Annotated in this window: 57 protein-coding genes and 1 riboswitch (2 of these 58 running past the window's edge); of the genes, 20 read left to right on the top strand and 37 right to left on the bottom strand. The window is 62.1% G+C overall.

Annotated features, from left to right (window positions below):
• The 7 genes from ACIOTN_RS07620 to glsA all read right to left on the bottom strand — a co-directional run.
• Nucleotides 1–813, bottom strand: the 5' portion of a protein-coding gene (locus tag ACIOTN_RS07620) for a signal peptidase I (protein WP_105656147.1). Its footprint begins 318 nt before the window's first position; 813 of the gene's 1,131 nt are visible here — the first part of the coding sequence; its start codon is at nt 811–813; the stop codon falls past the left edge of the window.
• Between the two features lies 1 nt (nt 814).
• Nucleotides 815–1,390: a hypothetical protein gene (locus ACIOTN_RS07615; protein WP_105656146.1), complete on the bottom strand. Its 576-nt coding sequence runs from the start codon at nt 1,388–1,390 to the stop codon at nt 815–817.
• Nucleotides 1,387–2,073: a hypothetical protein gene (locus tag ACIOTN_RS07610; protein ID WP_105656145.1), complete on the bottom strand. Its 687-nt coding sequence runs from the start codon at nt 2,071–2,073 to the stop codon at nt 1,387–1,389. Before ACIOTN_RS07610 ends, ACIOTN_RS07615 begins: the two co-directional genes overlap by 4 nt.
• Nucleotides 2,070–2,567 (bottom strand): signal peptidase I, encoded by a 498-nt coding sequence (locus tag ACIOTN_RS07605; protein WP_402735068.1) that lies wholly within the window; start codon nt 2,565–2,567, stop codon nt 2,070–2,072. The genes ACIOTN_RS07610 and ACIOTN_RS07605 overlap by 4 nt, the downstream gene beginning before the upstream one ends.
• A 68-nt stretch (nt 2,568–2,635) precedes the next feature.
• The gene (locus ACIOTN_RS07600; protein ID WP_105662050.1) at nt 2,636–3,211 is read right to left on the bottom strand and encodes a hypothetical protein; all 576 of its coding nucleotides are present in this window, start codon (nt 3,209–3,211) and stop codon (nt 2,636–2,638) included.
• A gap of 25 nt (nt 3,212–3,236) precedes the next feature.
• The gene (locus tag ACIOTN_RS07595; RefSeq protein ID WP_105656142.1) at nt 3,237–3,791 is read right to left on the bottom strand and encodes an alternate-type signal peptide domain-containing protein; all 555 of its coding nucleotides are present in this window, start codon (nt 3,789–3,791) and stop codon (nt 3,237–3,239) included.
• Nucleotides 3,792–4,128: 337 nt separating this feature from the next.
• A complete protein-coding gene (glsA, locus tag ACIOTN_RS07590) occupies nt 4,129–5,157 on the bottom strand; it encodes a glutaminase A (RefSeq protein ID WP_105656141.1) in 1,029 nt (342 codons plus the stop codon).
• A 243-nt stretch (nt 5,158–5,400) separates the two neighbouring features.
• Here glsA and ACIOTN_RS07585 point away from each other — a divergent pair, with 243 nt between their 5' ends.
• The gene (locus ACIOTN_RS07585; RefSeq protein ID WP_105656140.1) at nt 5,401–5,823 is read left to right on the top strand and encodes an acyl-CoA thioesterase; all 423 of its coding nucleotides are present in this window, start codon (nt 5,401–5,403) and stop codon (nt 5,821–5,823) included.
• A 198-nt stretch (nt 5,824–6,021) separates the two neighbouring features.
• Nucleotides 6,022–6,444, top strand: coding sequence for a VOC family protein (locus ACIOTN_RS07580; RefSeq protein ID WP_105656139.1), 423 nt, complete (start codon nt 6,022–6,024; stop codon nt 6,442–6,444).
• A gap of 4 nt (nt 6,445–6,448) precedes the next feature.
• Here ACIOTN_RS07580 and ACIOTN_RS07575 read toward each other — a convergent pair whose 3' ends face one another.
• Both ACIOTN_RS07575 and ACIOTN_RS07570 read right to left on the bottom strand, forming a co-directional pair.
• Nucleotides 6,449–7,288, bottom strand: coding sequence for an SGNH/GDSL hydrolase family protein (locus tag ACIOTN_RS07575; RefSeq protein WP_332502693.1), 840 nt, complete (start codon nt 7,286–7,288; stop codon nt 6,449–6,451).
• A 71-nt stretch (nt 7,289–7,359) separates the two neighbouring features.
• A complete protein-coding gene (locus ACIOTN_RS07570) occupies nt 7,360–7,968 on the bottom strand; it encodes a GNAT family N-acetyltransferase (protein ID WP_402735067.1) in 609 nt (202 codons plus the stop codon).
• A gap of 125 nt (nt 7,969–8,093) precedes the next feature.
• On the opposite strand from ACIOTN_RS07570, the gene ACIOTN_RS07565 reads away from it, so the two are divergent.
• From ACIOTN_RS07565 to ACIOTN_RS07555, 3 genes are read left to right on the top strand one after another with little or no spacing between them, the layout of a single operon-like run.
• The gene (locus ACIOTN_RS07565) at nt 8,094–9,386 is read left to right on the top strand and encodes a histidine kinase (RefSeq protein ID WP_105656126.1); all 1,293 of its coding nucleotides are present in this window, start codon (nt 8,094–8,096) and stop codon (nt 9,384–9,386) included.
• Nucleotides 9,374–10,063, top strand: a complete 690-nt coding sequence (locus ACIOTN_RS07560; protein ID WP_332727922.1) for a response regulator transcription factor — start codon at nt 9,374–9,376, stop codon at nt 10,061–10,063. The genes ACIOTN_RS07565 and ACIOTN_RS07560 overlap by 13 nt, the downstream gene beginning before the upstream one ends.
• Nucleotides 10,060–10,923 (top strand): hypothetical protein, encoded by an 864-nt coding sequence (locus tag ACIOTN_RS07555; RefSeq protein WP_332730855.1) that lies wholly within the window; start codon nt 10,060–10,062, stop codon nt 10,921–10,923. Before ACIOTN_RS07560 ends, ACIOTN_RS07555 begins: the two co-directional genes overlap by 4 nt.
• Nucleotides 10,924–11,009: 86 nt before the next feature.
• Here ACIOTN_RS07555 and ACIOTN_RS07550 read toward each other — a convergent pair whose 3' ends face one another.
• The 3 genes from ACIOTN_RS07550 to ACIOTN_RS07540 all read right to left on the bottom strand — a co-directional run bounded on the left by ACIOTN_RS07550 (nt 11,010) and on the right by ACIOTN_RS07540 (nt 14,652).
• Nucleotides 11,010–11,837, bottom strand: coding sequence for a PspA/IM30 family protein (locus ACIOTN_RS07550; RefSeq protein WP_105656123.1), 828 nt, complete (start codon nt 11,835–11,837; stop codon nt 11,010–11,012).
• 84 nt (nt 11,838–11,921) lie between these two features.
• Nucleotides 11,922–12,641: an AAA family ATPase gene (locus ACIOTN_RS07545; protein ID WP_402735066.1), complete on the bottom strand. Its 720-nt coding sequence runs from the start codon at nt 12,639–12,641 to the stop codon at nt 11,922–11,924.
• A 112-nt stretch (nt 12,642–12,753) separates the two neighbouring features.
• Nucleotides 12,754–14,652 (bottom strand): FAD-dependent monooxygenase, encoded by a 1,899-nt coding sequence (locus ACIOTN_RS07540; protein ID WP_402735065.1) that lies wholly within the window; start codon nt 14,650–14,652, stop codon nt 12,754–12,756.
• 169 nt (nt 14,653–14,821) lie between these two features.
• On the opposite strand from ACIOTN_RS07540, the gene ACIOTN_RS07535 reads away from it, so the two are divergent.
• A complete protein-coding gene (locus ACIOTN_RS07535; protein WP_105656120.1) occupies nt 14,822–15,487 on the top strand; it encodes an IclR family transcriptional regulator in 666 nt (221 codons plus the stop codon).
• Between the two features lie 408 nt (nt 15,488–15,895).
• A complete protein-coding gene (locus tag ACIOTN_RS07530; RefSeq protein WP_105662055.1) occupies nt 15,896–16,660 on the top strand; it encodes a DUF2786 domain-containing protein in 765 nt (254 codons plus the stop codon).
• Here the strand turns inward: ACIOTN_RS07530 and ACIOTN_RS07525 are convergent.
• Both ACIOTN_RS07525 and ACIOTN_RS07520 read right to left on the bottom strand, forming a co-directional pair.
• Nucleotides 16,657–17,904: an MFS transporter gene (locus tag ACIOTN_RS07525; protein WP_286134065.1), complete on the bottom strand. Its 1,248-nt coding sequence runs from the start codon at nt 17,902–17,904 to the stop codon at nt 16,657–16,659. The two genes, ACIOTN_RS07530 and ACIOTN_RS07525, sit on opposite strands and share 4 nt — an antisense overlap.
• A gap of 115 nt (nt 17,905–18,019) precedes the next feature.
• A complete protein-coding gene (locus ACIOTN_RS07520; protein WP_105662056.1) occupies nt 18,020–18,478 on the bottom strand; it encodes a GatB/YqeY domain-containing protein in 459 nt (152 codons plus the stop codon).
• A 109-nt stretch (nt 18,479–18,587) separates the two neighbouring features.
• On the opposite strand from ACIOTN_RS07520, the gene ACIOTN_RS07515 reads away from it, so the two are divergent.
• Complete coding sequence (locus tag ACIOTN_RS07515) at nt 18,588–20,012, top strand: DUF4232 domain-containing protein (protein WP_402735064.1); 1,425 nt, start codon at nt 18,588–18,590, stop codon at nt 20,010–20,012.
• Nucleotides 20,013–20,024: 12 nt separating this feature from the next.
• Here ACIOTN_RS07515 and ACIOTN_RS07510 read toward each other — a convergent pair whose 3' ends face one another.
• On the bottom strand, nt 20,025–21,299 hold the full coding sequence (locus tag ACIOTN_RS07510; protein ID WP_402735063.1) for a carbamoyl-phosphate synthase: 1,275 nt from the start codon (nt 21,297–21,299) through the stop codon (nt 20,025–20,027).
• A gap of 13 nt (nt 21,300–21,312) precedes the next feature.
• Nucleotides 21,313–22,455 carry a peptidoglycan bridge formation glycyltransferase FemA/FemB family protein gene (locus tag ACIOTN_RS07505; protein ID WP_105656114.1) on the bottom strand — a complete coding sequence of 381 codons (1,143 nt, stop codon included), beginning with the start codon at nt 22,453–22,455 and terminating at the stop codon, nt 21,313–21,315.
• Between the two features lie 96 nt (nt 22,456–22,551).
• On the opposite strand from ACIOTN_RS07505, the gene ACIOTN_RS07500 reads away from it, so the two are divergent.
• The 5 genes from ACIOTN_RS07500 (at nt 22,552) to ACIOTN_RS07480 (ending at nt 28,217) form a co-directional block, all read left to right on the top strand.
• On the top strand, nt 22,552–22,881 hold the full coding sequence (locus ACIOTN_RS07500; RefSeq protein WP_105656113.1) for a metal-sensitive transcriptional regulator: 330 nt from the start codon (nt 22,552–22,554) through the stop codon (nt 22,879–22,881).
• Between the two features lie 59 nt (nt 22,882–22,940).
• Nucleotides 22,941–23,255 carry a heavy-metal-associated domain-containing protein gene (locus ACIOTN_RS07495; protein WP_105656112.1) on the top strand — a complete coding sequence of 105 codons (315 nt, stop codon included), beginning with the start codon at nt 22,941–22,943 and terminating at the stop codon, nt 23,253–23,255.
• Between the two features lie 56 nt (nt 23,256–23,311).
• Nucleotides 23,312–25,570 carry a heavy metal translocating P-type ATPase gene (locus tag ACIOTN_RS07490; protein ID WP_402735062.1) on the top strand — a complete coding sequence of 753 codons (2,259 nt, stop codon included), beginning with the start codon at nt 23,312–23,314 and terminating at the stop codon, nt 25,568–25,570.
• Between the two features lie 228 nt (nt 25,571–25,798).
• A riboswitch (glycine riboswitch) is annotated at nt 25,799–25,897 on the top strand.
• A 325-nt stretch (nt 25,898–26,222) separates the two neighbouring features.
• Complete coding sequence (gene cycA, locus ACIOTN_RS07485) at nt 26,223–27,725, top strand: D-serine/D-alanine/glycine transporter (protein ID WP_105656110.1); 1,503 nt, start codon at nt 26,223–26,225, stop codon at nt 27,723–27,725.
• Between the two features lie 168 nt (nt 27,726–27,893).
• Complete coding sequence (locus ACIOTN_RS07480; protein WP_166650861.1) at nt 27,894–28,217, top strand: 4a-hydroxytetrahydrobiopterin dehydratase; 324 nt, start codon at nt 27,894–27,896, stop codon at nt 28,215–28,217.
• On the opposite strand, the gene ACIOTN_RS07475 is transcribed toward ACIOTN_RS07480, so the two are convergent.
• The 4 genes from ACIOTN_RS07475 to ACIOTN_RS07460 form a co-directional block, all read right to left on the bottom strand.
• The gene (locus ACIOTN_RS07475; protein WP_332502702.1) at nt 28,201–29,256 is read right to left on the bottom strand and encodes an FUSC family protein; all 1,056 of its coding nucleotides are present in this window, start codon (nt 29,254–29,256) and stop codon (nt 28,201–28,203) included. The genes ACIOTN_RS07480 and ACIOTN_RS07475 overlap by 17 nt on opposite strands.
• Entirely contained in the window at nt 29,253–29,705 is a 453-nt protein-coding gene (locus ACIOTN_RS07470) for a MarR family winged helix-turn-helix transcriptional regulator (RefSeq protein ID WP_402735061.1), read from the bottom strand. Before ACIOTN_RS07470 ends, ACIOTN_RS07475 begins: the two co-directional genes overlap by 4 nt.
• Before the next feature lie 170 nt (nt 29,706–29,875).
• Nucleotides 29,876–31,399: a GMC family oxidoreductase gene (locus tag ACIOTN_RS07465; protein ID WP_105656106.1), complete on the bottom strand. Its 1,524-nt coding sequence runs from the start codon at nt 31,397–31,399 to the stop codon at nt 29,876–29,878.
• Between the two features lie 127 nt (nt 31,400–31,526).
• Nucleotides 31,527–32,504 (bottom strand): EamA family transporter, encoded by a 978-nt coding sequence (locus ACIOTN_RS07460; protein ID WP_402735060.1) that lies wholly within the window; start codon nt 32,502–32,504, stop codon nt 31,527–31,529.
• A gap of 124 nt (nt 32,505–32,628) precedes the next feature.
• On the opposite strand from ACIOTN_RS07460, the gene ACIOTN_RS07455 reads away from it, so the two are divergent.
• Entirely contained in the window at nt 32,629–33,180 is a 552-nt protein-coding gene (locus tag ACIOTN_RS07455; protein ID WP_105656104.1) for a CGNR zinc finger domain-containing protein, read from the top strand.
• A 164-nt stretch (nt 33,181–33,344) separates the two neighbouring features.
• Nucleotides 33,345–33,653: a hypothetical protein gene (locus ACIOTN_RS07450; RefSeq protein ID WP_105656103.1), complete on the top strand. Its 309-nt coding sequence runs from the start codon at nt 33,345–33,347 to the stop codon at nt 33,651–33,653.
• 16 nt (nt 33,654–33,669) lie between these two features.
• On the opposite strand, the gene rraA is transcribed toward ACIOTN_RS07450, so the two are convergent.
• The 6 genes from rraA to ACIOTN_RS07420 form a co-directional block, all read right to left on the bottom strand.
• Nucleotides 33,670–34,146 (bottom strand): ribonuclease E activity regulator RraA, encoded by a 477-nt coding sequence (gene rraA, locus ACIOTN_RS07445; protein WP_105656102.1) that lies wholly within the window; start codon nt 34,144–34,146, stop codon nt 33,670–33,672.
• A gap of 83 nt (nt 34,147–34,229) precedes the next feature.
• The gene (locus ACIOTN_RS07440) at nt 34,230–35,624 is read right to left on the bottom strand and encodes an amino acid permease (protein ID WP_286134064.1); all 1,395 of its coding nucleotides are present in this window, start codon (nt 35,622–35,624) and stop codon (nt 34,230–34,232) included.
• A 207-nt stretch (nt 35,625–35,831) separates the two neighbouring features.
• Nucleotides 35,832–36,125 carry a hypothetical protein gene (locus tag ACIOTN_RS07435; protein WP_286134039.1) on the bottom strand — a complete coding sequence of 98 codons (294 nt, stop codon included), beginning with the start codon at nt 36,123–36,125 and terminating at the stop codon, nt 35,832–35,834.
• A gap of 38 nt (nt 36,126–36,163) precedes the next feature.
• Nucleotides 36,164–36,757 (bottom strand): DUF308 domain-containing protein, encoded by a 594-nt coding sequence (locus ACIOTN_RS07430; protein ID WP_105656100.1) that lies wholly within the window; start codon nt 36,755–36,757, stop codon nt 36,164–36,166.
• A gap of 56 nt (nt 36,758–36,813) precedes the next feature.
• Nucleotides 36,814–38,034, bottom strand: a complete 1,221-nt coding sequence (locus ACIOTN_RS07425; protein ID WP_402735059.1) for an alpha-hydroxy-acid oxidizing protein — start codon at nt 38,032–38,034, stop codon at nt 36,814–36,816.
• A gap of 34 nt (nt 38,035–38,068) precedes the next feature.
• Entirely contained in the window at nt 38,069–39,382 is a 1,314-nt protein-coding gene (locus ACIOTN_RS07420; RefSeq protein ID WP_105662067.1) for an MFS transporter, read from the bottom strand.
• 130 nt (nt 39,383–39,512) lie between these two features.
• Between ACIOTN_RS07420 and ACIOTN_RS07415 the strand changes: the two genes are divergently transcribed.
• Both ACIOTN_RS07415 and ACIOTN_RS07410 read left to right on the top strand, forming a co-directional pair.
• Complete coding sequence (locus tag ACIOTN_RS07415) at nt 39,513–40,148, top strand: GntR family transcriptional regulator (protein ID WP_105656097.1); 636 nt, start codon at nt 39,513–39,515, stop codon at nt 40,146–40,148.
• Nucleotides 40,149–40,233: 85 nt separating this feature from the next.
• Entirely contained in the window at nt 40,234–40,419 is a 186-nt protein-coding gene (locus ACIOTN_RS07410; protein WP_332489049.1) for a hypothetical protein, read from the top strand.
• A 131-nt stretch (nt 40,420–40,550) separates the two neighbouring features.
• Here the strand turns inward: ACIOTN_RS07410 and ACIOTN_RS07405 are convergent, their stop codons facing one another.
• Nucleotides 40,551–41,891 (bottom strand): MATE family efflux transporter, encoded by a 1,341-nt coding sequence (locus tag ACIOTN_RS07405; protein WP_332489050.1) that lies wholly within the window; start codon nt 41,889–41,891, stop codon nt 40,551–40,553.
• Between the two features lie 152 nt (nt 41,892–42,043).
• Between ACIOTN_RS07405 and ACIOTN_RS07400 the strand changes: the two genes are divergently transcribed.
• Nucleotides 42,044–42,877: a hydrolase gene (locus ACIOTN_RS07400; RefSeq protein WP_402735058.1), complete on the top strand. Its 834-nt coding sequence runs from the start codon at nt 42,044–42,046 to the stop codon at nt 42,875–42,877.
• A 41-nt stretch (nt 42,878–42,918) separates the two neighbouring features.
• Here ACIOTN_RS07400 and ACIOTN_RS07395 read toward each other — a convergent pair whose 3' ends face one another.
• The 9 genes from ACIOTN_RS07395 to ACIOTN_RS07355 form a co-directional block, all read right to left on the bottom strand.
• Entirely contained in the window at nt 42,919–44,118 is a 1,200-nt protein-coding gene (locus tag ACIOTN_RS07395; RefSeq protein WP_332489052.1) for an MFS transporter, read from the bottom strand.
• 3 nt (nt 44,119–44,121) lie between these two features.
• Complete coding sequence (locus ACIOTN_RS07390; protein WP_402735057.1) at nt 44,122–44,892, bottom strand: lysostaphin resistance A-like protein; 771 nt, start codon at nt 44,890–44,892, stop codon at nt 44,122–44,124.
• Between the two features lie 138 nt (nt 44,893–45,030).
• Complete coding sequence (aqpZ, locus tag ACIOTN_RS07385) at nt 45,031–45,795, bottom strand: aquaporin Z (protein WP_402735056.1); 765 nt, start codon at nt 45,793–45,795, stop codon at nt 45,031–45,033.
• 158 nt (nt 45,796–45,953) lie between these two features.
• A complete protein-coding gene (locus ACIOTN_RS07380; RefSeq protein WP_402735055.1) occupies nt 45,954–46,874 on the bottom strand; it encodes an FUSC family protein in 921 nt (306 codons plus the stop codon).
• Nucleotides 46,875–47,212: 338 nt separating this feature from the next.
• A complete protein-coding gene (locus ACIOTN_RS07375) occupies nt 47,213–48,136 on the bottom strand; it encodes a LysR family transcriptional regulator (RefSeq protein WP_402735054.1) in 924 nt (307 codons plus the stop codon).
• A gap of 149 nt (nt 48,137–48,285) precedes the next feature.
• The gene (locus tag ACIOTN_RS07370; RefSeq protein WP_402735053.1) at nt 48,286–50,370 is read right to left on the bottom strand and encodes an ABC transporter ATP-binding protein; all 2,085 of its coding nucleotides are present in this window, start codon (nt 50,368–50,370) and stop codon (nt 48,286–48,288) included.
• On the bottom strand, nt 50,371–52,104 hold the full coding sequence (locus tag ACIOTN_RS07365) for an ABC transporter ATP-binding protein (protein WP_402735052.1): 1,734 nt from the start codon (nt 52,102–52,104) through the stop codon (nt 50,371–50,373).
• A gap of 256 nt (nt 52,105–52,360) precedes the next feature.
• The gene (locus ACIOTN_RS07360; protein ID WP_402696768.1) at nt 52,361–53,611 is read right to left on the bottom strand and encodes an amidohydrolase; all 1,251 of its coding nucleotides are present in this window, start codon (nt 53,609–53,611) and stop codon (nt 52,361–52,363) included.
• A gap of 140 nt (nt 53,612–53,751) precedes the next feature.
• Entirely contained in the window at nt 53,752–54,402 is a 651-nt protein-coding gene (locus ACIOTN_RS07355; protein ID WP_402696767.1) for a 4a-hydroxytetrahydrobiopterin dehydratase, read from the bottom strand.
• A gap of 190 nt (nt 54,403–54,592) precedes the next feature.
• Between ACIOTN_RS07355 and ACIOTN_RS07350 the strand changes: the two genes are divergently transcribed.
• Nucleotides 54,593–55,129: a hypothetical protein gene (locus tag ACIOTN_RS07350; RefSeq protein WP_402735051.1), complete on the top strand. Its 537-nt coding sequence runs from the start codon at nt 54,593–54,595 to the stop codon at nt 55,127–55,129.
• Entirely contained in the window at nt 55,129–55,584 is a 456-nt protein-coding gene (locus tag ACIOTN_RS07345) for a DUF421 domain-containing protein (protein WP_133834812.1), read from the top strand. Before ACIOTN_RS07350 ends, ACIOTN_RS07345 begins: the two co-directional genes overlap by 1 nt.
• Nucleotides 55,585–55,658: 74 nt before the next feature.
• On the opposite strand, the gene ACIOTN_RS07340 is transcribed toward ACIOTN_RS07345, so the two are convergent.
• Nucleotides 55,659–55,888: the 3' portion of a hypothetical protein gene (locus ACIOTN_RS07340; protein WP_105656083.1), read on the bottom strand. 109 nt of this gene lie beyond the right edge of the window; 230 of the gene's 339 nt are visible here — the last part of the coding sequence; the start codon falls outside the window, past its right edge; its stop codon occupies nt 55,659–55,661.

Below are 55,888 nucleotides of genomic sequence, written 5' to 3'. Positions count from 1 at the left end.
CTGGTCCCCGACATTGCCTGTGCATTTAGCGTTGGCTGGGGGCAGAGCCGTGAGCGCAGTAGCCGTGGCGGAAGCCGCCGCTTGGCTGGAGAAAGCTGCCTGGGTTTGTTCGATTTGAATCGGCAAAAGGCACAACGTGAGCATTGAAAACATGCCAGCCATCTGAATCAGGGTCCGTCGCCGAGATCGTTGCGACATGGATTCCCGACTAGCTCCGGATACCCGAAATTCAGTGGCTTGATGCTCGCGACCAGCAAAAGGGCCTGGGTCCATTTCGGCCTCATTCATGCCCTGCCCGGATGAAAGTCGGCCGCTTCCACCATCCCTCTTGATGAACGCGACATAGAGCAGGTAGGCGCACAGCAGTCCGCCGAGAAAATAGGCCCATGGCTGGGACAGCCACGATACGACGTAGCCCAGGACCGGTACACTGGCCAGCAGTTTGTCGACGCTGTCCACCGCATACGGTTGCAGGTCCGCGACGGGATTGGCATCACCCTTGAGGACCAGCCCCGCGTCCGTCTTTTCGACAACCCGGTGCGTCACCCGCACTTCGTCACTGATCACCACCGAAACCACGTCGCCCACGGCGACGTCCTCTACCGCGGTCGGAACAGCCAGCCCCAGGGAACCGGTGGGGATGCCCGGTCCCATTGATCCCGAGGCGAAAACCAGGGGCTTGATCCCGAAAGCCAACGCCAGCACCGCCATGACCAGGCACAGGGTCCCGGCCGCGGCGCAGGCGTTCAGCACGAGGCGCTGGAACAGCGTCAGCGAAGATCCTGTGCGGGGTCCAGTTCGATTCAACTTCATCTCATGAACCCACCGTCGAGGTGAAGTCCAGGGTGATTGCCGTCGTGGCGCCCTGCAGGGTATTGGCCGCGGTTACTGGCAGCGAGTACTGCACGCACAGGGTTTCGCTGCTGCCGGCGGCCAAGGGCCTGGCGGCCGAGGCACTGCCGAACTGGGATCCAGCGTTCTTCGACAGCAGCGTGGTTCCGCCCGAGCAAGTAACGCTGGAGCCGGTGCCGCTGACCGTGGCGCCTGTTTTTACAACGATATTGAGTGCCGCCCCCAGCGCAGCGTTGCCCGATTCGGTGATTCTTCCGCCGAAAACATAGGGCGCCGAGATGGAACCGGTGTTCTTCACTGTCACGACGGATGCCGATGTCGAGCCCGGAAACAGGTTATTGCCGCTGATGGGCATCTGGTAGCTGGCCGAGGTTGCGCTGGTCGCAGTAGCTCCAACTCCCAGGGCAACGGTGGCCGTGCTGACGTTCGAGGTAGCTGTCGCTTGTCCGGTCCATGAGGCCAGCGTCGAGACGGTGCCGAATCCTACGAGGACGCCCAAGGACAGAATTGCCTTGATGCGCATTGAACGGTCGCTCATTCTTCCACTCCGTCCGTTTCAAGTTCCTTTTGTTTCCTTCGTTGCGCAGCAAGCAACGATAATCCCCCGATACCCGCGATGCCTGCCGCCGCAAGCAGCGCCGCACCGCGGAACCCGGTATCTCCGAGCCCATCATGCCGCTCGGGAGGATCCGATTGGGGCAGCTCTTCCCTCGGCGCATCACTGTCGGGCGAATACCCTTCGTCAGGCGGCCGCGAAGAATCCGGAGCTTGCCCATCTCCGCCTGCTAATTCGACGGCGTCGATGCGCACCTGCAACGAAGGCACCTGCTGGTCCTCCGACTCATTTTTCGCCGACCAGGGCAGTCCGACCCTCAGTCCGAATTCCGCGGCTTTGTCCGGTTCCAACCGGACTACCGTGGCTCCGGCTGTTTCGAAATAGATCCTGGTTGACGCAGCGGGCTCGATCGTCCGGATGCGGACTTCGATATCCGACTCCCGGTCATTGCGAATCCACAAGGATCCTGTGGATTCAACGCCCGGCGCCAAGACCGGGGCTCCTCCAAATACCTGCGGTGGGGCATCGGAATAGACCCGGCCGTCCAAGCTGTAGCTTAGGCCCTGGTCAGTTTCCGCGGCTGATGCGGGCAGTGCCAGGCCGAGTGCCGCGCAGGGAATCACGGCCGTCATGGCCGCGCGGGCTGCAAGAAAACGGAGCTTCATCGATGCCCTTTCCCCTGCCGTTCACGCCATGCCCCGCCGAACATCACCAGCGAATACACGATCAATCCGCTCGTTGCGATCCAGGTCAGCCACGTTCTCTGCTGGAGTGACAGAGCGCTGTTCACGTATCCCAGGAGCGGGACGGAATACCAGAGCTTGCCCCGGATCTGTTCGGGTTGCACCGGCTCGTCATCGGCATTGTTTGCATCCCCGCGGAAAATGAATTGTTCTTCCCCGCCCAGGCTCGCGCCGATAGCGGAAACACGGTGCGTAACGACTTCAGGCTCACCTGATTCCAGCTGGTAGGTGGCAACCTCGCCAATGCGAAGGTGCTGTGGGTCAATCGGCTTCACCACCACCAAAGTACCGGGCGGCAAATGCGGCCGCATGGATCCGGTGAGCACGGTATACGCCGTCGCCCCGCCCAATTTCGGAACCACGATCATGACGGCAATCAGGGCAAGGACGATGAACAGCACGAGCCAGGAAAGCACCTGACCGCACCACCACCGGATCCCTGTGCGTTCCTGCTGTTCCCTGCGCCGGACGCGATTCCCAATTGTCATCGTTGCTGCCCCGCGAACCCCAGCTTGAGCGCTACTTTCCCGCCGGAAGCCGTTTGAGGTGCCCCGGAGGGAACCGAAACACGAATGCACAAGGCCTCATTCGCCATCGCCGGCGCGGCGCGCAGCACCCTGGCAGCTGCGAAGGAGGCGGTGGATCCCAGCGGCCCGGCATACAGCCGTTCCCCGGCCAACGGCTGGTCGGCTTCGCAGGCCGCTTGGTCCATGCCGGAATAGATGCTCAGTTGCAAAACGCTGGACAGGGCACGATCAGCGGCAGTCGGCGAAGCGGTCGCATTGACCGCCCCATCCAGCTGATAGGTCAAGTCCACAGTGCCAGCATTGCTGATCACCAGTGATGCTTGCGTAAACGCCCCGGGGATCAGCTCGCTGCCGGACAGCTTCGCGAACTGGTGCTCGGTTTCGCCACCGGCCAGCAATGCCAGCGAACCGGTTTTCAAGGCTGGCGGATCCACCGTGCTTTCGGCGCGCCAAGTTGCGGCCGTGCCTTGCGCGCTGATACCCAGCAGCAAGAGCACAACCGCGACTATGGCGAACTTCAAGGGTTTGGGCATGCACCAGCCAATCCACGATCCATGACTAAGCGCGGACTTGGTCCAAGGTCAGCGTCAGCGCTTCAAGATCCAGCGGCTGGTCGTAGGTCGACGGCGGGGTGTCCCCTACCGCTCCTTCGGCAAAGGTGACGGTGATCAGGAATGGAACTGAATAGGTGCCCGGATCGGCAAAGCTCAGTGTGCCGTCAGCTTCCTCCGTAATCCCCGGCGCCGATGCGTCGACCTGCAGAGCGACGGTCACGTATCCTTCCAACGCTCCCAGCGCCGTAGCCGCCTGGTCGACGCTCAGGGATCCAGCAATGTTCTTGCCTTCGGCATCGATGGTGGCGGTCTGGCTGAACGCAACGACGTCGCCGGGAACGAGCTGCTGGGTTGCCGGGTCGAACGGCTCGGGCGCTTCCGGATTGCTGATGTCCTGCCAGTTGCCCTCCCCGTTGGTCGTCAAGTTCAGGTGGCCGGTTTCCACGGTGCCCGCGTCAATAGTCTGCTGCGCCTGCCAGCGCGCGATCGTTCCAGCGCCGCCGAGCAACAGCGCTCCGGCTGCAACAGCAGCAATGGTTGCCTTGGTTACTTTCTTCATGAATTACGCATCCTCAAAGTTTAGGTGCCCCCAGTGACACACACTTTAAGTAAAGCTTGTTTAGTAGGTTTTACAACCCCCGGACGTCACATGACAATGCCGCCGGCTTGCACCGCTAAAGGAAACAAGACAACCGCCGTGAAAACGTATTCTCATGCCATCGAAAATTCTTGCTAACCAGCAGCTGACCAGTTCCTTTGCGCGAGGATTTCAACTCTCGAAACGATCCGGCGCCAGATGGCGAAAGATGGACGGCAAAGGCCATCCACCTGTCCATAAAAGTTTAGCTAGTTAGCGAATCAATCCGCCTTTTGGATAATGCGCGAAACGCCCGGGATCAGCTTTCCCGATCTGGCGCCGACGCAAACAGATTCAGGCCCATGGCACGCGAAAGCTGCCCGATGGCCAGCTGCGCGCGCACCGAGTTCCCGGCCATATCCAAGGGCGGCGAGAACGCGCCGATGGCACCCTTGCCCGGAGCTACCGCGACAATACCGCCAGAAACCCCGGACTTCGCCGGGATCCCGATCTCGAATAGCCACTCGCCAGAACGCTCGTACAAGCCGTTGGAGGCCACGGTCGCCAGGGTATCGCGGCAAACGTCTGCATCGACGACGCGCTTTCCGGTCACCGGGTTCACTCCGCCATCGGCCAGCGTCGCGCCCATGACGGCAAGATCATGCGCGCTGATATTCAGCGAGCACTGCTTGGTGTACACATCAACGGCATCCGCAGGTTCGTTCTCCAGCCGCCCATAGCTCTTGAGCAAATGCCCCAAGGCCTTGTTGCGCTCGTTGGCCAGCGATTCTGAGTGGTAGACCTCGTCATCCAGGCTCAGCGCCCGGCCGGCAAAGGCGGATAGCCCTTCCCGGACGTTCTCCCACTTCTTGGCAGCGGTCTTGCCGGGCATCATTGCTGTCGTGGCGATGGCGCCGGCATTGACCATGGGGTTCATCGGCAAGCCGTTGTTCAATTCCACGGCCATCACAGAGTTGAAAGACATGCCCGTATTGTTCACGCCGATGCGTTCGCGAACGACCTCGCGCCCGTGCTCTTGCACCACTAGCGCGTAGACGAACATCTTGGAGATCGACTGGATCGAGAACAGATGATCGCAATCGCCAACCATGTGGACAGAGCCGCCGACGTGGGACATGGCGATGCCAAAGAGATTGGGGTCCGCTTGGCCCAGGATCGGAATGTAGTGGGCAAGGAGCCCGTCGTCTGCATCCGCGTATCGCTCATGGGCTTCCTTGAGCAGGGAATCGATGCGATCATGTTCCAGCTCACCGGTAGAAACTTGCTGAACGACGTCGTCGAAATCGGTGGGAATAGTTTCGTTATTCCCTTCCGAAGGATAGGTCATCTTCACCTGCCTTTTAGTCCTGGGTCCGTTGATTCATGCTGCTTGATTTGACCTTATCAACAGCATTGCCGCTTAGCATCTTGGAACAGCCGTGAGCAGACAGGAAGCATTGGGCCAGTTCTCCCGGCACCCGCCCCAATCACGCGTCCACTTGGTATTCAATGCATGAATCGCATGTGTTTTCCCCTACATTGTGGAGCACCTTACAGCGCAATGCACCCGATCTGACTTAGCATTTTGTGTATGGCTAAGGGTATTACTTTTCATACGCGCAAGTGGGTTCGCCCAGAAGACTTGAACGCAAACGGCACGCTGTTCGGCGGCAGCCTGCTGCGCTGGATCGACGAAGAAGCTGCGATCTACTCGATCATCCAGCTGGGCAACAAGCACGTTGTCACCAAGTTCATGTCCGAGATCAACTTCATCGCCTCCGCAAAGGAAGGCGACCTGATCGAGATGGGCCTGACCGCTATCGACTTCGGCCGGACTTCGGTCACCCTGCGCGCAGAGGTGCGCAACATCTTCACCCAGGAATCGATCCTGACCATCGAGAAGATCGTCTTCGTGAACATCGGCGAAGACGGCAAGCCGGCACCGCACGGCTACGACCACATCACCTACACCCGCGATCGCATCCCGCTGGAAATCACCAAGGCACTGATCTAGTCCCCGCTTGAATGCCCGAAGCCCTCAAGAATTCAAGGGTTTGGTTCAAGGCCCCGCACGGCCGCGCTTAACTGCGTGCTCTAGCGGGGCCTTGTTTCATTTCAAGGTTAATCCCGCATAGCTCTTGCGCTCGGTTCATGCGTCCAGCAAAGTTGTTTTTGCACTGAGGAATTCCCCCGACGCAGAAGCGAGAAACCCATGGGCCAGATGATTTTCGTCAACCTACCGACCGCTGATCTAGCCAGAGCCGACAAGTTCTACGAGGCCATGGGCTTCACCAAGAACACGACGTTCTCCGATGAAAATGCCACCTCATGGATCATCGCCGAGAATATTCTCGTGATGGTGCTGCGCCAGGAGTTCTTCGCAAGCTTCCTGGTCAACGGCGATAAGCCGGCGCTCGGAAGCGGCCTGCGCGAAACCCTCAATGCCCTGTCGGCAGAAACCCGCGAAGGCGTCGACGACTTCGTCGCACGGGCCGAGGCCGGTGGCGGCAGCATCTACCGCCCGGCAGATGAGCCATTCCCGGGCATGTACCAGGCAGCCGTCCAGGACCCGGATGGCCACGTCTGGGAAATCGCGTGGATGAGTCCAGAAGCAATGGAAAACCCAGGCAGCTAGGCAACTAGCTGACCTCGGAAATCCGCAGGTGCCGCAGCTCTTCTGCTTTGCGGCGCTTGCGGAACTGCTTCTTCATCCCCTTGGCCGGATGCATCGGCTCCGGCCAGCGGGGACGCAGCTGGTCCCCCAGGGTAATGCCGCGCATGCGCCGCCCGAACATCGGCAGCACCCACTGCCTCAGCCACTCCACGTCGCGCTGCGTGGCCTGCCAGAATCCGACCCGGTCCGCGGCGCCAAAGGGATCGAAAACCAGCTGGTGCGGATACCCGAGGATCTCCAGGATCCTGATGGCCATGTAGCGATGGCCGGCACGATTCATGTGCAGCTTGTCGATATCCCACATGCGCTTATCCCGGTACGCCTCCCAATTCCAGTAGTCAACGAGCACTACTGAGTCCGGATAGCGTTCAGCGAGCCGGCGCACGTGGTCATTGAAGCGCCAGTTGCGCCGCTTGAACGGGGCGAGCACCGGGTGCACGGGGATATCGAACCCGGTGAACAGCAGGACCTTGGCACCCGTGGAAACCAGGGCTTCGACAGCCTGCGAGTATCGGGCAAGGAATTCCTTCATGTCCTTGCGGAATTCCAGGATGTCGTTGCCGCCGGCATAAAAGGTGATCACCTCCGGCCTGAGTTCCAGGGCTATGGGGATCTGCTCGTCGATAATCGACTGGAGCCGTCGGCTGCGTATTCCCAGGTTCACGTACTGCCACTCGGGATCCGCTTTGGATAACTGCTTGGCCACGCGATCGGCCCATCCGCGTACACCGTTGGGCAGCCTGGGTTCCCAGTCCCCCACACCTTCGGTAAAGGAATCCCCGATCGCCATAAACAGCCGTCCCATGCTACCGACGCTAGAAGCCGAAAGTGCATAGCATGAAGCTTGCGGTTGAATTTCTGGTAAACCCTGGCGGTTCAGAAAACCATGCGCATGATCAGCCGGGGCATCCTGCTGGCCTGGGCGTCGCTGACCCCGACGACCTCGAACCCGGCCTGCTCGAACATCTTCCTGGTTCCGACGAAGGCCATGGTCAGGTCCATCCGCCCTGCCGGATCCACTGGGTAGGCTTCGACCGCTGGCGCCCCGAGGTCCCGCGCATACTGCACTGCGCCTTGGACCATTTCCCGATTCACGCCCTGGCGGCGGTAGCCGCTGCGCACCACCATGCAGGTGATGCTCCAAGCCTCCAGATCATCCACGGGCCTGATGAGCTTGGACTTTTCCAGCAGTGGGATCCTCGATCGCGGAGCGATGCTGCACCAGCCCACCGGTTCCCCTGCGCGATAAGCGATCACTCCCGGGGCAATCGGCTCGGTGCTCAGTGAGCGCATGGCGGCGAACCGGTCCCCTGCGCCTCGTTCCCTGATCTCGACGGCACCGATCCGGTGCGACAAGCACCAGCAATGCTTCTGCCTCCGGCTCGGATTCACTACAGTCGCGAAGTCGTCCATGCGTTCTTCGGCCAGCGGCCTGATCTCGATGGGCGCTGTTCCTGCCGCCTGCGGATCCTGGTTCGTGTCCATCTGTCCATCCTGCGCTCCGAAAAGCCCAAAGGGCACCCTGGGAGGCAAATTCTTCGGGTTTTCCATAATGAAGAACTCCGGTTCCCTCGGTGTTGGCGCTGACCTGCGCGCTCTAGTGTTGAGGTATGACTTCGACACCTAAGGTTCTACCGGGCACCGCACCTGCCCGTCCCCCGCTGAGATTGGGCATGACGCTGCTGCATATGGCATTGTTCGGGTCTGCCGGCCTGATCCTGTTTTCGCTGCTGCTGGCCTGGCTCTCGGTAGGCGTCGCGCTGACCCCGATCCTCGGTTTGGGCCTGGTCGTCTTGGCCGGATTGGTCTATGCGCTCTTCGGCCTGGCCCGCTTCGAGCTGACTCGAATCAGCAACCTCTACGACATGGACGTCGCTCCGCTGACCTGGCGGCCACGCCGCCGTGAAGGCTTTGGCGAATACGTCCGTTCGCTCGGACGCAATGTGTCCAACGGACGCATGTGGGCGCTGCTGGGAAGCTTGCTCTTCTCCTGCCTGGCCGGCTCGCTGATGCTCACTGCCCTGCAAATGGCCGTGCGTTCGTCCATCGTTGCCTTCGCCCCGGTCTTGCAGGCAGATAGTGCCGACCCGCTGGGAACCGTTCCCGGGCTGTGGGGCTTCCAGACTCCAGTAAGCCAGGCACCTTGGCTGGTGCTGGCGGCGCTGCTGGGAATAGCAGTGGTTATCGGCTTGGTTTTCTTGCACCGGATGGTCACCGTGGGAATCGTCGGCTCTATTGCCCGCGAGAGTGCACTGGTCGAACGCGTGCGCACCACCGCGGTGCAGCGCGAAGGAGCGGTGCGCGCCGCAGAGGTGGAGCGCACCCGCATCGAACGCGACCTGCACGATGGGGTCCAGCCCCGGCTGGTCTCCGTGGCCATGACCTTGGGGCTTGCGCACCAGCAGATCGACAGCGATCCGCGCCAGGCCAAGGAACTGGTGGCCGAAGCCCACGCTTCAACCAAGTCCGCGATTACCGAACTGCGCCAGCTCACCCGCGGAATCTACGCGTCGGTGCTCGATGACCGCGGACTGGATGCGGCACTCTCGGCTATCGCAGGCCGCTCGCATATCCCGGTGGGCCTGGATATCCAGCTCAATGGGCGCTATCCGCGCGTGGCCGAAGCGGCGGTGTACTTCGCCATTGCCGAGGCGCTGACCAATGCTGCCAAGCATTCGCGGGCCCAGCGCTGCCAGATCACCGTGAGGGTCCGGGAGCATGAGGGCCAGCAAAGCCTGTGGGCCCGCATCGAGGACAACGGCACCGGCGGGGCGCGCATCACCCCCGGCGGAGGCCTGGATGGAATCAATAATCGGGTGCTCGCCGCCGGCGGCACCTTCAACCTGGACAGCCCCCAGGGCGGGCCAACTGCAGTGGAGGTGAACGTGCCATGCGCGTACTGATTTGCGAGGATTCGGTCCTGCTGCGTGAAGGGCTGGTCAGATTGCTGGCCCACAGCGGCCACCATGTTGTCGCGGATTTGCCCGAAACCAGCGGGCTGATGGATTTCCTGGACAACTCGTCCGCCGATGATTTCCCGCAGATCTGCATCCTTGATGTCCGTCTCCCGCCGACCTACACGGATGAAGGCATCCGTGCGGCGCTGGAACTGCGCAAGAAGTATCCGGATCTGCCGGTGCTGGTGCTCTCCCAGTACGTCGAGGAGCGCTACGCCTCGGAACTGATTTCCACCCAGTCCGGAGCGATCGGCTACCTGCTCAAGGACCGTGTTGCGGATGTCAGCGAGTTCATTGCTTCGCTGGAGCAGATTGCAGGTGGTGGAACCGTCTTGGACCAGGAAGTGGTGGCACAGCTGTTGACTCGACGCAATCACGATGACCGCATGCAGAAGCTGACCGACCGGGAACGCACAGTCCTGGCCGCACTGGCCGAAGGAAAATCCAACCAGGCGATCGCCGCGCTGCTCTTCCTCTCGGAGGCCAGCGTAGAAAAGTACATCACTTCCATCTTCCAGAAACTCGGCTTGGAAGCCGACGGAACGGGCAACCGGCGCGTGCTGGCAGCCCTGGCTCATATTGAAACCCTGGGCACCAACCGCACAGACAGGACAGGATCATGACTACCACGCAAACCATGCCGCTACCGCCAAACCCACCGGCGCCACCCAACAACGGCAAGCCGCTGAATATCATCCTCGCGGTGCTCGGCGGGCTGGTCATTCTCACCTTGGTCATCGCCACGGCACGCAGCGCCTTTGCTTCGGTCTCCCGGGAGCATTCGGTCCACGAAGCAGAGGTCTCCGGGGTGACCGCCTTGGAAGTTTCGGCGAGCTCGGGACGCTTCGATCTGGTCTTTGCGGACACCGACAAGGCAACACTTGAAGTCAAAAGCGCCAAGGCCGCGAGCTGGAAGCTGCATCGGGAGCGCGATCGGCTCATCGTCGAAGCCCCGAATGCCTGGGACAACTTCTGCTTCTTCGGCTGCGGATTCGACGACAACGAGGCAACGCTGGTGCTTCCGCAATCCATGGACAATGGAACGCTGGATGCGGACTTCGAGCTGTCCGCCGGATCCTTCAACGCAGTCGGCGCCTACAAGGACCTGGTGGTTGAAGTCGGTGCCGGGGAGCTGAACCTCACCGGCAGCGCGCACACCGCCGATATCGACTTGGGCGCAGGGGAAGCAACGGTGCGCCTGGACAATGTCCGAAGCGCCCGGTTTGATATCTCGGCCGGCGAACTCATTGGCGAACTCTCGGGCACGGCGCCCAAGAGCATCGAGGGCAGTGTCAGCGCCGGCTCGCTGGAGCTGGAACTGCCCGAGGCCACCTACGACCTGCGGCAGAATACGGCCGCCGGATCCGTCGAGAACCTGCTCGCCACCGATCCGAACTCCCCTAACAAGATCACGATCGATGTCTCCGCAGGCAGTGCCACCTTGCATCCAGCAGGCACCGCCCAGGAATCGGTTGGCCGCTAGACCCGGTTCCCACGAAAAAGGCAAAGCGTCCCTTCCCGGATCAGTAGTGATCCGGGAAGGGACGCTTTGGCGCTTGTGGCTAGGACCTAGGCCTGGTTCTTCTTCAAGGCAGCCAGGCGTGCTTCGATCTCGGAAACCTGCGGTGCGCCGGCTTCGATCTGCGCTGCGCCGTCGGCTTCCTCGAGGATGTCCTGTGGGGCGTTGCTGGCCTTCAAGGCTGCCAAGCGCGCATCAACTTCGGTCTCGGCACCGAGGTCTTCCAGCTGCGCGAACTGCGCATCCAGGGAAGAGGCCGCCAGTTCCTGCGCACCGCGGACCTTGGCTTCGTCCTGGCGGATCTGCTGCTCGAAGCGGCTGATCTCGCTGGTCGGGTCGTTGATGTCCAGGGCCTTGAGGGTGTCCATCATCTGGTTCTGGGTCTTGGCATTGCGCGCGCGGGCCACCAGCTCATCGCGCTTGGCCACCAGTTCCTGGCGCTTGGTCTGCATGGTGTTCAGACCGGTCTTCAGCTTGGCCACGACATCACGCTGGGTGGTGATCGTGGATCCCAGGTTCTTGGCGCGCTTCTCGGCGTCCATCTGGCGCTGGATGGCCACCGTGGCCAGCTGGTTGAACTTCTGCTGGTTGGTGCTGTCACCGGCTGCAGAATATTCGTCAGCCTTGTTCGACGCGGCCAGCGCCTTGTTGCCCCAGTCCTTGGCTTCCTGCTGGAACTTGGCGTGGTCGTCCTCGGCCATGCGCAGGTTGCCGATGGTCTGGGCAACCGCCTGCTCGGCCTGGGCAATGTTGTTGGTGTATTCGCGAACCGACTGGTCCAGCATCTTCTTCGGATCCTCCAGAGCATCCAAAGCGGCGTTGGCGTTAGCCTTGCCGATACCGAACATTCGAGCCCAAATTGAGCGCTTCTTGGCCATAGTGCGTCCCTTCGTCTTCCGTTGCTTAAAGCTTAGGGGAATTAGCAGCGCCGCTCTAACCGAAGACCACGCTGCGTCGGCAATCTAGTCATTGAAATGGCGCAGGTACCGTCCCGGGGCATCCAGGAAAAGCCGCCAGTTCCGCACCATGTCCAACTCGTCGTAGTCCGATTCGCGGATGCCCCACTCCCCGATTTCATAGATTCGCGCCTCCGGCAAGGAAGCAAGAATTGGCGAGTGGGTGGAGAGAATTACCTGGGAACCGGAACGCAGCAGATCTGCAATATGCGAGAGCAGCATGAGGCAGCCATTGAAGGACAGCGCTGATTCGGCTTCGTCGAAAACCCACAACCCATTGACATACGAGCGCTCGGTGAAGAACTCGACGAAGGATTCGCCATGGCTCTGGAAATTGTGCTTTCCGCGCGAGCCGATGGAGCCCAGATAGGCGAAGTGCCCGTGCATGGTTTCCGCGCGCAAGAACACGCCGGCCTTGGACGCACCGGCTCCGCGTTCCAATTGCAGGTGCGAGGACAACCCGGATTCGGTTGGTTGGGTCTGGTGCATGCTGTTGCGGGTTCCGCCCTCGGCATTCAGCCCAAAGGCCGCTGCAATCGCCTCGACGAGTGTCGATTTTCCTGCGCCGTTCTCCCCCACCAGCACAGTCAGCTGGCCTAGTTCAAGGCCCTCGTCAAACAGTTGCTGCACCGCCGGGATCTGGGCGGCCCAGTCGGAACGATCCATGGGTGCCTTGGGATGTTCGGTGACGCGGCGAACCGGCAGCGTGTCGAAAAGTGCGCTCATGCACCCGAGGCTACCAGCAGCGCGCGACAGCTTGGCGGCAGTTATGCAGGCTTGGCCCCTTGGCCGCACCCATGGTTCAGCAGGGTGCGGCCAAAAGAGCCAATAGGGTTTTCTAGCCGTTGGCCGGAAGCATGTTCCCGGCGAAGAACCCGGCGATCTCCTCACGCGCATCCAGCGGGAAGATCCCGGCGACGTACTGGTCCGGGCGGACCACCACGATGGCGCCGTTCTTGCTGATTTCGCGGTCGCGGAAGATGTCGCGGCCGTGGCCGGCTGCGAATACCTGGTTGATGTCGTGCAGGCCGTACGGGACCTTCAGCGGCTGGAAGGCCTTGGGCACATCATGCAGCTCGACCTGCGTATAGTCCTGCTGGTAGATGGCCTTGGTATCGAACACGGCGTCCTCGTCCCCGCCTGCCGGGGTGTACAGGTTGCGCGGCGATGCCGGATCGGCGCTCCACCAAGCGGCGAAGTCGGCCATTGCGGTGCCCTCCAGTGCCGGTGCTGCCGCATCGGCGAAGGCGTAGATGCGCCAGCGTCCGTCAGCCTCGTGGAAGTGGCCCAAGTGGCGCCAGCGGTTATCAGAACGGCGGATGACCTCGGCGGACTTGAAGCGCTTGCCCACCGGGAAGCCCGGGGCCAGATCCTGGTGCTCCAGGCCGGCGGTGATCGGCGATTGGGTGTACTGCGTCATGAACCCGGCAGGGAATTCCTGGGTCTTGGTGTAGTACTTCTCCAGCTCGTCAGGGTCTTCCCAATCGTCCACCGACTTGGCCATCAGGGTGGACCATTCCTTGTCGAAGTCGATCAGGTTCTGCGCGATGACCTTGCGTTCCCCGGCGTAGGTATCCAGCAGCGCATCCGGGGCGCGGCCTTCGAGCACGGCGGCCAGCTTCCAGCCCAGGTTGAAGCCGTCCTGGATGGACACGTTCATGCCCTGCCCGGCCTTGGCCGAGTGGGTGTGGCAGGCATCGCCCATGATGAAGGCGCGCGCGCAGCGGGTGCCGCGCTCCTCATCGGAAACGTCGTCGAAGCCGTCGGTGATCCGGTGGGCCACCTCGTAGACCGAGAACCAGGCGACGTTCTTCACGTCCATCGTGTACGGGTGGATGATGCGGTTGGCTGTGGCCACGATTTCCTCGACCGGGGTGTTGCGGATGGCCCCGGCATCCTCGGCGGTCAGCTCGCCCAGGTCCACGTAGAAGCGGACCAGGTAGCCGCCTTCGCGCGGGATAAGCAGGATATTGCCCGCGTCATGGGACTGGATTGAGCATTTGACCTGGATGTCCGGGAAGTCGGTGTTGACCATGACGTCCATGACGCCCCAGGCATGCAGGGCCGCATCGCCGTGCAGCTTGTGGCCCAGCGAGCGGCGCACCTGGCTGCGCGCGCCGTCGCCGCCAACCAGGTACTTGGCCTTCACGGTGCGCTCTTCGCCAGTACGCGGCCCCGCCACGTATTTGATGCGCGCGGACACCGGGTATTCGGCGTCCGGGTCGATCTCGCAGCCGAGGTATTCCACGCCGTAGTCCGGGGTGATTTTGCCCGGCGCGCGTTCGGCGTCACGCAGGAAGTAGTCCAGGATGCGCGACTGGTTCACGTAGATGTGCGGGAACTCGCTCATTCCGGTGGAGTCGTCGGCAGCACGCGAATGGCGCTTGATGTTCGCCGGGTTCTCGGGGTCCGGGGTCCAGAAGCACATTTCGACATTGCGGTAGGCCTCTTCGACAACCTCGTTGGCGAAGCCGAAAGCCTGGAAGGTTTCCACCGAGCGGGCCTGGATGCCGTCGGCCTGGCCGACGTCGAGCCGGCCCGGGCGCATCTCGATGGCGCGGGCGTTGATGCTCGGGAAGCGCGAGAGCTGCGCGGTCACCACGGCGGCCGCCGGACCGGTTCCAACGATCAGCACATCCATTTCATCGGGAATTTGCTCGGCGCGGTCGATGCCGTAGCCGGCCGCTTCCTTGACCCGTGGATCCCCGGAAACGTATCCCCTGTGGTGAATCTGCATAATGTGGCTCCCCTATCGCTGTGCCGCTGAACTTCATCGTCTCTATAATTGCGACACTGTTCTAACTATAGAAACAATCGTAGCTTTCACGTAGGCTGTAGGCAAGACGTGGATCACACCGGGAACAGCACGGCAGGCATCTGCGCAGGCCAGATGGAATGATTGGAACATGAGCAAAACCACCGAAGGCGGTTCGCAGACCCTGGGCCGCGGGCTAGAGGCACTGACCCTGATCGGGGAATCCGCGACGCCGCTGAGCGTCTCGGAACTCGCCGGACTGCTGGGCGTGCACCGCTCCATGGCCTACCGGCTGGTCAAGACCTTCGAGCAGTACGGTTTCGTGGAACGCAATCCTGCAGGCGAGCTCGAGTTGGGAGCCCGCCTGGGCGCGCTGGCGCGCAACGTCGCCAAGTCCCTGCAGGCCGCGGCCGCACCGCATCTGGCCACCGTCTCCGATGAGCTGCAGATGACGGCGCTGCTTGTCGTCTTCGATGGCGAGGCAGCCGTTACCCTGAGCACCGCAGAACCCCGGCTCGCCGATGCCACCGTAGCCCAGCGCCCGGGCACCCGCCATCCGATCGACAACGGCGCACCGGGACGGGTCATCCGTTCCATGCTCAATCCCCAGGAGCACCCGGCCAAGGACTTCGAATTCAGCCATGACGAAGTGATCCCGGGACTAACCTCGATTGCCGTTCCGCTGGTGCTCCCGCAGGGCAAGCCCGCGGCCATCGCCGTCATCTACCCGCCACTGGAACGCGATCGCAACCACATTGCAGCCGTGCTTACGGCCGCCTCGGCACGCATCTCGGCAAGCCTGGGCATCCGCTCGTGAGCGGTACCTGCCCGCACGCTGCGCTAGCTAGGCGGTGCAGGCCTCATTGGAGCACCCCGCATCACGCGGACGGTAGGTCTGGGTTCCTTCAACCTTCTCCCACACTATGTGGCGGTGCTGCCCGCAGCGATCGCATGAAGGAGCCAGGTACGTGGCCCGCTCTTCCATGGTGTATGCACGAAAATCACCCATCACAACCTCCGATGACCAGCCGCGAAGCGAAGTTCGCGGGCCTGCTGGACCTGCTTGGTGCCTTCACTCTACGCGCGGTTTGCACAACCGGCTAGGGTCCACTGGCGGCAGTTACCCACAGCCCCTCAAGCAGGGCTCTGCACCTCGTGGCAAACTAATGCAGAGAACCGGATATGACCGCTTCGCCACCGCCGGACCGCTAGCAAGGAAGAAGCCATGAGCACCTCTGAGCAAAAGCTGCAACGCTTGAAAGAACGCATTGCCCTATTGCTGAACAAGGCCGAGAACACCACTTTCCCGCACGAAGCGCAGGCCTTCCAGGAACATGCCGAACGGCTCATGGTGCGCTATGGCATCGGCCGTGCGGAACTGGATGCCGACTCGGCCCACCGGGGCAAGAAGAAGGAAGCCATTATCGAGGAGCACTTCGATATGCGCGGCGTCTACCGCCTGGGACAGCGCGATGGCCTGTCCGCTGTGGGCCGGGCCTTCCGCACGGTGTCCATGCTGCAAAGCAACTACTCGACCTCGTGCAGGCTGTACATCATCGGCCATGAATCGGATGTAGCTACCGTCAAGAATCTCTTCGCCTCCTTGGTTGTCCAGGCGACTGCCGCCATGGCCCACTGGTGGGCACAGGAGGGCAAGCTCTACGCGAACTGGTACACCGATTCCGAGAAAACCATTGAACGCCGCGAATTCCAGCGCAGCTTCTACCTGCAAGTCGCTTCGCGCATCGCCATCCTCTACCAGGAAGAAAGCGTGCACAGCGGCAGCGGGACCGAACTGGTCCTGGCCAGCCGCAAGGAACAGGTCGACGAATTCGTCAGCAACCAATATCCGTTCCTGCGCCGCAGCAGGAACCGCGCCGCAGCCGGAAGCGCCAATGCCTCATTGGCCGGACGGGTCGCAGGAAGCCAGGCAGATCTCGGTTTCGACAAGCACGTCGACTCAGCCGCGACCGGCGAAGTCGCCAGCTAGCGCACTTGCTCTAGTTGCGTGTCCTCGATGTAGCGCGGACGCCCGGCCATGATGCCGACCAGGGTCTGGAAAACGATCAAGCCGGCAATAAGCCACATTGGCGCAACCCATGAACCCGAAGTTTCGTGCAGCACCCCGACCAGGAACGGACCGGGGAACGCCAGCAGATAGCCCGCAGACTGGCCGAAGGTGGAGAGCTTCGAGACACCCGCGGCGGTGCGGGCCTTCAAGCCGATCATGGTCAAGGCCAGCGGGAAGTTCGACCCGCAAATGCCCAGCAGCACCGCCCACAGCACCGCTCCCTGGACCGGAGCAAGCAGCATGCCGATGATCGCGATGATGCCCACGGCACCGTTGAAGATCACCAATGGCGCCTGGTTCGAGAATTTGGCAGCGAGCGCCGGCATCACGAAGGACAAAGGCACGCCCACACCCAGCAGGATCGCCAGCAGGGATCCAGCGAATGCCGGCGAGACTCCCAAGTCGATGAAGATCTTGGGCAGCCACCCCATGAAGATATAAGCCACGGCGGACTGCCCGCCGAAGAACAACGCCACCCACCATGCGGTGGCGTTCTTGCTCATCGGCCCGATGCCGGCCGCATCATTTGAGTTACTGGCAAGATGCTGCTGCTGGGCTGCGATTTGGTTGCGCATCCCGAAGTACACCAAAAGCCACAGCACCAGCGCCAGCAAGGCCAGAATTGCCCAGAATCCCAAGCCCACGCGCCAGTTTCCGCCGAGCATCTGATTCACCGGCACGGCGACCCCCGCAACTCCGGAAGCACCCAAGGCAACCGCCGTAGTGTAGGCGCCGGTGACAATCCCGATCTTTCCCGGGAACCAGCGCTTGACCAGTACCGGCATGAGAATGTTGCCCACCGCGATGCCCGCAAGGGCCAATGCGGTGCACAGCAGGAAGAATCCGGTCCCCGGAGCCACCGCGCGCAGGGCAATGCCCAACAGGACAGCACCCATGGCTGAGGCCACCACTAGTTCCGGTCCGCGCTTCCCGGCCAGCCGTGGCGCCAAGGGACCCAGCAGCGCGAAGCACAGTGGAGGGATGCCGGTGATCATTCCGGCCACGAAGCCATTCATCTGCAGGTCGCCAATCACCAGATCAAGCAGGGACCCCAAGGAGGTGACGGCAGGACGCAGGTTCAGCGAGGCCAGGATGATGGCAAGGATCAGCAGTGCGCCAGAGCCCTTGGACAGGGTGGCGCGGTTTTTCGGGAAGTCAGGCATGGTATCCACAGACTATCTGCTTCAAAACCCGGATCCCATCCCCGTTGCCTGGACTACGGCAACGGGCCGCCCCAAAAGTTGGACGGCCCGTGCCGAATGAAAAGTCCAGTGTTGGCTAGCCCAGTTTGGCGCGCACCATCTGGGAGACAGCCTTGCCATCGAAGCGGCCAGCGATTTCGGCGCCGACCAGCTTCATGGCCTGGCCCATGTCCTTCATGGTCAGGTCGTGATCGGCTGCAAGTTCGGCCATGATCCTCTCGACAATGTCCTGGGCTTGCGCTTCGTCAAGCATCTTGGGCAGGTACGTGGAGATGAAGGCGGCTTCGGCCAATTCGCGTTCAGCCAATTCGGTGCGGCCGTCCTTGGCGGCCAGGCCAGCAGTTTCCTCGCGGTTGCCGACTTCCTTGCGAAGCAGGTTCTCGACATCCTGGTCGTTGAGCTCGCTGGGGTTCTTTCCGGACTTTTCCTTGGTGCCGATGGCACTGAGGATATTGCGCAGGGTCGTCTTCTCCAGCTCGTTGCCGGCCTTCAGATGGGCGATGCTGTCATCGCGCAGGCGATCTTTCAAACTCATGGGAACTCGCTTTCAATACGTGTGCTTGAAATTTTACTCGCATTATCCGGTTACCGTTTTCCGGAGTACCAGCGGTCAAGCATGAGGTCGCATTTGATACAGTAGCCAGATGAATTCACTGCGCGCTGGAGCTAGCGTCATCGCACTGGCTCTTATCGCAGCCATCCTGGTGATCTGGCAGCCATGGAATTCCTGCGACGCGCCCGATGAAGTTTGCGATTTCGTTGCAGCCGTCGAGGACCGGGACGGGGTCCTTGGCGTCCAGATGTCCTCCGAGGTCATGGATCACGATGCCTTGGCCGCACCGGATCTGTCAGTTGACCTGCAATTCGTGCTATCGGATCAGCTCGATCCTGCACAAGCGGAAGTAATCGTGCGGGAGATGGCACAACAGATCCAGGCTGGGGCCCATGCCCTGAGCTTGCGGAACATCGACCTGGCCTTTGTCGCCGGTGAACCCCAGAATATCCCAGGCTCAAAGACGAAAACCTACCCACTGGAAGTCTCCGACAATTTTTCGCACTTTGGAGGCGAAGAGCAAGCGAAGCCTGGTCTTCTCGGTGAGAGGGCTTCATTCGCATTCCGCCTACGCGGGCTCGGCGCGGCAAGTGCGGCTAACTACTCGGCCACGGCGTTTAATTTGGAGCAGCTGCTGGCGCTGGGAAAATTCGCTGCACAGGCCAAGCACCCCACCGATTTGGCACTAGCAGATCGATCCGTGCGCTATTCGCCCGCGAATCGCACTGATATTCCCGAGCTCCAGCTTCTTATCGAGGCGGCCAAGCGAGGTGTCTTCGAGAGCGCCAGCATTGACCATTCCGGATTGAACCTGGTCCTCGGCAACGAGGCGCCAGCAGAGGCGGAAAAGGAAACCCGCTTATGGCTGGAGCGGCATGGTCCCTTTGGCGAGTCCATGCCCTACAAGCTGGCATCGCCTCGATACGAGGTCCTTGCTGAAGGCTGGGTTGGAAACAAGAAACCACAATGGCTGATTCCCAAGCCTGTGGTTCTTCCCGACAAGGTCAAAAGCTGGCCAGCGAATCAGCCAGCTCCGTTGTGCGCAGAGGGGGACTTGGAAATAGCCCTCGGCGCACCCGATGCAGCTGCCGGTTCACGGTACATGGCGGTCTACGCCAAGAACATTTCTGCTCGCTCGTGCGCGTTGCAGTCCTACCCGCAGATCGATTTCCTCAACGAGGCCGGCGATGCCCAGCCGGATATCGAGCTGCAGCCCGAACCGGATATCCTCCTTGAACGCGTTGCCATCCCTTCCGGCGAAGCGGTGATTTCGACGCTGGATTGGAATGCCATGTCAACGTCCCAGGATCCGGATGAAACCGTTGACCTGGTCATCGCCGCAGCCAAGGGGATGAAACCGGTCCAGCTCGCACCCCAATACGATGGCCAGCCGACGTCCCTTGACATCCTCGACGGGGCGCAGGTCGCCCAAAGCCCCTGGGTCCAGGCGCGCGACGGGTGGGCAATTCCTGGAGACGCCTTCAAACCGCAACCACCGGCCACTCCTAGGCCCTAGGCCTGGGCAATCCTACTGGGTGCGCGGCGGGAACGCCTTGAACTTGCGGTAGTGGTTGGCCGCATTCAACAGCAGATAGAGCTTGCGGCGAGGGTTCTTCTCGGCTGCGAACTTCAACGGGTTCGAGACCTTGCCTGCCTTGAGCAGTGCTTCTGCCTTGCGGCCGGTTCCGCTGTCCAGGAAGCGGCGCAGCAAGTGGTGCGGCAGCACGGTGAATAGCCGCTGGCGCGACAGCTGCAAGACACCTGTGCCGGTGTCCACCACCGCGTCGGTTTCCGGGTTCGACTGATCGAACTGCGCGCCGAGGAACTCGGTGACATAGAAACGGGCCGGGTTCACCCCGGCTGCGGTCAGGTAGAAGTGGTTGCGGCCCAGGCGCGGGTTGATCTCGAAGAATTTGATCTGGCCATCGCGGTGATCGTATTTGGCATCGATCATGGCAATTCCGCGCCAGCCCAGTTCTTCGAGCATGCGCGCGCCATCGGCGGCCATCGCATCGTTGCGACCGCTGACAATGGCGGCCGAATTGCCCAGCACCAGCGGGGCATGCTCCTCGATCACCACTTCGCCGTAGCCGGCGAAGATGACCTTTTCTTCCTGGGTGGCGAAGTAGGTGCACAGGCGCATCGCGTCATCTCCACCCGGAATGTACTCCTGGAAGATGTACCCCGAGTCGTAGCCACTGCCATCGATTCTGGAAACCAGGGCTTCGAGGTCGGCGCGGCTGTCGATGGTGTGGATCTTCTGCTTGCCCTCGAACTTGGCGGCGATCCAATCCGCGGAGCTCGATGGCTTGCCGATGACCGGGTAGTCGAAGGAACCTACCAGCGAATCCAGCGGGGTTCCCGGGTAATACACGGCGGTGCGCGGATGGGCGATGCCCAATTTTCCGGCGAGCGCGTAGAAGTTCTCTTTCAGTGCCGCACCCTCGATGGTTTCCAGCTGGGGGTACGGGATGACGTACTGTTCCTCAAGCTGCTCACGGTTCTTGGCGATCAGCATGATGTGGAAGTCCAGGGAGCCGAAAAGCATCAGCGGCCGATCCGCCGCTGCCTTCAGCTCATCGGCCAGCTCGACCAGGGCCGCGACTACGCGTCCCTCGTCGGCCATGGAGCCGATGGGGCGCAGTTCGATGGCTACCGAGTGCTCGATGACGCCGTTGCCGGCAGCCGGCAGAACCACCGAGCGCACCCCGTAGGCCTCGTAGAATTCGCGCGCCAAGGTGTAGGTGCCGATGTCCCCGCCGAGGATGACCGGGACAAATGGCTGGGTTGGATCGATTGCCAAAGTGGTGTTTTCCCTACTTCTTGCGCCAGTTCATGTATTTTTCGAAGGCCCACGCCAGGGGCTTGTTCAGCGCCAGGTCCCACTCGCCGTTGGTCTGCACGATGTCGCAGCCGGTGTTGGTCTTGAACTTGGTCAGCCCCGAGAGGTGGTGCTCCTTGTCCAGGGTCGCGCTCACGCCGCCCTGGTCCAGATAGCGGCAACCTGCCTCGATGGAATCGATGACCATGTGCTGCATGATCGCCTTCGGCGCGAACAGCTTGCGCTGCTCCGAGGAGGAAGCGCCGTACAGGTACCAGGCCAGGTTCGAGGAACGGATGACAATGGATGCGGCCAGGTCCACGCCTTCATTGCTGGCGATGTACAGGGTGCAGGAGCCCGGCACCGCTTCGTTGAGCACGGTGTGCATCTTCTCGAAGTAGCCCAGCGGGCGGCCGGTGAAGTCCTGGCGATCCGCGGTGTGGTTGTACAGGGCATGGAAGCGGGCCATGTCCTTGGTCTGGCCGACTTCGATTTCCAGGGTGCTCTTCAGCGCCTTGCGGGTCTCGTTGCGGGTGGTCGCCGAGTAGCTGGCCATGACCTGGTCCACGTCCAGCTGGTTGCCGTCATCATCTTGCAACGCCACGCGGGCCACGAATTCCGGCTGGCCCGCAGCGAAGTCCAGTCCCACATCTTCTTTGGAGAAGCCCATTTCCAGCAAGGCGTCATTCAGCGCTAGCGCGGTGCCTGAGGTGCTCTGGGTTTCAAGGTCAGCGAGCTGGGTGAACCCTTCCTTGCCCAGGTTCTTGCGCACCGCGGCGGCACCCCAGGTGCGCACGGCCAGTCCCGGGCCCATCTTCAGCTGGAATGCGCCACGATTCTTCAGGTAGGCGGCCAGCGGCTGGATTACCTGTCCAGGAGCATAGGTGCCGAAGTCGATGACCGGGCCATCGGGGATGTAGGCGAGGGTCTTCTTGATGACCGGGGCTGCACGATGCAGCACCAGTGCCGCGCCTACCAGCTCGTCTTCCTCGAACCAGCCGAGGGATTCACCGCGCCAGCCGCCCTTGACCTGGGCCCATTCGGGACGCTGCAGGAAGCTGACGTCTTGGGCGGTCTCAAGGAATGATGAGTGCTCGGTGCCGGAAATCGGACGCACATGAAGTTCGTTGTGGCTCACGGGTGAAATCCTACCGTGCTTCCCTCTCCGGCTGGGGGATGCTGGATACCCCCAGGGGGTACTTGACTTAATACCCCTAGGGGGTATGATCGTTATATGGATACCAACCACACGCCACATGAAACAGCTGAGCACCACGGCTATCACGCGGATAAAAGCGCCTTGGAACGACGCCTGAAGCGCATTGAAGGCCAGGTGCGCGGAGTGGCCAAGATGGTAGATGAAGACAAGTACTGCATCGACATCCTGACCCAGATCTCCGCTATCAACGCGGCATTGCACAAGGTCAGCGTGCAGCTGATCGATGACCATATCGGCCATTGCGTGGTTGATGCGGCCAAGTCATCCATCGAGACGGGTGATCCATCCATCGTGCAAGACAAAATCGCCGAGGCCACGGCCGCCATCTCCCGTTTGGTGCGCTGAGCGCGCCCCAACGGACCCATTTCCAGTTCACACAGAATTCATCGAAAGAGAGCAAGATCATGAGCCACAACTGCAATTGCGGATGCTCCTCGGAAAAGAACTCCAACCAGGGCCTGCAGATCATTCCCCGCGAGCAGAGCACCCCGCTGACTAGCCATGTGGAAATCAAGATCTCCGGCATGACCTGCGGCCACTGCGTATCCTCTGTCACCGAGGAGCTCAAGGAGCTTGATGGGGTGCAAGAGGTGGAAGTGTTCCTCGATGCGAAGGGCGTGTCCACCGCCAACGTCACCACCAGCGCAACCGTAAGCGAAGAGAGCATTCGCAATGCCATCGACGAGGCTGGTTACACCGTCGAAGCAATTAACGCCTAGCCGCAAAAAAGCCAGGCACCAAGCCACAACGGCAAGAAAGTGCAAGGTCGTAAATCATGACTTCCCATGCCCCGCATGAAACAATCCCCGAATTGCGCACCGTCGATCTGGACATCCAGGGAATGACCTGCGCCTCGTGCGTGAATCGGGTGGAACGCAAACTCGGCAAGCTGCCCGGTGTCAGCGCGACGGTGAACCTGCCCCTGGAAACCGCCAAGGTCCAGGTCCCAGCCGATGTCACCGATGAGGCACTGATCGATACGGTGCAAGCCGCCGGCTATACCGCTTCCCTCAAGCACCCGCCCAAACCCGCCGGTTCGGATCACCAGGGACACGGGGAACATGATCACGGCGGGCACGAGCACATGGTGCCCAACCACCTGCTGCGCCGCCTGCTGGTCTCCGCGATCTTCACCATTCCGCTGTTCATCATTTCCATGATTCCCGCAGCGCAGTTCCCGCATTGGGGTTGGGTCGCCTTCGCGCTGGCCACTCCCGTGGTCTTTTACGGCGCCTGGCCTTTCCACAAGGCAGCGGCCGTCAACGCACGGCACCTGGCCTCGACCATGGACACTCTGGTTTCCCTCGGTGTGCTCGCGGCCTACTTCTTCTCTGCAGTGCAGCTGATCCTCGATCCGCAGCTGACCGCCCATATCGGCATGTCCATGTCCGAGCATGCGCTCTACTTTGAAACTGCCGGCGTCGTGGCCACCTTGCTGCTGCTGGGCCGTTTCCTGGAGCACCGCGCCAAGTCCTCGGCATCCGATGCGCTGAAGTCCTTGCTGAACCTGGGCGCCAAGGATGCAGTGGTGCTTCGCGACGGCGCGGAAGTGAAAATCCCGGCCGGGCAGGTGCAGGTCGGGGACCATTTCGTGGTGCGCCCCGGCGAGAAGATCGCTACTGACGGCGTGGTCATTGACGGCGCCAGCGCGGTAGACACCTCGCTGCTTACGGGCGAATCGGTCCCGCAGAAGGCCGGGCCCGGCGATGAAGTCACCGGCGCGACCTTGAATGCCTCGGGCCGGCTGGTGATCGAAGCTACCCGCGTTGGCGCGGACACCACCTTGGCCCAGATGGGCAAGCTGGTCTCCGAAGCCCAATCGGGCAAGGCGCCCATTGCCCGCCTGGCTGACCGGATATCCTCCGTCTTCGTGCCGATCGTACTGGCCATTGCGCTGCTCACGTTCGTGACCTGGTTCTTTGCCAGCGGCGATCCCTACCAGGCGTTCACCGCTGCGGTCGCCGTGCTGGTCATCGCCTGCCCCTGCGCATTGGGCCTGGCGACCCCGATCGGCTTGCTGGTCGGCACCGGACGCGGCGCGCAGCTGGGCATCCTGATCCGCGGGCCGCAGGTCCTGGAAGATACCCGCAAGCTGGACACCATCGTGCTGGACAAGACCGGCACCGTGACCACCGGGGTCATGGCCCATCAGAGCACCGAGGCCATCGACGGAGTCGATCCCGATGAGGTCCTGGCCTTGGCCGGTGCCGTGGAACACCATTCCGAGCATCCGATCGCCCAGGCCATCGCCAAGGCCGCAGCCGGCTTGGGCCCGCTGCCCGAAGCCAGCGACTTCGATTCCGATCCGGGCGGCGGCGTGGTCGGCACGGTCAACGGGCATCGCGTTGCCGTAGGCCGCTCCAGCTGGCTCGAAGCCCAGGGCGCGTCCTTGGATGACTCCGCCAAGGCCATGCTCGCGCAAGCCGAGCAGGCCGGCGCGACCGCCATCCTGGTCGCGGTGGACCAGCAGTTCCAGGCAGTGATCTCGGTGGCGGACAAGATCAAGGACAGCTCCGCAAAAGCTATTGCCGAACTCCAGGAGCGCGGCCTGCGCGTGGTGCTGCTGACCGGCGACAACCAGTCGGTGGCTACCGAGGTTGCCGCCCAGGTAGGCATCAAGGCCGAGGACGTATTCGCCGGGGTGTTCCCTGCCGGCAAGGCCCAGGCGATCACCTCATTGCAAGAGCAGGGCAAGGTCGTGGCCATGGTGGGCGATGGCGTGAATGACGCGCCAGCACTGGCGCAGGCCGACCTCGGCATCGCCATGGGCTCGGGCACCGATGTGGCCATCGAAGCCGCGGACATCACCCTGATGGGTAACGACCTGCATCAGGTCACGCAGGCCATCGACCTGTCGGCCCGAACCCTGTCCACCATCAAGATGAACCTGTTCTGGGCTTTCGCCTACAACACTGCCGGCATTCCGATTGCGGCCCTGGGCTTGCTGAACCCGATGATCGCCGGAGCGGCCATGGCAGCCAGCTCGGTGCTGGTGGTACTGAACTCGCTGCGGCTGCGACGGTTCGGGAAGTAGCCCTCCGTACCTCCCCACGCGGGGCATCGGTTGAACCGATGCCCCGCTTTGCCGCATCCATGCCCTTGCTTCCCGAATCATTACGAAGCGGAGAATCCCCCATTTCGCCAGCCACTTTCCACGATTGGCGTGGCCAAGCGGTTATCCGGGGCCCGAAGTGTGAAATTGCGACTTGCACCACGTTCATTTTTCTGCGCATACTGTGATGGCAATCACCATATATGCCGTTGATGCGTGGCGGGAGAGATCCGCTCACACCATGGGCGGGCGCCGTAGGAGCAATTTCCTCCCCGGGAAACTCTCAGGCACCCGTACCGCTACGAACAGGCACCTCTGGAAAGCAGCCCAGGTTCGTCCGGGCTCACCGAAGGAGCAAGCTTCACCCAGTATTCGGGTGGAAGTGAAAACTCTCAGGTTGTAATACAGATTGGGGAGGGACCAAGAACAGTGCCGCACCGAGCGCACCAGTTTCGAGGGACTCCCCGTGGCATTCGCAGCAACTGCTCTGAGCGCAGCATGCCGCGCAATGCCCAGCTGGAATCCTTCCTAGTCGGATGCGTTCTTCAAAGCGAGCAGCTGCTCTCCAAGCCTTCAGGGCTTGGGGGCAGGAGCGCTTCGAGGCGTCACACCACACTCCTGGAAGGCAATCAGCATGAGTACCACCAGTTCTGGCCCCGCACTCGAACGAGGGCTCTCCAATCGTCACATCCAGCTGATCGCCATTGGCGGCGCCATCGGCACCGGCTTGTTCATGGGCTCCGGCAAGACCATCTCGGTAGCCGGCCCGTCGGTCATCTTCGTCTACATGATCATTGGCTTCATGCTGTTCTTCGTCATGCGCGCCATGGGCGAACTGCTGTTGAGCAACCTGAACTACAAGAGCTTCGCCGACTTCGCCGGCGACCTGTTAGGCCCTTGGGCCGCATTCTTTACCGGCTGGACCTACTGGTTCTGCTGGGTTGTCACCGGCATCGCCGACGTCGTGGCCATCGCCCATTATGTCGCCTTCTGGTGGGGCGATTTGCCGCTATGGATCCCGGCACTAGCCTGTATCGTGCTGCTGCTGGTTCTGAACCTGGCGACAGTGAAGGCTTTTGGCGAAACCGAATTCTGGTTCTCGCTGATCAAGATCGTCGCCATCGGCGCACTGATCGTGGTTGGCCTGGTTATGGTGATCACCGGTTTCGAGCACAACGGTGCTTCTTCATCCTTCGCTAACCTGTGGAACGACGGCGGCATGTTCCCGACCGGCTTCATGGGCTTCGTAGCCGGTTTCCAGATCGCGGTCTTCGCCTTCGTTGGCATTGAGCTGGTTGGCACCACCGCGGCGGAAACCAAGGACCCCGAAAAGACCCTGCCCAAGGCAATCAACTCGATTCCTGTCCGCATCCTGTTCTTCTACGTTGGCGCGCTGATCATCCTGATGGCCGTGACCCCCTGGGATCTGTTCTCCGCTGCGCAATCGCCATTCGTGGGCATGTTCGCCCTGGCCGGTCTGGCTGGCGCCGCTGGCATCATCAACTTCGTGGTCCTTACCTCGGCGGCTTCGAGCGCCAACTCGGGTATCTACTCGACCTCCCGCATGCTCCGTGGCCTGTCCATGGAAGGCGATGCACCGAAGACGTTCACCAAGCTGTCAGGCCGCAAGGTTCCGCGCAACGCCCTGATGTTCTCCTGCATGTTCCTGCTGGCCGGCGTCGCACTGCTCTACGGCGGCGATTCGGTCATGGGAGCATTTACACTGGTCACCACCGTCTCGGCCCTGTGCTTCATGTTCGTCTGGACCATCATCCTGCTCAGCTACCTGGTCTTCCGTGCTCGTCGCCCGCACCTGCACGACGCATCGAAGTTCAAGGTCCCTGGCGGCAGCTTCATGCCATATGTTGTGCTGGCATTCTTCGGCTTCATCTTGTGGGCCCTGACCACCCAGACCGATACCCTCATGGCTATGGCCATTACCCCGATCTGGTTCCTGATCCTGGCTGCAGGCTACCTGGTCATCCGCCGCAACCCCCAGCACCAGGCACTGCGCGCCGCGCACCTGGCCAAGGTGGCGCACGAACGCTATGAGGCCTCCGCCTACCGTGATGCGGAATCCTTCGCCAAGCGCGAAGCGGAAACCGCCGCACAGGTTGCCGAGGACATCCGCCAGTAGCCCGAGCACTTGACAGCTCTCTCAGCCGGGCCCCGGCATCACCAGATGCCGGGGCCTAACTGCATAGTCGCTGGGATCGCTACCGCAATAGCCGGGGTCGATGCGATCATGATGGCAGGCAGCAACCACTTGCATAGTCCGACCCGCTGCCGCTTGGAGGAGAGAACCATGGCATCAACCGGTCCGTTACCGCGCTTCGAATTCGATCAGAGGCTGGGCGCCTTGCCTGATTGGAAGCGTGATGACTTGGGTTTGCGGGCCGCTTACCGTTTCGATTGCGCGAGCACGGCCTTGCAGTTCATTGTCCAGGTAGGCCTGCGCGCCGAGCAGGACAACCGGCATCCGCACCTGGAGTGGCGGGTTACCATCGTCGAGCTGCGCCTAACGCACAACCAGCCCGAGCATCTGGGAACACTGGACCTGGAATTAGCCCGCCATATCTCCATCGAGGCCGGCAAGCTCGAAGCGCAGGTTGTCACCGAGCACTGGTAGCCCCCGGCGTTCGGCCTTGGCGGCGGCGGGCCACCAGCAGCGAAATGGCGATGCTCTGCACCGCACCCACCAAAGCGCCCAGCGCCGTCATGGAAATGCGGTCGATGAGCAGGGACGCGGCCGGTTCAGGGCTGACCAGGTGGACCATGAGCAGTGCGGTGACCGTCATGAATACCATCCCCACCGCATAGTTGCGCAGAATCACCAGCTCGATGACGAACTGCGAGGCCAGCGCAGCGGCCAGGATTACCCAGACCGGGGAATCGAAGGCGAAAACTATTGCGGTCAGCGCTACGCCAATGCAGGTGCCTGCGCAGCGCTGCAGCCCGCGGGCTACCCGCGCATAGGCATCAGCGCCGGTGACTGCGGCGATCGCGCCGAGACTGGCCCAGTACCAGTGGCCGTCGCTGAGCAGATGCCCTGCGATTCCCGCCAGCAGCACGCCCGTGCCCATTTGGAGCGATTGGGCCATGGCCCGGCGCGAGGGCGACCAGGCGTATCCGGAGCGCAGGGTATGAAGCAGGTTGGCTTTGCGCATCGACAGGCCAAGCATCAGCAGCATGCTGAAGGCCATTGTTCCGCCGCCGGCCAGCAGCACCCCGGTGAAGCTTTGCGAAGTGGCCGGGATGCCCAGGCAGGCGCCGCCGGCGAAGACCGCGAAGACCGGGCCCGGCGGCATCCAGCGCGTGGCATGGGAGACGTAGTTGGCGCCAAAACCAATGAATGCCAGCACGAGCACGCGTACCGGGAACGGTGCCTCGATGAGCGAAAAATAGGTGCCCAGTAGCATTGCGGCCAGTTGCACGATACCTGCCGAGAGCTGCTGCCAGAAACGCGGCGCGTACGCGTCGAAACGGCCGAAGACCGCGCAGAAGGCGCCGAACGCTGCATACATTGCCCAGTCAAGGCGGCCAAGGCCGGCCAACAGGATCAGCGGCGCGGCCAGGCTGATCGTCGCCTTGGCTGCCGGGATGAGCGACGGGCGGTGCGGGGCCACGACGACGCTGCGCTGCACTATTTCTTCTAAGTGGCGCTTCACTGGCGTGCCTCGCCGTCCTGCGTAGCGACCAGCTGCAGCAAGGCGCGCAGCTGCTCCCGCTGCGGCTCATCCAATGCGCCGAAGACCTTGGCTTCGTTATGCGAGGCAGCCTCCATCGCCCGGGCAGCGAATTTCCGGCCCTCGGGAGTCAGCGTGATGACGTTGCGGCGGCGGTCCTCCGGATCAACTTCGCGTTCCAGGATCCCACGGCTCGACAGCTGATCGAGGTAGGCCACCAGATGGCCGCGGTTCACATTCGAGCGATCTGCCAAGTCGCTCTGGGAGATGCCGCCGAACTCCTCCAGCGCGCAGATGATGGTGAAATGATGCCGGGATAAGGACTCGGATTCCATCAGCTCGGTGAGCTCCTGGGTGCCGATGCGGCCGGCTCGGGCGGTGAGATAGCTCAGCGAGTTCCATTGGAACTGCGGAATCCGGTGTTCGTTCATCCCTTCAAAATATCATTTCAGCTTGAAACGATTTCGCCCTGAAGCAGTTTATTCGATGTATCTCACACGCAGCTGGCGCGCGTTCCATCGCCAGCTGCGGTCCGCGGAATCGTCGTCTTTTGGAAGGTGAGGGCTCGTTCTCCTTGGCCACGGCCATATTGCGCCGCCTGTCAGAGCCGAAGATCAGCCAGGAGGAATTTGGCGCCCAGTTCGCCGATGAGGATAGCCGGGGCATTGGTGTTGCCGGTGGTGATCTTGGGCATGATCGAGGCATCGATGACGCGCAGCCCTTCCAAGCCGCGTACCCGCAGCTGCGGATCCACCACGGCCTGCGCATCCGTGCCCATGCGGCAGGTACCCACCTGGTGGTGGTAGGTCACGACGTTGTTCCGAATGTAATCCTCCAGCTGCTCATCGCCGCGTATTTCTTCGCCCGGGTAGATTTCCCTCGCTCCCCAGTCCCCGGCCAAGGCATCTTGCTCCACCATCGCGCGGCATTGCTTCATCGATACCAGGAATGCCTGCATATCCCGCGGATCATCCAGCGCATTCAAATCGATGTTCACCGGGTCATCCAGGCCGGGCCCGCCCAGGGTGATTTCGCCGCGGCTGTGCGGGGTGACGATCCCGGAGTGCAAGGTGAAGGCAGTGCCGTCGACCGGTTCCATGCCCGGGGAGTACATGGGCACGGCGAAGAAGATCGGCTGGGTGTCCGGGCGATCCAGGCCCTCGCGGGATCGGGTGAACATGTGCGATTGCGAGACGGAAACCCCGGCACGCGGGGCGGGTATCGCGCGGGTGGTGGTTTCGGCAATCACCGGTGCCAGCAGGTGGTCATGCAGGTTCTTTCCGACCTGATCCAGCTCATGCAGCGGCATGACGCCCGCGGCTTCGAGCTCGGCCACCGGGCCGATGCCTGAGCGCAACAGGATTTGCGGGGATCCCAGGGCACCGGCGCTGAGCACCACCTCATCCGCGCGCAGCTCCTGCAGCTGCCCGCCGATCCGATAGCGCACGCCTACAGCGGATCCGGATTCGAGGATCACCGAATGCACCTCGGCGTCCGTGATGATTTCCATGCACTCGCGCACCGGCTTCAGATAGGCCTTCCAGGTGTTGATGCGTTCGCCGCCAGCAACGTTGATCTGCTCCTTGGAAACGCCTTCCAGCTGCTCGCCGTTGTAGTCGGGATTGAATCCGATTCCGGACTGCACCGCGGCGTCGATAATCGACTGGTGGATCTCATCCAGCTCGTAGTCGTTGTCCACCGGCACCAGCCCATCGCTGCCGTGGAATTCGCTGGCGCCGCCAGAGAAGTTCTCGATTTCCTTGTAGATCGGCAGGACATTCTTCCAGGCCCACTGCTCGCCGCAGTCCTTGGCCCAGTCATCGAAATCCTGCGGGGCGCAGCGCACCCAGATGGTCGCATTCAGCGCGTGGGAACCGCCGAGCACCTTGCCCCGTGGCAGGTGCATCGGCTTGTTCGCTGCCCCGGCCATCGGGACGGTGTGGTAATCCCAGTCGTCCTTGCTATGCCACAGCTCGCCCATGCGCGAGAGGTCGTGGATGGCAGGGTTGGTGTCCTCGGAGCCAGCTTCGAACAAGGTCACCCGCGCCCCGGCATCCACGAGCCGGCGCGCGACCACCGAGCCAGCCGAACCTGCGCCTACGACTATGACCGACTTGCTGCCCATGGGTATTCCTCCAGCTAGGATGCCTGCGAAACTTGTTTCTCCCAGCCTGTACAGGCCAGCGGGTTTTCCCTTGGCATCCGGCGCACAACAATTGGCATCGCGTGCGCGTTTTTACCCTACGGGCCGCTTAGATCCCCTTCCGTGCCGCACGCAGTTCATCGACACGCACCAGCACCACGCCGCACACAATCAGCAGGCCGCCGAATAGCTGCACCGCACCAGGCAGTTCGGAGAGCAGCAGCCAAGCCCACAGCACCGCGAAAAGCACCTCGGTCAACGAGATGAAGCTGGCCACCTTGGACCCCAGTTCCCGGGCGGCCATCACACCGGTGGTGTAGGAGAACACGGTGGCGATCAGGATCAGCCCGGTCAAGGCCAACCACCACGGGGTTTCATATCCAGCAAATGATCCGCTGCCGGCGGCCCACTGCATTGGAAGGATTCCCAAGCCGCCAACCAGCAGCATGGTTAGCGCGCCAACGGCCATGCCACCGGCCGACAGCATGATGGGTGGCAGCGCGCCATCGACCTTGGCGCTAATGAAGAAGTAGACCGTCAGGCCCACCGCTGCCCCCAAGCCCCAGAGCACGCCGATCGGATCAATCCGCGTGGTGCCGGTCAGATCCAGCACCGCCACCAGGCCCGCCAATGACAATAGGGTGCCAGCGATCGTTGCCGCCGACGGGCGCTTCTGGTGCTTGGCCCAGAGCACCAGCACGATGAGCACCGGAGCCAGATACTCCAGCAGCAAAGCCACCCCGACATCCAAGCGCTGCACCGCCAAGAAATAGCACAGCTGGCAGGCTCCCACTCCAAACAATCCGAAGAGCACAATCGACACCCAGTTGGTGCGCAGCAACGTCCAGCGGCCGCGCATCGCCAGGATCGCAGGGATCGCCAGGACCAGCGCGGCGCCGGCCATGCGTGCGGCCACGGCCGCAGTGGGACTCCACCCTGCTTCGAAAAGCCCCTTGGCGAAGGAGCCGGAAATCCCGAAGGCCGCGGAGGATGCCAGCGCAATCCAGATCCCCCGGGACTGGCTTTGACGCAGTACTGGACTGCCGGCAGTGGCGGCCGGAAGGCCGGAATCAGACAGGTCGCTCATGAGGATCTTTGAAGTCTTTCGCGGAGAATTTCATGCCGCCGTTAAGGGGCAAATGGGGGTATGAGCATGACGATACGGTTAGGCTTGAGTGGCAGTCAATCTACCCAGCTTCCAGGAACGAATTATGACCTTTGCACCAGATATCGAAGCTTCATTGAAGTCCGTGGTGAACCTTCTGAATACCGAGGTGCAAATCGTGGATATGCTCTCCACCGTCGCTGATCTCGATGAGTTCCTTGATGCCGAGAATTTCGAAGGCTCCCGCGCGCACAACCAGGCAGAGCTTCGCTCCATTCGCCAGTTGCGTTCCCAGCTGAAGAACATCTGGATAGGTACCGAAGAAGAATCCGTCTTCCGGGTCAATGCGATCCTGCGCAACGCCAACGCCCAGCCTCAATTGATCAAGAGCGAATCGCTGGGTTACCACCTGCACGCCACCACCAACAGCACCCCGCTCTACGACCGCATGGCCGTGGACGCCGCGATGGCACTGGCGGAAGTGATCCGCTCCGGCGGATTGCAGCGGCTGCGGATCTGCGCCTCGGAGGACTGCGAGGCGGCCCTGCTGGATCTGTCGCGCAACCGCTCCAAGCTGTACTGCGATACCGGCAACTGCGCCAACCGCGAGCACGTGCGCGCCTACCGTGCGCGCAAAGCCGGAAAACGTATCGACTAGCCAGAACCCCGACACTGAGCACACCAAGTCTAGTTTCGTCCGTGATCGGCCAGCACGTGGCCAAAATGGCGTTGGGCGATGCCCCTCGCCTTTTACCTTGCCCGGGCCATATGATGAACACACAACCGGGATACCGGCAGTTGCAGTAGTGGAAGGGGCAGGTCATGACTCAGGAAACCCACGCTTCGGATGATTACGAGGCACGGATAGAAGCAGCTGAGAGCGGACCATTGAAAGCCGCGGCCCGCTGGGTTGTAGCTCTGGCTTCTGCCACGCTGGGCGATGCCGAGTACGAAGCGAACGAGCCCCAGGTAGTCGTGCATTCCCGCCAAGACGATTCGGTACTGCTGCGCATGACAACCTCCAGCCTCGAAGAAGCTGAGCGGCTGATCGTCCAGATCCGCGCGGATTTGGAGGCCTTGGGCACCGAGGAGTTCAAAGCGGAATGGGAAGGCGCAGGCGACAAGCCCTAGCTGGATGGGCCAGCGGCTAGTTTTCGACAAGAATCCCGTCGATATCCGCGTACACCATCGCGCCCGGTCGGACCTTCACATCCCCGATGCTGATCACTTCATCCACCGAACCGTGCGAGCGCTTGACGGTTTTGCGCGGGTTGCTGCCCAGTGCCTTGATCCCGAGTTCCATCTCAGCCAGTGCCGCACGGTCGCGTACGGCGCCGCTGATGATGACCCCGGCCCAGCCATTGGCTTCGGCATTCGCGGCAATCATGTCACCCATCAGGGCGTAACGCAGGGATGCTCCCCCATCGACCACGAGCACTGCGCCATTGCCCGGGAAGCTCAGGATCTCCTTGACCAGGCCGTTGTCCTCATGGCACTTCACGGTACGTGCCGGCCCGTGGAAGGACAGCCGCCCGCCAAAGTCCTGGAATTGAGCCGAGACGGACTGCAGTGCATCCCCATGCTGGTCGTAGAGGTCGGCGGTGCTGATCGGTTCCTGGTGCATGGTGTTTCCTTCATGAGCTGCGATAGTGGTCCACCACACAGCTTAGCCCGCAGTGCCCGCAACCCCAGCGCATGACGAAAGTGTCAGAGATTCAGTTCCGCTTCATAGGCCTTGGCGTCCAAGGCGCCGAGGCGCGAATTGCGGCGGCCGAAGCCCAGATAGATCGCAGCTCCCACAGCCATCCAGATGGCGAAGACCAGCCAGGTGATGCCAGCCAGGTTGAACATCAGGAACAGGCAGGCAGCGATGCCCAGAATCGGGGTCACCGGATACAGCGGGACGCGGAAGGTCCGCGGGGTATCCGGCTGGGTTTTGCGCAGGTACATTACCGAGACACCTACCAACGAGAAGGCGAACAGGGTGCCGATGCTGGTCGCTTCGGCCAGCTGGCCCAGAGGAATCAGCGAGGCGGCAATGGCCACGACCGCGCCGGTGACGTAGGTGCCGATGACCGGGGTGCGGGTGCTGGGCGAAACCTTGGCGAAGAAGCGAGGGATCAAGCCGTCGCGGCCCATGGAGAGCAGGATGCGGGTCTGCCCGTACAAGGTGGTCAGCACCACCGAGACGATCGCGATCACCGAGGCCAGGGCGAAAGCCAAGACCATCCACTTCTGTCCGGTGATTTCGGAAACAATCTGCACCAGGGCGGCTTCTGACTCGGCGAACCAGTTCCACTCCCGGGCGCCAATGGCAGCTACGGCAACCAGCACGTAAATGGTGGTTACCAGCACCATGGCGATCATGATTGCCCGCGGCAGGTCCTTCTGCGGATTCTTGGCTTCCTCGCCGGCGGTCGAGGCCGCGTCGAAGCCGATGTAGGAGAAGAAGACCATGGACGCTGCCCCGGTCACGCCCGCGGCGCCCATGGGCAGCAGCGGAGCGAAGTTCCCGGCATTGAAAGCGGTGAAGGCGACCACCACGAAGAAGACGAGGATGGCGATCTTCACGATCACCATGACGGTGTTGGCCAGTGCCGATTCGCGGGCACCGCGAACCAGCAGCAGGGTCGCCAAGATGACCACGATCAATGCCGAGAGGTTGATGACGCCGCCGTCGCCCGGGCCGGCGGCCAGGGCTTGGGGCAAAGCCAGGCCGAAGATCTCCAGCGTCTGGTTCACGTAGGCGCCGGCACCCACCGCCACCGCTGCCGCGGAAACTGCGTATTCCAAGACCAGGCACCAACCGCACACCCAGGCCATGCCTTCGCCCAGCGTGGCGTAGGAATAGGAATAGCTGGAGCCGGAGACCGGGACCATGCCCGCCATTTCGGCATAGGAGACCGCCGAAAGCAGCGCGGTGATGCCGGCCAGCACGAAGGCGATCCAGATCGCCGGGCCGGCGACCGGAACGGCAGATCCGAGGATCACCAGGATGCCGGTGCCCAGGGTGGCTCCGACGGAGATCATGACCAGCTGGGTGACGCCCAGCGAGCGCTTGAGCGTCCCGAGCCCGGCGTTGTTCGCGGCGTCGTTGGCCATCGCCTGGATGGACTTGCGCCGTCGCAGCTGCTTGCCCAGTGGGGTGCGGCCATGCTGATCAGAGATACTCGTGCTACTCACTTGAAATCCTTGGTGCGTGCTTGAGGCGTCCTGCCTCGATCAATTGGCCCGGCAAACGACAACGCGCTGGGACTATCTGTGGATGGACAGTCTCAGCGCGTCATGCCGCGTGGCTAAGCTTTATTATCAGTCTTCAAACTTCTTGTCCGGGTTGGATGAGGATCGGTTTACCCCGGTCCCCTTTCCCAGGTCAGGATCATTGTCCTTGGCAGCCATGGTCATCACCGAGATGACCAGCAGGCTTGCGACAAAGGCGATGCCGAAACAGGCCAAACCGATATCGAAGCGCAAGGGATTCTGCGATCCGCCGGTGGAGCTAACCAGGCCGACCACGCCGGCGACGATGGCCAGGATCAGCGAGAAGCTCAGTGGGCCCTTGATTGACTGGCTCCACGGTTGCTTCTTCTTGTTGTTTCCCACCAGGAACTCCGTTTCTACTTTTACTGCAGACCTAAAGACTAGTTGCTTTCCTGGTCCGGCGAATTGATCGTGGTCGGGGCGGTTGCCTTCATTTCATGGCGATGGCCGAAGGCGGCAATCAGCGCGAAAACGGCCAGAACGATAGTTCCGCCGCCAATCAGGCCGAACAATGCGTGCGCATCCATGCCACCGCTGAAGCACAGCGAAATGGCCAAGATCACGCCCACCGCGCCGGTAACCAGCTGGTTCCTGAACGGCGGGAAGGCCTCGCGATGCTTGGCAAAGACGATGAGCTCGGCAATGCCTCCGGCCAGGAATGCAAAGGCACCCACATAGCCGACCCAGGCAATCGAGCTGACGAAGATGGTGGCGATACCAGCCAGAAGCATCAATCCCGCACCCAGCGCGTAGGGGGCGCGCGACTTCTCCGGCGCGCTTTCCACAGATACGTACTGCCACATGAACACGCCAGTGACAACGAGGAACGCTGCCGTGGAGTAAGTGACAACTTTGTCATCTGCGCCGATCCAGAAAATCGACATCAGGGCATAGGCCAGGGCCGTCAGGCCGCGCAGGAAGACCGGGCGGAAAACATCTGAAGCTTGAACTGGGGTGGTTTTTGGTGCAGGCACAATTTCTATTCTACCGCTCATAGAACTAACCGCCACTTCGCCCGGGGTTAATCACATCAGCCACGGCGGCGAATCAGAGACTGGTCCAGATCCCCGATGCTCGCCGCGCCCATCAGCTGCATAGTCACTTCCACTTCCTTGGCCAGCAATTCGATGGCACGGCTGACGCCTTCCTCTCCCCCAGCCATCAGGCCGTAGAGGTAGGCGCGGCCAATCAGCACGAAGTCCGCTCCGGCACACAGCGCGGCGACAATGTCCGCGCCGGACATGATGCCCGAATCCATGATGATTTCCATGTCCTCACCGACTTCGGCACGCACTTCGCCCAAGGCCTCGAAGGCGATCGGCGCGCGGTCCAGCTGCCGGCCGCCATGATTGGAGACCACCAGTCCGTCAGCACCGGCGGCCTGGGCCTTGGCAGCGTCTTCGCTGGTGAGCACGCCCTTGACTAAGAGCTTGCCCTTCCACAGCTCGCGGATCCATTTCAGATCCTCGAAGTCCAGGGAGGAATCGAACATGGAGTTGATGATCGTTGGCAGGTCTGCCGACGTATCCGACAGCGATGCGAACTTCAGCGAATCGGTGGTCAAGAAGTTGTACCACCATTCGGGTCGGTACGACGCATCGAGCACGGTCTTCACGGTCAATTCCGGCGGGATCTTCATGCCGTTGCGGGTATCGCGGTGGCGTTGGCCGGCCACCGGGGTGTCCACGGTGACCAGCAAGGTGTCATAGCCCGCTGCAGCGGCACGTTCCACCAGCGCCCTGGACTTTTCCCGGTCCTTCCACAGATAGAGCTGGAACCATTTGCGGCCCTCGGGTGCCGCCTCGGCGACCTCCTCGATGGATCGGGTGCCCATGGTGGACAGGCTGAAGGGAATCCCTGCTTTCTGGGCAGCCCGCGAGCCGCCGATTTCGCCCTCGGAGTGCATGAAGCGGGTGAAACCGGTGGGGGCGATGCCGAAGGGCAATGCCGATGGGGCACCGGCAATGGTGGTGGAAAGATCCGACTGCGCGGTTCCGTGCAGGATTCGCGGCAACAGCTCAACGCTGTCGAACACCGCTCGGGCGCGGGTCGCGGTGATTTCTCGCCCGGCAGCGCCATCTACATAGTCGAAGGCCGCGGCGGGGGTGCGGCGCTTGGCGATCTTGCGCAGATCCCAGATGTCGGCGGCACCGGCCAGGCGGGCGGCGCGAGGGCTAGTGGAGGGGAGCTTGAACTTCATCAGGCTGACCAGTTCGGCCACGTCGGGCAGTTGGCGCTTGAGATTACCCATGGATTGTTCCTTTACTTCGGTAGAAATTGCCGGTCTAGTACAGGGTGCGCGAGCTTGCGCGGGTGCCGATGAAGATTGCAATGGCCGAGGACAGGCAGCACAGCGCCAGGTATCCCGCTGGCATCGCGATGGAGCCGTTGCCCGTCTGCAAGAGCGCAGCGGCAATCAGCGGCGAGAGCCCAGCGACGATGGCGCCGTTCAGTTCGCGCGCGATGGCAATCCCGGAGAAGCGCACCGAGACGGGGAACAGCTCGGTGAGGAAGGCCCCTTGGGCACCGGAAGTGCACGGGATCACCAGCGCGTAGCCGGCAGCGATGCCCAGGAATCCGAAGGCGAACTCGCCGGTTGAGATCATCGCGAAGATCGGGAACGCAAGGATCAAACCTGAGATATTCCCGGCCGCCAGGACCTTGGATGCGCCGAACCGATCGGCCAGCCAGCCACCCACCGGGGTGAGCACGACGGAGACCAATGAGCCCAGGGTGACCGCCAGCAGCGCATGGCTTCGCTCCATGCCACTGGTGACCATCAGGCTCAGCGCGAAGACCGCAAGGATGTAGTTGACAGCATTGTGCCCGGTGATGGCGAGGAAGCCCAGGATGACCCGGCGCCAATGCCCCGAGAATACCTGCACGATGGGGAGCTTGGCCTGCTGCTGCTCGGCACGGGCCGAGGCCATGGCGGCGGCATAGTCAGGGGTCTCTTCCAGCTTGTTGCGGATGTAGATGGCCACGACGAACAGCAGTGCCGAGACCAGGAATGGGATGCGCCAGGCCCACCCGAGCAGTACCTCGTCACCGGCCAGCGAGACCAGGAAGAAGCACACGGTGGCCAGGGCGATGCCCAGCGGCGGGGTGGAGAGCACCAGCGAGGTGTAGAACCCGCGTTTTCTCGGCTCCACGTATTCGGCCACCAGCGTCATGGCACCGGTCAGTTCCGCGCCAGCGCCGAATCCCTGGATCAGGCGCAGCAGCACCAGCAGGCCCACGGACCACACGCCCCAGGTCTGCGCGGTCGGCAGCAGGCCGATGCCCACGGTGGCGATGCCCATCAGGATGACCGAGAGCAGCATGGCCGGGCGGCGCCCGAACCGGTCCCCCAGGTGGCCGATGAGCACACCGCCCAGCGGGCGGGCCACGAAGCCCACCGCGAAGGTCGCAAAGGACGCGATCGAGGCCGCCGCTTCTCCGGCTCCGGCGAAGAACAGCGGACCGATCACCACCGATGCGGCCGCGCCATACAGCGCGTAGTCGTACCATTCAATGGCCGTGCCGAAGACAGAGGCGAACAGGGCCCGGCGCCGGTTGCGCGCTTGCTGCGTGCTGGCAGAGTTCTGGGTGATCGGCACAGTCGTAGTCCTTGCGATAAAGTGGTGTTCCGTAAGATACCTGAAATATATTTCATCCCAGACTAGAGTGTTGCCCAGAGCGATAGCTAGATCAGGTCGCCAAGTTACGCCCCTTAGGAATCGGAAAACCATGGCCAGCTCGCTCTCCGAACAGCTCACGCTCACCTTGCGCGAACGCATCAACCGCGGGGAACTTGCCCCGGGAAGCCTGATCATCGAACCGGCACTGGCCCAGGAGTTCGAGGTCTCCAAGACCCCGGTGCGCGAGTCCCTGCGCCAGCTCACCAGCGAGGGCCTGCTGCAGGTGTTGCCCAAGAAGGGCTATCTGGTTCGCGCCATCTCGATGAATGATGTCTATGAAGTCCTGGAACTGCGCAGCTTGCTCGAACCGCATGTGGCGGGGCAGGTAGCCAGCATGCATTCGGCGGCGCTTGTAGTTTCCCTGGCCGGGCACCTTGAAGCCCAGCAAAAGCTGGCGGTCTCCGACCCCATTGCCTCCATGCATGCCGCCCAGTGCTTCCATAGCGAACTGGCCGCGGCATCGCGCAACTCCCGCATTGTGGACAGCTTGGAGAACTGCTTCACGCAAACCGCCCGAGCCCACTACGTGTTGCCTTCCATGCAGCCATACATGTCCCAATCGGACGAGCTGGCCGAGCACCAGTCGATCTTTGCCGCCATACAGAATTCAGATCCTTCAGCGGCCGCCGAGGCCATGACGCTGCATCTGGAATCCATCCGCCGAGCCATGCTGGGACATCACTAGCGGCCAACCATTGATGCATCATGGGCAGGCACACAGCATCGCCGTGCTCGCCGGTAGATGATGCCCGATAACCGGAGTGAGAAGCTTGGCGGGCACGACGCGATCTTCTTCGGCGCAGTGGGGCAACCTCCTGCAATTCCGCCAGCCAGGGGACGTGGACTTCTTCGTGGTCCGCGAGAACATCTTCGAAGGCACCGAACGCGAGACCCTCGTCCGGGAAACGGCAATGACCCGTACCGGTATCGGCCGCACCCTCAGTCCAACGCACTAGTCGTTGCCCAGCCCGGATCCGGGTGGCCGAGGCACGACCAGTTCACTGCACCCATGCGGTCGCCCATGAGATTGCCGCCCAAGCGATGAAGCTCCAGGGTAATCGCTGGCGAGCGGCCCGGTGGCCTGGGTTCAGCTGCCCAACCGCATCCAAGCGCTGTTCCTGGCACGCAGGGACAGGCTCACGCCGCGAGCTGCCATGTAGCCGATGGCGAAAGCAACCCAGATCCACAAAATCGCTGACGTGGAATCCTTGGCAAAGACCTGAACCGCCCAGAGCATCGGCACGTAGAGAACAAGGTTGGCTATGCCCACCAACCCGAGATAGCGGGCATCCCCCGCACCGATGAGCACGCCGTCCAGCACGAACACCAAACCGCACAACGGCTGGGACAATGCCAGCACCCACAGCCCAACGGTGGTCAGCTGGCGGATCTGCTCATCCGGGGTGAAGATCATCGGGAAGACCCACGAGGTGGCAAGCAGCAGGATCCCGGTTACCACGCCGAAGCAGATGCCCCAGCGGCTCATGATCCCGGTGAGCTTGCGGACCTGCTCTGCATCCCCGCGGCCCAGCTCCTGGCCAATCATGGCCTGGGCCGCAATAGCCAACGCATCCAGTGCAAAGGCCAGGAAACTGAAGATCGTGAAGACCAGCTGGTGCGCTGCCAGTGTCTGGGTGCCGGCGTTGGTGGCGACAAGAACCGTGAGGAGCAACGCCGCGCGCATGCTCAGGTTGCGCAGCATCAACCAGGAACCGACTTGCCCGGTGGAAATGAACCCGGACCAGCTCGGCGCCATGGAAATTCCTTGCTTGCGGATTCTTGGCAAGATCATCCACAAATACACCACCGCCATCATCCACTGGGCGATCGATGTGCCAAGCGCGGCACCGGCTACGGACATATCGGCCCAGTAGACCAGCACGAAGTTCAGGACGATATTCAATCCGAAGCCAGCGGTGGCCACGATCAACGGTGTTTTCGTGTCCTGCATGCCACGCAGCACGCCGGTGGCTGCCAGGACCAGCAGCATCGCGGTCAGGCCAGGCATCGAGTAGCGGATGTAATCGACGGCGAATCCAGCGGTTTCCCCTTCGCCGCCCATCAAGCCCACAAGCCGATCGGCACTGAAGTATCCGAGCAGCGACAGCACCACCCCGAGGACTACGGCAAACCACATGCCATCACGGCCCGCCGCCATGGCCTTGCCGGGATTGCCAGCACCCAGGGCTCTGGCTACAGCTGGCGTGGTGGCATAGGCCAAGAAGATCATCAACCCCACCGCTGTGTGCAGCACCGTGGTGCCCAGTGCGGCGCCGGCCAGCTCGGCCACGCCAAGGTGGCCCACGATGGCCGAATCGGCCATCAAGAACAGCGGCTCGGCGATCAAAGCGCCCAAGGCGGGAACGGCCAAGGCAAGGATCTGCCAGGCCAAGCTCCGCGGGGATTCGGTGGGGGTTGAAGGATTCACAACCTCAACTCTACGAAGCAGAGTGGACTTTCACCATTTGCTTGCGCGCAGGAGGATTCCCGGTGCAGTCCTCTTTCCTGCGTCCGGAGCGAGTACTAGGTTTGGAAGCAAGCAGGGCACAGCCAGCACCGCCACCAGAAAACAGGTTTCCCATGGGACAAGAACATATTGGCCATTGGCAATGCGCGGGTTGCGCCGTGGAGTTCCCGCCTGGCCCGCAACCCACCGGCACCTGCCCCATCTGCGCCGATGAACGCCAGTACATTCCGGGCGGAATCCAGCGTTGGGTGCGCACCGAAGACCTGGCAGCAGCCGGCCACCAGCTGACGATCACTTCGCTGGAGCCGGGACTGAATGCGATTGCTTCTCCCGAAATCGGCATAGGCCAAAGCTCCTTGCTCGTGGAGACCACCGCGGGCAACCTGCTCTTCGACGTGCCCGGGCTGATTACCGGAGAAATCATTGATTGGCTGGATAGCCGCGGAAAGCTGGCGGCCATTGTGGCGAGCCATCCGCACATGTACGGGGTGCAGCAGCAATACAGCCAGGCGCTGGGTAATGCGCCGATCCTTGTCGCCGAGAAAGATGCGCAGTGGGTCCAGTATTCCTCAGCCGCCGTCAGGACCTGGTCCCAGCCTTTTGAGGTGCTGCCCGGGATCAGGCTGATGCAGCTCGGCGGCCACGTCCCGGGCAGCACTGCGGCTGTTTGGGAAGCAGGGGCCGATGGCCGCGGAGTCCTGCTGGCTGGCGACGCGGTTTTCCCCGTGGCCGATGGCAATGCGACCTTCTTGCGCAGCTACCCCAACCGCATCCCGCTCTCGGCTGCCGTGGTGCGGCGCATGGCCAAGGATCTGGAGCCGGTGAAGTTCGACCGCCTCTACAACAACTTCGCGGCCCGCATCCAGGTCGATGCCCACCGGGTGGTCCAGTTCTCTGCGGAACGCTATGCCAGGTGGGTATCAGGAGAATTCGACCATCTGACCTGATATTCCGCGCAAAGTTGAGTATTCCGAATGCGGAATATGAATTATCCGCGAAGGGATGGGTCCCTTTTGGAGAGCAAGGAAGCCAGGATCAGGGCAACCACCTGCAACGCGCCAACGCAGAGCACGACGCTGGCCCAGCCGTAGTGCATGAAGGGGATGCCGATGAGCCAGCCAAGCAGTGATGAGCCCACGTAGTAGAACAAGTTGTACAGGCTGGAGGCCTGCGCCCTGGCTCCGGTGGCCAGCACCGGCACCCACCCGCTGGCGACCGCGTGGGCCGCGAAGAAGCCAGCGGTGAAGATCAGCAACCCGCTGATGATCACGACCAGGTTCCCGGCCAGGGTCAGCAGCAAGCCCAGGGCGCTGGTGAGAATGCTGATGCGCAGGGTATTTCGCCGTCCAGCCTTGGCGACGAGTTTGCTGCTGGCCACCGAGGTGTAGGTTCCAGAAAGGTAGGCCAAGAAGACCAGTGCCGCCCACGAAGCCGGAATCAGGTAGGGCGGTGCTTCCAGCCGGAAAGCCAGGTAGTTGTAGACGGCCACGAATCCGCCCATGAGCAAGAATCCCTGGGCATAGACCAGTGCCATTTTGCCATGCAATGCATGTGCGAACTTCTTGGCGATGCTGCGCAGGTTCTGGCCGTGGATGGGGTCGAAGCCCTGGGCGCTGGGCGCCTTGAACAGGAAGAAGAGCGTCGCCAGGCCAGCCATGATGCTCACTGCCGCGACCCCCCAGCGCCAGCCGGCCGGGTCTGCGACAAAGCTGGCGACCAAGCGTCCGGCCAGCCCGCCAAGGGTGGTGCCGGAGATATAGGTGCCGCTGGCCACGGCAACGGCTCGCGGATTGACCTCGTCAACGAGGAAGGCCAGTGCAGAGCCGGGAACACCTGCCAAGGCAATTCCCTCGAAGAACCGGATCGCCACCAGGAACTCGAAGCTTGGCGACAGGCAGCTGAGCAGTCCCAGGGCAACCGAAGAGATCAGGGCGATGCTGATGACCTTGCGGCGCCCGACGCGGTCGGAAATGATGGCCCATGGAGTCACGGCCAATGCCAGCCCCAGGGTCGCTGATGAAACGGCAAGTGCCGTGTGCGAAGAGGTGATGTGGAAATAGCCGGCGATGACCGGCAGCAGCCCCTGCACCGCATAGAGCTGGGAGAACGTGGCGACGCCGCCGGCAAAAAGCGCCAGCAGCATGCCCCGATAGGCGGGGGTGTTCGGTTCGAGTCCGGTAAATGCCACTGCTTAGGCTCCCACAGGAAGCAGCGGGTAGATCAGGTACACCACCAGCAGCGCTACGGCATTGTTAATGACATGCAGCATGTAGGAGTAGGCCAGCGACTTGCCGCTGAGGATGTAGGCAACACCCATCATGACGCCCAGCATGAAGTACGGCACGACCTCCAGCCACGAGCCGATGCCCGCGCCAATGAAGTGGATGCTGGCGAACAGCACCGTGGAGATCAGTGCGCAAAGCCAGACGTTGAGCTTGCGTGAAAGCTTGCCGATGAGCAGATGGCGGAACAGGTATTCCTCGACGAATGGGCCGAAGAGCGCAGTGACCACCAGCATGACCGGCAGCGGCACCGTTCCGGCCATGGATTCCAGGGCCGCCTGGTTCTCGCTGGTGGCCGCTTGGCCCGTCAAGGCGGCGATGATTCCGTTGGCCATGATGGTCAGGAACCAGCCACCGGGCAGCATCAGCCATTTGGCCCAGGGGTGGTAGCGCATGGTCTTGAACGACTCGAAGAACTGCGGACCGCACTGGATCATCGCGAGAATGAAGAAGGTGACATACAGGATCAGGTTGATCCCGAACAGCGCCTGTTCCTGGGTGGTGAAGGCGCCCATGTAGCCAGGGATCAAGCCGATGAGGCCTGCTGCGCCCCCGACAAAGAAGACGAGGTAGGCAAGAACTGTCCAGAAGTCGCCCTTGGTGAATTGCCCGGCGTTGAAGACGCGTTGCTTGGGCCGCGGAGCCGAATAGGGGTTCATGTACTCTGGCCGTTGTTGCATATGACAAGCCTAATCGCCTTCCATGTGGATTTCCCAAGTTCATCGTTCCACGTGAAAGGACGAACCCAGTCCAGCCGACGTCGAAGTCTGCTGGACTGGGTTCAGCGAGCTGCGGTAACCGCGAGCTCCCATCATCTGCTAGTTCTTGTCGAAACCTTCGCGACCCTTGTCCACGAAGGCCGGGAAGAGCACCTTGTAGCTGACACCGGCAATGGCCGCACCGATAAACGGTGCCAGGATAAACAGCCATACCTGGCCCAAGGCTTCCGGGCCGGCGAACCATGCGACGCCCAGGGAACGTGCCGGGTTGACCGAGGTATTGGTGATGGGAATGGACACCAGGTGGATCAGGGTCAATGACAGGCCGATAGCGATCGGCGCGAAACCCTGCGGCGCGCGCTTGTCGGTGGAGCCGAGGATCACGTACAGGAAGATCGCAGTCAAAACGATCTCTGCGACCAGTGCCGCAACCAGCGAATAGCCATCTGGCGATCGCTCCCCATAGCCATTGGAAGCGAAACCGGATTCGACTGCGTTGAATCCGTCCTTGCCCGAAGCGATCCAGAACAGCACGGCACCCGCCACCGAAGCAGCGACGATCTGCGTGACGATGTACGGGAGGACATCCTTCCACGGGGTGCGCCCGGCAAAGGCCGTGCCCAGGGTGACGGCAGGGTTGAAATGGCCGCCGGAGATATGCCCTACTGCGTACGCCATGATCAGCACAGTGAAACCGAAAGCCAGAGCTACGCCCAGGAATCCGATGCCCATGTTCACGGTTTCATCTGCGATGACCTTGGCTGCGAAGATCGCTGAACCACAGCCACCGAAGACCAGCACGAATGTGCCCAAGAATTCTGCCGATAGTTTTGCGCCAACAGTTGGCACAGCTGCATCTGACATGCTTTTTCCTTATCCTCGATGAATTATGCGAGTTCAAGGCCAGCTTATGTCCTGCCGATGGGGCTGCGGTAGGCCTGCGGCTACTTAATAGATCTCGTTCGTCTTATTTTTCTTCTGGGTTCATGCTTCTGATCTGCCGCGCCGCAGTTGCGGAGTTTCTAGATCGTGGTTCGGGGCTGCCGTTCGAAAATTGAAGCGGCCGCAATGCCGACAACGACACCGAGAAGATTTCCCATAGCGCAGTCCCACACCATCTGGGATCCGCTCTTCGGATTAGCCAGCTGAAGCATCAGGATAATCAGCGGCGTGAAAAAGCTGAGGGCAAGGCCGTAGTTCCGGACCATATAGGCCTCGGTTGGGAACATCAGCAAGATGATGCAGCAGCCGATCATCAGTTCGCCGGGAGTCAGGGCCGTGATCCCAAACAACACGCCTATACCGGCCAGGGTTCCCCCGATGCGGTGAGCCCCACGTCGCAACCGTCCCCGGGCATTGCCGACGGCAAGCGGAACGGCCGCCCCGGCCATGGTCCATTGGAGATGCTCGACCTGCAGAGTAATCCCGACAGCTCCAGCTAGGAAGACAACTATCAGGTAGGTGCATGCCCTGCGCAGGATGCGGGGCCATGGAAGCGCGAGGCCTTCCGAGCCGCACTCTTCCACTCGTCCGAAGCGTGCGGCTTGGCCGAGCAGGATGCTGAACAGAGCGGTGGCGACGAACGCGGCCAGGCCTTCAAGGGCGGGAAGCTCCCCCACCGGCAAAGTTCCCAACGCACCAAACGCAAAGAGCGGAAAGAAGGCACCGCCGGGCTTGAGCCCATATCGATCAGCGATCAATGAGCTGAAGGCCGCCCAGAACATTCCTCCGGCAAGCAGCGTCCACCCGCGCATACCCAAGGGGGCCATGGCGATCCCGCAAATTCCCGCACACAGCATCAGTGCAGCTCCGAGCACCTGGTCCTTCAGTCGCTGCGAGCGATGCGGATTTCGGCCGTACATCCCGACAATGGAGCCGAAAACAGCGTAGGCAAGGAGGTCCGTTCTGCCAATCAGCAGCAGTGCAATCCCCGGAAGTCCCAATCCGAGGCCTACGCGCAGGGCCGGGCGGATCTCTGGGCTGTGCGAAATGGCGAAGAGCTGCCAATTCACGAGCGAACCGCGCGTGAATTTGAACTTACCAACGGCTGTGGAGACCGGAGCTGCTCTGCCTGCCGTCATCATGGAATCCCGAGTCGTCCTGGCAATTATCTGATTGCTTGCATCCCTCGGGTCCCATGGTGCCTCAAGATGGTCAGGTTCCACTGTTCTCTCCGCTCCCAGTTGCACGGCCCAATTCCTAAGCGACTTGGGGTCTGGTTCTAGGTTCAGGGATTACCATTGATCAGATCCAATAATTAGATCCGATGATTCAGTAAGTGCTACTTATGATTCCTGCTGAGATGCATATCGACCGCAGGGAATGTGCTAGAAATTATCTTTTCGAGCGCCTGCGACATCAGGGTTAATGGACTGCTGTCTTCCATTACAAGAGAAATTTGCGAGGCAACTTGCGGATCATCCAGCCTGTAAAGCTCAATACCAGGCAGAGCTCCCAAGGGTGGCAACCACTGGCGCGGAACTATGCTGGCCCAGTTCCCGGTGGACACATGCGCGAGCAACGTGACTATCGAGTCGCATTCGATTCGCGGCGAGACTACCAGATCGTGCCGTCTGAGCGTCTGGTCGAGGACCTGGCGCCCTCGAAGAGATGAGTCGAGGAGGCATAAGGGCAACTCCAACGCCGTCGCCCAAGCCGTCGTTGCGCCCTCGGGGAGCATCCCCGGCGCAGTGAGCAGCACATGTTCCTCGGCATAGAGCGGATAGACCAGCAGTCCAGCTAGGTCCTGCGGCTCCGCGTAGATAAGGCCCGCGTCAAGCTCGTAGTTCCTGATCTGACGGACGATGTCCGCCGAATGGAGACTCGCCTGGACGTTGATGCCCACTTGCGGATGCGCACGGGCAAACTTGTCGGTGAGGGTTGCAACAGTTGAAGAGGCAGCAGGAACCGTTCCCAATCGGAGTGTTCCATTCAGGCCATTCTCGTAATGGGAGATTTCCTGTCTCAGCGAGGCATGGTCTTTCAGGATTTTCCGAGCCCATTTGAGAACCGTCTCGCCTTCAACGGTCAGCCCTTGGAAGGCATGGCCCCGGCGGACCAATGGCGCGCCCAGTTCCTTTTCGAGTTTTCGAATGCCCTCTGATAATGCTGGCTGGGAGACCGCGCATTCTTCAGCTGCCCGGGCAAAATGTCCCTCATTGGCCAGTACCACCAGATATTCCAACTGTCTAAGCATCATGTTCATATTGCATCATTTCCTGCAGGAACAAGTGCTATCGATGGCCTGGGGGCGTGCCGCAGCGGTTCGATCAGAAGCAGGCCTGGCAATGCAAAAAGACCCCGGCACCGGCAGTGAAAATCTGCCAGATGCCGGGGTCTTCGCGACTCAAGGTCCTACTCGGTTTCTTCCTTTGCTTCCGGTGCCATGTCACTGGCCACCGTGGCTCCGGCCGCTACCGCGGGCACCGCAGCCGTATCCGGATTCGCATCCACATCCTCGGCCGGGCCGGCGAACTGCGACTGGTACAGCCGGTAGTAGGCGCCCTGGGTCCCCAGCAGGTGCTCGTGGTTGCCCTGCTCCACGATCCGGCCGGACTCCATCACCAAGATGGTGTCCGCGTCGCGGATCGTGGACAGCCGGTGGGCAATCACGAAGCTGGTGCGGTCGCTGCGCAGCGCGGCCATCGCCTGCTGCACCAGCAATTCGGTACGGGTATCCACCGAGCTGGTCGCCTCGTCCAGGATCAGCAGCGACGGGTTGGCCACGAACGCGCGGGCGATGGTGATCAGCTGCTTCTCGCCGGCCGACACGTTGGTGCCTTCCTCGTCGATGATGGTGTCGTAGCCATCGGGCAGCGCGCGCACGAAACGGTCCACGAAGGTCGCCTTCGCGGCCGCGATCACTTCCTCATCGGTGGCATCCAGCCGGCCGTAGCGGATGTTCTCCATGATGCTTCCGCCAAAGAGCCATGCGTCCTGCAGCACCATGCCCACCTTCGAGCGCAGGTCGGCGCGGGAAAGATCGGTGATATCGCGGTTATCAAGCATGATCTTCCCGGAATTCAGCTCGTAGAAGCGCATCACCAGGTTCACCAGCGTGGTCTTGCCCGCGCCGGTCGGCCCGACAATCGCCACCGTGTGCCCCGGATCCGCATCGAAGGACAGGTCCTCAATCAGCGGCTTGTCCGGCGAGTAGGAGAAGGACACATTCTTGAAGGAGACATGCCCGTCGGCGCGGGCAGGAAGGCTGTCCTGCGCGTCGTCCGGTTCCTGTTCCTCGGCGTCCAGCAGCTCGAAGGTGCGTTCAGCCGAAGCCACGCCGGACTGCAGCATGTTCGCCACGCCGGCAATCTGGCCCAGCGGCTGGGTGAACTCGCGGCTGTACTGGATGAACGCGGTCGCGTCGCCCAGGCTCATCGTGCCCGAAGCCACGCGCAGCCCGCCCACCACGGCGATGCCCACGTAGGCCAGGTAGGACACGAAGTTCATTACCGGCATGATCATGCCCGAGACGAACTGGGCGCCGAAGCTGGCCTTGTACAGTTCCTCGTTGCGCGCGGTGAAGCGGTCCACCATGTCCGCTTCGCGGCCGAAGACCTTCATCAGCTCGTGGCCGGAGAAGGATTCCTCGATCTGCCCGTTCAGCGCGCCGGTGTTCTTCCACTGCGCGGTGAACAGCTTCTGCGCCCGGGTGCCGATGATGCCCGCGGCAGCTGCCGACAGCGGCAGGGCCACCAGCGCGATCAGCGCCATCTGCCAGGAGACCACGAACATCATGATCACGATGCCGATAACGGTCATGGCCGAGGAGACCAGCTGGCTCAGCGCCTGCTGCAGCGCATTCTGGATGTTGTCCACGTCGTTGGTCACGCGCGAGAGCAGATCGCCGCGCTGGCGCGTGTCGAAGTAGTTCAGCGGCAGCTTGTTGATCTTGTCCTCGACGTCCTTGCGCAGGTTGTAGACCACGCGCATGACCAGCTTGTTCAGCAGCCAGCCCGAGGCCCACGAGAAGAGCGAGGCGACGAAGTACATGGAGAGCACGATCAGGATGTACTGCGAAAGCTGGGTGAAGTCGATGCCCTGCCCGGGGACGAAGTCCACCTTGGAGAGCATGTCGGCCTGGGTTCCCTGCCCGGAGTCGCGCAGCTGCTGGATCACCAGCTCCGCGGGCGTGCCGGCCGGGATGTTCTTGCCGATCAGCCCGGCGAAGATCACGTCCATGGCCTTGCCCAGGATCCGTGGTGCGATCACCGAGAGCACCACGTACACGGTGATCAGCGCGAACACCAGGACCATGCCCAGCTTGTACGGGGACATCAGCCCGACCAGGCGCTTGGCCGATGGCCAGAAATGCTCGGCCTTGCGCACCGGGGCGCCGCCGCTCCAGTCGTCGGCTCCCGCCGCGGCATCGAATTCATTGACGTCCGCAAGCTCGTTTTCGAGCTGCTCCGGATCGATATTCTTCTGCTTCTTCGCCATTTAGGCCACCTCCTCCACGCTCAGCTGGGATGCCACGATTTCCTGATAGGTTTCCGAGGTTTCGAGCAGTTGCTCGTGGGTACCCCGGGCCACGATTTCGCCATGGTCCAGGACCAGGATCTGGTCCGCACCGGTAATGGTCGATACGCGCTGGGCCACGATGATCACCGCGGCGTCCTTGGTCGGTTCGGCCAGGGCCGCACGCAGTCTGGCATCGGTGTTCACATCCAGTGCCGAGAAGGAATCATCGAACAGGTAGGTGTTCGGCTTCGCGGCCAGGGCCCGGGCAATGCACAGGCGCTGGCGCTGGCCGCCGGACACGTTGGTGCCGCCCTGGGAGATCTTCGAATCCAGCTGGCCTTCGCGTTCGGCTACGAAGCCGTCGGCCTGGGCCACCCTCAGCGCATCCCACAGGTCATCCTCGGTAGCGTCCTGGGCGCCGAAGCGTAGGTTGCTGGCGATGGTCCCGGAGAACAGGTAGGGGCGCTGCGGCACCGCGGAGATGTTCCGCGAAATGGTGTCGCGTCCCAGTTCCCTCAGCGGCACCCCGCCGATCAGGATCTCGCCTTCGGTGGCGTCGTAGAGCCGCGGGATCAGGTTCAGCAAGGTGGTCTTGCCCGCACCGGTGGAGCCGATGATAGCAGTGGTCTGCCCCGGCTTGGCGGTGAAGGAAATATCGTTGAGCACCGGCGCCTCGGCGCCGGGGTATCCGAAGCTGACGTTCTTGAATTCCACGGTGCCCGGGGTGGGCAGCGCGATTTGCCGTTCGGCGGCGTCGAGCATGCTCGGCTCGCTGTCGAGTACCTCGGAGATGCGGTCGGCCGAGACCATGGCACGGGGAATCATCATGGCCATGAAGGTACCCATCATGACCGCCATCAGGATCTGCAGCAGGTACTGCAGGAAGGCGGTCAGCGCGCCGACCTCCACCTGGTTGTTATCCACTCGGTGCCCGCCGAACCACAGCACGGCGGCGGTAGACAGGTGCAGGATCATGGTGATCGCCGGGAACATCAGCACGAACAGGTTGCCGACCTTGACACCGAGGTCGGTCAGCTTCTGGTTGGCATCGGCATAGCGCTGCGTCTCATGCTCTTCGCGCACGAATGCGCGCACCACGCGGATGCCGGTGATCTGCTCGCGGAGCACGCCGTTGATCCCGTCGATGCGGGTCTGCATATCGCGGAACAGCGGCATGAGCTTGATGACCAGCAGGCCCACGACTATGAGCACCAGCGGTACCGAAACCCAAACGAGCCAGGACAGGCCGGGATCTTCGCGGATCGCCATGATCACGCCGCCGATGGACATGATCGGCGCGGTGATCATGAAGTTCAACGCCATCAAGGTGAGCATCTGGATCTGCTGCACGTCGTTGGTGCCGCGGGTGATCAAGGTGGCGGCGCCGAATTTGTTGACGTCCTGTGCCGAGAAGGTCGAGACCTTCTCGAAGACCGACTGGCGGATGTCGCGGCCCACGCTCATGGAGGTCTTGGCCCCGAAATAGACGGCGGCCACCGCGGTGGCTACCTGGATGAGGGCCACCACCAGCATCAGTCCGCCGGTACGCCAGATGTAGTCGATATCGGCTTCGACCACGCCGACGTCGATGATCCTGGCGTTCAGGCTAGGGAGATAAAGAGTGGCCACGGTGGTGGCCAGCTGCAAAATGACTACGGCAATGATCCACCCCGTGTACGGCTTGGAGTGTTTCAAGATGAGCTTGAGAAGCATGTGGGAAATCCTCGCTGGCATCAAGCTCTCCGGCATGCTGGACCTTCGGATTAAGGGCAGCGTGATTGAAGAGCGATTGCCAGTCTAGCGCTCGCCTTGGACACTTTGAATCATCCTTGCGATTGATTTTTATCAATCACTGGCAGGCACCCGCATTCCCGCAGGATCCCGGGCATGGTGGCGTTAATCATAAACCGTGTACTTACCGGCAGGACAGGTGCCGGTTACTTGCCACCAGCTCCTCTTGCGGTGGACATCACCGTTCTGCCGAGTCCTGTGCCCCGCGGCCCAGGTAGGCCAGCGCGGCCACCACCTGGGTGCGGGTCGCGGTTTCCAATGTCGGGTTGATGGCCGGGGCGAAGAACGGCGAGTGGTTTGCCGGAATCTTCGAGGCGACAGTCCCTTCGGCGAGCGCTGCCTGGTAGGTCTTTGGATCGGCGCAGCCCACGGTCCAGTAGACGTACGGGATCCCAAAGGCATCGGGAATGGTGCTGAAGTCTTCCGAGGCGGTGGCCGGGTCAGCCTGGTAGACCTGCCCGTCGGCGAAATGCTCTTCAAAGGCCTTGGTGACCTTCTCGTTGGCCGCCGCGTCATTGCTGGTCAGCGGGAACTGGTCGTAGAACTCGAAGTCCGGTTCCTTGGGCGAGCCGGCCGCGGCGCATTCGCCGCGCACGATGCGTTCGATGGAGTCGATGACGTGCTGGCGCAGCTGGAGATCATAGGTGCGAATGTTCAGCAGCAGCTGGGCCCGGTCCGGGATGATGTTCGCGGCGCTACCGGCATTCAACGCGCCGACGGTCAATACTGCGAACTGCCCGGGCCGGGTTTCACGCGAAACAATGGTCTGCAGCTTGAGCACGATGGACGAGGCCAGGACTACCGGGTCCACCGAATTATGCGGCATCGAGCCGTGCGCACCGCGCCCGTAGACGGTGATGCGCAGGCTGTCGCCGGCGGAAAGGATCGGTCCCGCGGTGGTGCCGATCCTCCCCGCTTCGACGGGCATCACGTGCTGGGCCAGCGCCGCATCGGGCTTCGGTATCCTCTCCACCAGCCCGTCGGCCACCATGGCCTTGGCCCCTGCGGCGGTCTCCTCGGCTGGCTGGAACAACGCCAGATAGGTGCCGGACCAGCGCTCGCGGTTCCCGGCCAGGAACTTGGCCGCGCCCAGCAGGGTGGCCATGTGCATGTCATGGCCGCAGGCGTGCATGGCACCGGGGACCGTGGAGGAATATTCCAGCCCGGTGTCCTCGGCGACCGGCAGGGCATCCATGTCGGCCCGGGCCAGTACCACAGGCCCCTCGCCATTGCGCAGGATTCCGACGATTCCGGTACCGCCGATCAGGCAGGTTTCATAGCCCAGATCCTCAAGTTCCTCGCAGATTCGCGCCGAGGTCTCGTGCTCGGCCAGGCCCAGTTCCGGGTGCCGGTGGAAATGCTTATAGAGCTCCTCCTGCCAGGGCAGCTGCTGCGAGATCGAGGCGGTGATTTCCTGTGCAGTGCCCATCGGGTTCCTTCCATCGCGCCCAGCATCCGAGCCGCCAAGGCCCCGCTGGCTTATCCGCTGTCAATCTATCCCCTGGCGGCAGGACAGTCCAGATTCCGGCCGATTGCAACGGGAGCAATGGCCGGCTCAGGCCAAGGCCGCTAGCGGTCCTGCTCGGTGCAGATGCAGAAGCGGTTGCCCTGGTGGTCGCTGGCTATGGTGAAACCCGGAGCGCTGCGCTCATCGAGCACCGCACCTTGGCTTTCCAGCCGCGAAAGCACGGCAGCGCTTTCGGCGTGGGGAACCCACACATCCAGATGCAGCCGGGAGGGATGAGGCGTCGGGGTGCGCTGGAACCAGATGGCCGGCAATCTGCCCGCTGGATCGGCGAGGCTGCCGTCGGGCTGCTCGCGGTAGCCCAGGCCGGCGGCCCACTGTCCGGATATGGCTTGGGCGTCGTCGGTGTCGATGCCGATTTCCACCACCTTGATCAAATCCAGGCGCGCTTTGGCATGCAAGGCGGCGGCCCGCTGCGAGATTTCCGAGGCCAGCGCGAGGTCCCTTTCGGTGATGTCGCCACCGGCGTCGTGGGACACGGTCGAAACAAACAAGAGGTTGTAGCGCCAGTCCACATCAGGATGGTGGTTGGCCATCTGCGCTGCGCCAGCGATATCGCTGAACAATTCGATGGCCTCTGCCGAACTCTTGGTCTCGTACACCGCGCAGAGCTTGCCGGCCAGCTTGCGCCACTGCGGCAGAGTCTCCAGCCGGGAGGCCAATTCGGTGCTTTCAATGCGGTCGTTTACGGTCATGATCTCCTCCTCCTGGTGCAACTGTGGCACCACTTCCGGGCCGGCTCAAGCGGTCGGCCGCAATGCACAGGTTGGCAACAGCGCCAGCCGCTGCGAACTGGATGCCGCCTGTGAACCGGAACTCGGCTGGTCCTGGCGCAGGCGAATCGGCTTAGCCTCGATAGCAAGAGCGCAAGGAGGGCAGAATCCCATGCTGAATATCTTCCAGGCCAAGATCAGCGACTCGACGCTGGATGACATCACCTCGGAGGACAGCAATCGCAGACGCCGGCTGCTGAGCCTCGCCGCCCTGCTCGTGATTGCAGCCTTCGTACTGGCGGCTCTGCTCGGCGCATTCGACCAGAAGAAGAGCATTGAACAACAGGCCGACGGCTTCACGGTCCAGCTGCAGTTTCCCGCGGTGGTCCGTGCCGGCAATGAAATCCAGCTGAGGATTGGGATCAGCTCTGCCGACCCTTTGCCCGAGACCATCACGCTGGACCTGAGCGAGGACTATCTCGTGCTCTTCGAGGACTTCTCGGCCTTTCCCGAACCCGAGTCCGAGTCGAGCCGAGCTGACGGAACCATTGAATTCGAGGTGGCCCCGGCACCGGGGTCGCGGCAGATGGTTGCCACCCTCACGGGCCGGGCTTCGGACGAATGGTCGCCGAGCGCCAAGGGCGTGCTCGGAATTACGGTCAACGGCGAAAGCACCGACCTGAAGATCAGAACTTTGAGGATCCCCTGATGGAAATAGTCATCCGCGCAGCCACCGCCTTCATCATCCTGTGGCTGGTCACGCGCGCCGCCGGCAGATCGACCCTGGGCGAGCTCAGTTCCTTCGAGCTGGTGCTGTTCGTCGTCCTGGGCGACCTGGTTCAGCAGGGCATCACCATGGAGGACCGTTCGCTCACCGGCAGCCTGCTGGCAGTATTCACCATGGTGGTCTTGGCCGCTGCGCTGAACTTCGCCAATATGCGCTGGCCCAAGCTGGGCAAGCTGATGCAGGGCCGCCCGATTGTCCTGATCCGCGACGGGGTCCTGGACCGCAAGGCCCTGCACAACGAGCGCATTGGGCTGGACGAATTGAGCATGCTCGCCCGCCAGGCAGGCATCGAGAACTACAGCAGCATCCGGCTGGCGATCCTGGAAGCCAGCGGCAAGATTTCCTTCTTCACCCAGGAAGCCGAATCCCGCCCGTGACCACGGGTTGGCAATGGCAGAAGGGGCATCCCTGCACGGGATGCCCCTTCTGCGGTTCTCAGCCCACCGGTGCGCTACTGCTGATCGGGTGTTTCGCGCTGGTCCGGCAGGTTGGCGGTCCGCTCGGCGTCCAGCCCTTGCTCGTCATCCTGGTCGGGGTAGTCCAGCAGCGTATCGTCGACCGGACGCTGCCCGTCAATCGGTTCGGGTAGCAGCGTTTCGGGATTGAGCGCCAAGGGATCGCCGTCGTTTTCCTCCAGCACCCGGTCTGCTCCGCGCAATGGATCCTCGGCGTCCTGGGCTT

This window comes from Glutamicibacter sp. NPDC087661 (assembly GCF_044743275.1).
Taxonomy (GTDB): Bacteria; Actinomycetota; Actinomycetes; order Actinomycetales; family Micrococcaceae; genus Glutamicibacter.
Note: the sequence above shows the minus strand (reverse complement) of the source record. Positions and strands in the feature narration are given on the sequence as shown.

Bases quoted from the DNA above. Each gene is read 5' to 3' on its own strand.
- ACIOTN_RS07615 (WP_105656146.1), bottom strand. From the start codon at position 1,390: ATGAGCGACCGTTCAATGCGCATCAAGGCAATTCTGTCCTTGGGCGTC.
- ACIOTN_RS07610 (WP_105656145.1), bottom strand. From the start codon at position 2,073: ATGAAGCTCCGTTTTCTTGCAGCCCGCGCGGCCATGACGGCCGTGATT.
- ACIOTN_RS07600 (WP_105662050.1), bottom strand. From the start codon at position 3,211: ATGCCCAAACCCTTGAAGTTCGCCATAGTCGCGGTTGTGCTCTTGCTG.
- ACIOTN_RS07595 (WP_105656142.1), bottom strand. From the start codon at position 3,791: ATGAAGAAAGTAACCAAGGCAACCATTGCTGCTGTTGCAGCCGGAGCG.
- glsA (WP_105656141.1), bottom strand. From the start codon at position 5,157: ATGACCTATCCTTCGGAAGGGAATAACGAAACTATTCCCACCGATTTC.
- ACIOTN_RS07585 (WP_105656140.1), top strand. From the start codon at position 5,401: ATGGCTAAGGGTATTACTTTTCATACGCGCAAGTGGGTTCGCCCAGAA.
- ACIOTN_RS07580 (WP_105656139.1), top strand. From the start codon at position 6,022: ATGGGCCAGATGATTTTCGTCAACCTACCGACCGCTGATCTAGCCAGA.
- ACIOTN_RS07575 (WP_332502693.1), bottom strand. From the start codon at position 7,288: ATGGGACGGCTGTTTATGGCGATCGGGGATTCCTTTACCGAAGGTGTG.
- ACIOTN_RS07570 (WP_402735067.1), bottom strand. From the start codon at position 7,968: ATGGACACGAACCAGGATCCGCAGGCGGCAGGAACAGCGCCCATCGAG.
- ACIOTN_RS07565 (WP_105656126.1), top strand. From the start codon at position 8,094: ATGACTTCGACACCTAAGGTTCTACCGGGCACCGCACCTGCCCGTCCC.
- ACIOTN_RS07560 (WP_332727922.1), top strand. From the start codon at position 9,374: ATGCGCGTACTGATTTGCGAGGATTCGGTCCTGCTGCGTGAAGGGCTG.
- ACIOTN_RS07555 (WP_332730855.1), top strand. From the start codon at position 10,060: ATGACTACCACGCAAACCATGCCGCTACCGCCAAACCCACCGGCGCCA.
- ACIOTN_RS07550 (WP_105656123.1), bottom strand. From the start codon at position 11,837: ATGGCCAAGAAGCGCTCAATTTGGGCTCGAATGTTCGGTATCGGCAAG.
- ACIOTN_RS07545 (WP_402735066.1), bottom strand. From the start codon at position 12,641: ATGAGCGCACTTTTCGACACGCTGCCGGTTCGCCGCGTCACCGAACAT.
- ACIOTN_RS07540 (WP_402735065.1), bottom strand. From the start codon at position 14,652: ATGCAGATTCACCACAGGGGATACGTTTCCGGGGATCCACGGGTCAAG.
- ACIOTN_RS07535 (WP_105656120.1), top strand. From the start codon at position 14,822: ATGAGCAAAACCACCGAAGGCGGTTCGCAGACCCTGGGCCGCGGGCTA.
- ACIOTN_RS07530 (WP_105662055.1), top strand. From the start codon at position 15,896: ATGAGCACCTCTGAGCAAAAGCTGCAACGCTTGAAAGAACGCATTGCC.
- ACIOTN_RS07525 (WP_286134065.1), bottom strand. From the start codon at position 17,904: ATGCCTGACTTCCCGAAAAACCGCGCCACCCTGTCCAAGGGCTCTGGC.
- ACIOTN_RS07520 (WP_105662056.1), bottom strand. From the start codon at position 18,478: ATGAGTTTGAAAGATCGCCTGCGCGATGACAGCATCGCCCATCTGAAG.
- ACIOTN_RS07515 (WP_402735064.1), top strand. From the start codon at position 18,588: ATGAATTCACTGCGCGCTGGAGCTAGCGTCATCGCACTGGCTCTTATC.
- ACIOTN_RS07500 (WP_105656113.1), top strand. From the start codon at position 22,552: ATGGATACCAACCACACGCCACATGAAACAGCTGAGCACCACGGCTAT.
- ACIOTN_RS07495 (WP_105656112.1), top strand. From the start codon at position 22,941: ATGAGCCACAACTGCAATTGCGGATGCTCCTCGGAAAAGAACTCCAAC.
- ACIOTN_RS07490 (WP_402735062.1), top strand. From the start codon at position 23,312: ATGACTTCCCATGCCCCGCATGAAACAATCCCCGAATTGCGCACCGTC.
- cycA (WP_105656110.1), top strand. From the start codon at position 26,223: ATGAGTACCACCAGTTCTGGCCCCGCACTCGAACGAGGGCTCTCCAAT.
- ACIOTN_RS07480 (WP_166650861.1), top strand. From the start codon at position 27,894: ATGGCATCAACCGGTCCGTTACCGCGCTTCGAATTCGATCAGAGGCTG.
- ACIOTN_RS07470 (WP_402735061.1), bottom strand. From the start codon at position 29,705: ATGAACGAACACCGGATTCCGCAGTTCCAATGGAACTCGCTGAGCTAT.
- ACIOTN_RS07465 (WP_105656106.1), bottom strand. From the start codon at position 31,399: ATGGGCAGCAAGTCGGTCATAGTCGTAGGCGCAGGTTCGGCTGGCTCG.
- ACIOTN_RS07460 (WP_402735060.1), bottom strand. From the start codon at position 32,504: ATGAGCGACCTGTCTGATTCCGGCCTTCCGGCCGCCACTGCCGGCAGT.
- ACIOTN_RS07455 (WP_105656104.1), top strand. From the start codon at position 32,629: ATGACCTTTGCACCAGATATCGAAGCTTCATTGAAGTCCGTGGTGAAC.
- ACIOTN_RS07450 (WP_105656103.1), top strand. From the start codon at position 33,345: ATGACTCAGGAAACCCACGCTTCGGATGATTACGAGGCACGGATAGAA.
- rraA (WP_105656102.1), bottom strand. From the start codon at position 34,146: ATGCACCAGGAACCGATCAGCACCGCCGACCTCTACGACCAGCATGGG.
- ACIOTN_RS07440 (WP_286134064.1), bottom strand. From the start codon at position 35,624: ATGGCCAACGACGCCGCGAACAACGCCGGGCTCGGGACGCTCAAGCGC.
- ACIOTN_RS07425 (WP_402735059.1), bottom strand. From the start codon at position 38,034: ATGGGTAATCTCAAGCGCCAACTGCCCGACGTGGCCGAACTGGTCAGC.
- ACIOTN_RS07415 (WP_105656097.1), top strand. From the start codon at position 39,513: ATGGCCAGCTCGCTCTCCGAACAGCTCACGCTCACCTTGCGCGAACGC.
- ACIOTN_RS07400 (WP_402735058.1), top strand. From the start codon at position 42,044: ATGGGACAAGAACATATTGGCCATTGGCAATGCGCGGGTTGCGCCGTG.
- ACIOTN_RS07390 (WP_402735057.1), bottom strand. From the start codon at position 44,892: ATGCAACAACGGCCAGAGTACATGAACCCCTATTCGGCTCCGCGGCCC.
- aqpZ (WP_402735056.1), bottom strand. From the start codon at position 45,795: ATGTCAGATGCAGCTGTGCCAACTGTTGGCGCAAAACTATCGGCAGAA.
- ACIOTN_RS07375 (WP_402735054.1), bottom strand. From the start codon at position 48,136: ATGAACATGATGCTTAGACAGTTGGAATATCTGGTGGTACTGGCCAAT.
- ACIOTN_RS07370 (WP_402735053.1), bottom strand. From the start codon at position 50,370: ATGGCGAAGAAGCAGAAGAATATCGATCCGGAGCAGCTCGAAAACGAG.
- ACIOTN_RS07365 (WP_402735052.1), bottom strand. From the start codon at position 52,104: ATGCTTCTCAAGCTCATCTTGAAACACTCCAAGCCGTACACGGGGTGG.
- ACIOTN_RS07360 (WP_402696768.1), bottom strand. From the start codon at position 53,611: ATGGGCACTGCACAGGAAATCACCGCCTCGATCTCGCAGCAGCTGCCC.
- ACIOTN_RS07355 (WP_402696767.1), bottom strand. From the start codon at position 54,402: ATGACCGTAAACGACCGCATTGAAAGCACCGAATTGGCCTCCCGGCTG.
- ACIOTN_RS07350 (WP_402735051.1), top strand. From the start codon at position 54,593: ATGCTGAATATCTTCCAGGCCAAGATCAGCGACTCGACGCTGGATGAC.
- ACIOTN_RS07345 (WP_133834812.1), top strand. From the start codon at position 55,129: ATGGAAATAGTCATCCGCGCAGCCACCGCCTTCATCATCCTGTGGCTG.